Genomic DNA, 57671 nt, shown 5'->3' on the forward strand with positions numbered 1-57671 from the left:
GGAGCGCCTCCCCCCCCACAGGTCGCTCGTTTTTCCCCCGCCAAAACCTCCCCACCCCCCCCCCGCGGCTTTAAGGGGTGCGCGCAGCATGGGTATCACAGCATATTGACCGGCCGTAGCCGGAGGCATAGTTTCTGCGGTAACGGGGTCAGCCGCCCCGTGTCCACGGAAGGAAAAGACCATGCCGAAGTATCTGTTCGAAGCAACGTACGTAGGCCAGGGCATCAAGGGGCTTATGCAGGAAGGCGGCACCAGGCGGCGCGATGCCCTGGCGGAGGCGTTGAAGTCCGTCGGCGGAACGCTGGAAAGCTTCTACTACGCCTTTGGTTACTACGACGTCCTGGGCGTTTTTGAGGCGCCGGACGATGCAAGCGCCGCAGCACTGTCGCTGCTGATCAATTCGTCCGGGAACGTCAACGTCCGCCTGAAGCCGCTCCTCACCGTGGAAGACATCGATGAGGCGGCCAAAATGACGCCTTCCTACCGTGCCCCGGGAAAGTAGGGCGCGTTCCCACATCGGCGAGCCCCCGCCGTCGTACATTACGACGGCGCGTGCCCAGCTTAGAGATTGAGGTGGCGGTGAGCAGGCCATGACAGAGCACAAAGGACAGCAGCGGCGGCTGCAGGTATCGGACGTCAACGTCGTCAACCGCCGGACGCTGAAGAAGGCGCTGGGCGGGACCATCGTGGGCAACACGATGGAGTGGTACGACGTTGGGGTGTTCGGCTATCTCATCACCACCATGGGGCCGGTGTTCCTGCCCGAGGCGGACAGGGCCGTGCAGAACCTGTTCCTGCTGGGGACGTTCGGCGCCACCTTCATCGCCCGGCCGCTGGGCGGCATCTTCTTCGGCTGGCTGGGCGACAAGATCGGCCGCCAGAAGGTGCTGGCCATGACGCTGATGCTCATGGCGATAGCGACGTTCGCCGTCGGCCTGCTTCCCGGGTACGCGGTGCTGGGCATCTGGGCGGCGGTGCTGCTGGTGGTCCTCAAGCTGGTTCAGGGCTTTTCCACCGGCGGTGAATACTCGGGAGCCACCACGTTTGTGTGCGAGCATTCACCTGACCGCCGCCGGGGCTTCTACGTGAGCTTCCTGGACATGGGCAGCTACCTTGGTTTCGCGGCGGGCGGGCTGGTGGTTTCCGTCCTGCAGCTGACGCTGGGCCAGGAGCAGATGGAGGCGTGGGGCTGGCGGATCCCGTTCCTGGTGGCCGGTCCGCTGGGTGCCGTGGCCGTCTACTTCCGGATGAAGATCGAGGAATCGGCAGCCTTCAAAGCCACCATGGAAGCCGAAGCCGTGGCCGCCAAGCATCCCGAAACAGGGGAAGAGCTGCGCCCCGTTGGCCCGATCGGGATTTTGAAGGCGCACTGGCGGCCGATCGTGCTGGCCATGATCCTGGCGGCGGCGGCCAACACCGTGGCCTACGCGCTGACCTCCTACATGCCCACGTATCTGACCAGCAACAAGGGGTACAGCGAGGTGGAGGGGACGCTGCTGACCATCCCGGTCCTGGTGGCCATGGCGCTGTGCATCCCGTTTACCGGGCTTCTCTCGGACCGGATCGGCCGCCGCCGGGTGTTGTGGATCGGGGCCTTCAGCACAGTGGTGTTTGCGGTTCCGGCGTTCCTGGCGATAGCGGTGGGCAGCCTGCCTATGACTTTGCTGGGCCTGGCACTGATCGCCTTCCCGGTGGCGTTCTCGGTGCCGAACCTCGCCTCGGCGCTGCCGGCGCTGTTCCCCACCGAGCACCGCTACTCCGCCATGGGCATCGCCTACAACCTGGCGGTGGCCATCTTCGGCGGAACGGCCCCGTTCATCATCGCGGCCCTGATCGGGCTGACCGGCGACGACATGGCGATTGCGTACTACCTCATGGCTGTGGCCGCGATTGCGGCTGTGGCCATCCGGTTCCTGCCCGAATCGGCCGGGCGGCACCTGCCCGGGTCCATGCCCAGCGTCGATTCGGAGGAAGCCGCGCGGAGGCTGGTGGAGACGCAGGACAACAACCCGCTCCTGGACATGGACTCGCTGCCGTTCGAGAGCAGCTTCGAGATCGCACGGGCGTCCCACAAGCCCGGGCCGGGGAAGCCGACGGTGATGTGAGGCAGGACGTACGACGGCGGCCCGCTGGTTTTGCGTCGCAAGGTTGGTTGGCGTGGCCCCTACTCGAAGTTTTGTGAGTCCTGCCGGGCTGCAAGGAGGGCGAGATCGTAAATCAGCCGCTGAACTTCACGCTCGCGGCCGCTGGTCCTGGCGGGTGCCTGTGAGGCGGTGGGTCCTTTGCCTGGCGGAGCAGGAAGGGGCCGGCGGACCGCTGGTGGTGCCGCGGATCCCGGTTTTAGGCCCGCAGGTGTTTTACCTGGGCGTACAGGCCCCACGGCCCTGGCTCCATTGCGGCCACTGTCCTCCGACACGTCAGTGATTATCAAGAACGTCCCCTTCGTCAAGCTTGTGGAACCACCTTAGAAAGCAGCAACGCCATGTGGAAGGGCTTTTATCCATCGAGAGGATTATTTGCGCCATTCTTGAGGGTTCCTTGGAGGTTCTGCCGTTTGACCTGCGCATACTTCCAACATGCGCGTTCTATGATTCATTCGCAAATTCACTGATACGGGCTGAAATCGGGCTGGGCGTAGGGTGGGAGGTGGACGAAAGGAGCACTTCATGAAGAAAATCCTCATGGTACTGACCAGCGTTTCCGAGATCGGCGATACGGGAGAGAAGACCGGCTACAACGTGGCCGAAGCTGCACATCCCTGGAAGGTGTTCAAGGATTCCGGACATTTCGTCGACTTTGCGTCCATCCAGGGCGGCCAGCCCCCGCGCGACGAGGTGGACACGAAAGACCCCATCCAGGTTGCCTTCACAGAGGATGAGACCACGCGCGCCGGCCTCTACAACACTGCCCGCGTCGACGTCGTTGATCCCCACCAGTACGACGGCGTCTACCTCGTGGGCGGCCACGGCACCATGTGGGACTTCCCGGACAGCGAAGGCCTGCAGAATTTGGTGGCCAGCGTCTACAACGCCGGGGGTCTGGTGGGCGCGGTCTGCCACGGACCGGCCGGCCTGCTGAACGTGGAATTGGAGAACGGGCTTCGCCTCGTCGAGGGCCGAAGGGTGGCCGCCTTCACCAACGACGAGGAGGTTGCCGCAGGGAAGGACAAGGTCATCCCGTTCTTCCTGGCGGACCGGCTCGCGGAACAGGGTGCCATCCACGTCTCCGCCGGTGTCTTCGAGGAAAAGGTTGTTGTTGACGAGCGGCTGGTGACCGGCCAGAACCCGGCGTCGGCTGCCGGTGTGGCCAAGGAGATGGAGAAGCTTTTCGCAGAGGTCATCCATCAGGAAAAGGCCGAGGAACAGCACGACGCCGAGGCCCTGCGCGCCGAGAAGGACGCTATCAAGGCGGCTGCCGTGGAAGCGGAGCAGTAACCCAGCAGGGCACTGAAACTGACGGCCACCCCAATGACGGGCGGCCGTCAGTTGTTGCACATGCGGCGACAAACGGGGCGCAGCTTAGGCTTGGCCTATGTCTACTGATGATGAGAAGGACCCTCCCGTGCCCGCTGACGTTGAGGGCAAGATCCCGAAAAAGGTTCACGACAAGCAAGGTGCAGATGAAGGTGAGGCCCGGGCCGATGAACCTCATGAGTAGCTAATTGATCTGCGGAAGTGCGTGACTTCGACCTTGGGCGATGCTCCGCTAAAAACCGGTAGCTGGGGCACTAGTTAGCTACCCCGCCACCGCAGCCTTCGCGGCCTGCGAAGCCGCCATCCACTCGCTCAGCCACGGGGCGCGGACGGTGGACGTGATCCGGCAGTCGGCAACGAAGGTTCCCTTGGCGCCGGCGTCGATCCAGTCCGTCAGCGCTGAAAGGTCTGAAAGGGAACGGATCACCGCAGAGTCCGCACTCAAAGCCCGCGCAATCCCGCTGAAGTCCACTTCCGGGATCAGCATGGGCTTTTCGATCAGGCCCTGCGAGCCGTACTGGTGGATTTCGGCGCCGTAGGCGGCGTCGTTGTAGATCACCACAATCGCACTGTGGGCCGCGCCGATCAGCGATTCGAGGTCGGCCAGGCCCATCAGGAAACCGCCGTCGCCGGAGGCCAGCACCAGGGTGCGGCCGCCCTCCACGGCACGGGCCGCCCCCACGGCGCTGGCCAGGCCCAGCCCGATCGCCTGGAACGCGGTCCCCACCATCACCAGGTCCTGCGGCCGCGGAATGTCCCAGTACATAGGCGCCCAGCCCACGAAGTGCCCGCCGTCCTGGACCACCGTGCGGCGTTCCGGCAGCACGGTGTCGAGTGCCGTGGCGAGGGAGCGCGGGTCCAGCCGGCCGTCCGGCGTCTCGTCCGAGCCCGGGTGGTGCCCCGGTCCCGCAGCCAAGCGACGAGAGGCTTCCGCACGCCAACCTTGAGCCGAAGCCGCGTCATCAAGCAACGACAGAAGACGTGCCGCGGCGGACTTCGCGTCAGCGCTGACGAACAGGTCCACCCGGGGGTTCGTGGGCTGCAGGGCGGTGTCGATCTGGATGACGGTGCTGTCCGGGCCGAGCAGGTGCCCGAACCGCATGGTGAAGGGGCTCAGGCTCGCCCCGGCCACCAGGATCACGTCGGCCTCGCCCATGAGCCCGGCGGCGGTGTCGGTGCCGAAACCGCCCGCGACGCCCAGGTACCCCTCGCCTTTGAGGAGGTTGAGCGCGAGGGCGGTTCCGGCGGTCAGTGCGCCGAGGCGGTCGGCGAGTTCGCGGAGTTCCGGCCCGGCGCCGGCGAGGTGCGCCCCGCGGCCGGCGAGGATCAACGGCCGCCCGGCCTCGGCGAGCAGGCGGGCTGCCTGCCCAAGGTCCGCGCCGCCGTCGTCCGTTACGCGGGGTGCCAAAGGCGCGGTAACCTCTTCGTCCTCAGCTTCGAGGGCCGCGAGGTCGTAGGGAATGGCAATGACGACGGCGGTGCGCTGGGTAAGCGCGTACTCCACGGCCTGCCGGGTGATGGAGCCGGCGGTTTCCCGGGTGACGGTGAAGGTTGCCGCGCCCAGGCCGGCGGCGATTGCCGCCTGGTCGACGTCCTGCGGACGGGCTCCGCTGGTCGGAGCGTCCCCGGTGACCAGCACGACGGGGATCTGCGCCTGGACCGCCTCGGCGAGGGCGGTGAGGGCATTGGTGTAGCCGGGTCCATAGGTGGTGGTGCCCGCTGCGAGACGTCCGGACGTGCGGTAGTAGGCGTCGGCCGCAGCGATGGCGGCGCCTTCGTGGCGGACCGGGGAGAAACGGAGGCCCAGCTTTTCGGCGGCGTCCAGGAAGTAGACGTTTCCGTTGCCCATAACGCCGAAGACATCGCTGAGGTAGCTGTTGAGAACCTGTGCCACACGGCCGGAGACGGTAAGTGAAGTCATGCAGGAATCGTGTGGCCTGCGTCTCACGTTTGCAATACCGCTCGATACTGCTGGGACTTTTGGCAGTAGAAGAAGCAGCAAGTGACAATCTGCCCAAGTTGTGGCCGGCGTCACCTATTTCTAGTCGGAGGGGCGGCCTTCCTGCTCGGACAGGCGGCTGATGAGCCCGTCGTACCGGGGCGGCATGAGCTCCATAACGGAGATGGCGGTGCTGGTCCGCTGGATCCCGTCGATTTCCAGGATCTGGTTGGTGATGCGGTAGAGGTCGGCGGTGCCGCGGGCCACCACCTTGGCCATGAGGTCCGCGTCGCCGGTGGTGGCGTGCACCTCGATGACTTCCGGGATCGCTGCGAGGCCGCTCTCCACGGAGCCGAACCGCGTCTGGCTGATTTCCAGTGAGAGGAAGGCCATGAGCTCGTAGCCGAGCGCTGCGGGGTCCAGCCGCCGGCTGAACGAGCGGAGTGCGCCGCTGCGCTCCAGCCGTGCCAGCCGGGCATGGACGGTGTTGCGTGCGACGCCGAGTGTCCGGGAAAGTGCCAGGGCGCTGGCTTCGGGGTCCTTGTCGAGGGCCAGGATGATCCGGCCGTCGAGCGAATCGAGGGTGCGAGCATTCGAGATGGTCATATTTTCACCAGAGCTACTAGAAGTTGAGCAGAAGTCCCAAGCACAAAAGCGTATCTTGCTATGTGGGCCGAGTCACAACCATGATCGGTGCCCATGACCCCTGAACAACTCTTGACAAGGCCGGACACCGCGCTGCCCACCCTTCGCGGCGCCGTGGCCGGGCTTCCGTCCTACGTCCCGGGCCGCCGGGGTGCCGGCGCGGACATCGCAGCCCTCGCCAGCAACGAAAGCCATTACGAGCCGCTGCCCGCTGCCGCGGCTGCGGTGGCCGCGGCGGCCGGCACCATGAACCGCTACCCGGACAGCGCCGCCGTCGAACTCCGCGAACGGCTTGCCCGGCACCTGGGCGTCACCGCGGGGGAGATCGCAGTGGGGCCCGGCAGCGTGGGCGTCCTCCAGCAGATCATCACCGGGCTGTGCGACGCCGGGGATGAGGTTGTTTTCGCGTGGCGCTCGTTCGAGGCCTACCCCATCCTGGTGGAGCTTGCGGGCGCCCGGCCGGTCCGCGTCCCGCTAGACCATCTGGAGGGCCACGACCTCGATGCCATGGCGGCGGCGGTCACCGAGCGCACCAAGGTGATCCTGCTCTGCACCCCCAACAATCCCACCGGCGTCCCGATCAGCCACGAACGCATCGAGGCCTTCCTTCGCGCCGTCCGCTCCGACATCCTCGTGGTGATCGACGAGGCCTACGTGGAATACGCCGAGGCGGGCAGCGGCCCCGACTCCCTAGCCCTCTACCGCCAGTACCCGAATGTCTGCATCCTGCGCACGTTTTCGAAGGCCTACGGACTGGCCGGCCTGCGCGTGGGGTACGCCGTGGCCGCGCCGCTTATTGCCGAGGGACTGCGCCGGACCGCGCTGCCCTTTTCCGTGAGCACGCTGGCCCAGAAGGCGGCCGTCGCTTCGCTGGATGCGGGGGAGGAGATGGAGGAGCGAGTCGCCGTCGTCAAGCAGGAGCGTGCACGGATGTCTCGGGAGCTGGCAGCCCGGGGCTGGAAGCTGGAGCCGAGCCAGGGCAATTTCCTGTGGATCCGTGCCGACGACGAGCTCCGGACGAGGCTGATGGAGGCGTTCGACGGCGCAGGCATCCTGGTCCGGGCGTACCAGGGCGACGGCGTGCGGATCACCGTTGCCGACGCCGCTTCCAACGACCGCGTGCTCCGGCTCCTCGAAGCCCACGCGGCCTGAAAATTCTTTGTCCCCCCAACTCCAATCCGTCCTACTAATTAGAGGAATTCCCATGGAACAACAGACAAAGACGTCTGCCCGCGCCCTCGGTGCGGCCCTCAAACCACGCCAGCTCACAATGATGGGCCTCGGAAGCGCCATCGGCGCGGGTCTCTTCATCGGCTCCGGCGCGGGTATTCAGGCGGCTGGTCCGGCCGTGCTGGTCTCCTACCTCGTGGCCGGCACGCTCATCATCTTGGTGATGTGGGCCCTCGGTGAGATGGCGGCCGCCAACCCGGACAGCGGCGCCTTCTCCGTCTACACCGCCAAAGCGTACGGGCCGGTGGCCGGTGCCACGGTGGGCTGGCTGTGGTGGCTGCAGCTGGTGGTGGTCATCGCGGCCGAAGCGCTTGGTGCGGCAGGATTGCTGGCCACGATCTTCCCGGCACTGCCGGTGTGGCTGATGGCCTTCGTGTTCATCGTGGTGCTGACCGCGGTGAACCTGACGAGTGTGAAGAACTTCGGCGAGTTCGAATTCTGGTTCGCCCTGCTCAAGGTGGCGGCAATCGTCGCGTTCCTGGCTGTGGGCGCTGCGCTTCTCTTCGGCTGGCTGCCGGGCGTCCAGTCGCCGGGCCTGTCCAACTTCATGGGAGAGGGCTTTGCCCCGAGCGGTTTCGCCGGGATCGCCACGGCACTCTTTGTGGTGGCTTTCGCGTTTGGCGGCACCGAGATTGTGTCCGTGGCCGCAGCCGAGACGGCGGAGCCGGCCCGGAGCGTGAAGAAGGCAGTCCGCACGGTGCTGTGGCGCATCCTGGTGTTCTACATCGGTGCCATCTTCATCATCGCGGCTGTGGTTCCTGTCGGTTCGGATGGGCTGAAGAGCCCGTTCGCCGCCGTGTTGGAGGCCGCCGGCATGCCCGGTGCGGCCACCGCCATCACGCTGGTGGCCGTCGCAGCACTGCTCTCCGCGCTCAACGCGAACCTTTACGGCGCATCCCGGATGGCGTACTCCCTCGCGGAGCGGGGTGAGGCACCTCGCGTGCTTGCTGCGGTGTCCAAGGCCCGGGTCCCGGTTGTGGCAGTCCTGGCCAGCGTCGCGTTCGGTGTTGTCACCGTGGTGCTGGAGCTGGCATTCCCCGAGATGGTCCTTGGCGTCCTGCTGAACATTGTGGGCTCCACCTGCCTGCTGGTGTGGACGTCCGCGCTCCTGGCCCAGCTCGCGCTGCGGCTGCGTGCCGACCGTGAGGGGACGGAACTTCCCCTGCGGATGCCCGGCTTCCCGTGGCTCACGGGCTTTGGCCTGCTCATCCTCGCGGCGATCTTCACGGTGGGCTTCATCGGCGAGGATTCCCGTCCCCAGCTCCTGAGCACTTTCGGACTCGTGGCGGTTCTGGCGGTGGGGTGCTGGATGAACCACCGGAACCGAAAAGTCGCGGGCGGCGCTGAAGCGCCGGAGGGTGCACAGCAGCCGGTGCTCATCGACTGAACCAGGGGCTCGAACTACTTCTCCCGTTCAGGGGACATGAAGGGCGCGTCTGGCTTGGGCCGGGCGCGCCCTTCGCAAACCGGGCCTACCGGTCAGGTGCCCCAACCTTCACCAGTGCCGGCCACGCTTTGTTCCGCAGTTCGGCGAGACCCCTGCGGGCCTCCAGGGCATCAGCAAGGCTGACGGCCACGAACCGCGTTACTGTTCCGGGGGCCGCCCGGGCAACCAGATCCATGTCGGCGCTAATAACGGTGCCTACCATGGCATAGCCGCCGCCGGAGACGGCATCGCGGTGCAGGATGATGGGCTGGGTGCCCCCGGGTATCTGGATGGACCCTACGGCGTACCCTGCGTCCACAATGTTGGAAGGATCCGAGTCGGCGCCGAATGGCTGTTCCCGCTCCTTCCACTTCACCCCGGGGCATGAATAGCGCAGACCCATCCGGTCGGCCACAGGCGTCACCTGCCATTCCCCATTCAGGAGATTGCCCAGGCCTTCGTCAGTGAGGCGGTGGTCGTACAACCCCAGCACGATCCGGACTTCCTGCTCCTTGGCATAAATGGGGGCGGAATTCCTCCGGAACAGTCTCGGCTTCGGGGAGATTTCCGCCGTTGAGGGGAGCGCCCACCGGGACGACGTCGCCCGCCTCGAGCTTGCGGCCCTTGAACCCGCCGATCCCGCCGAGGCTGTACGTGGAGCGGCTACCGAGCACCTCCGGGACGTCGATGCCGCCCTGGACCGCAATGTAGTAGCGGGTGCCGCCCTGGATGACGCCGAAGGAGAGCTGGTCCCCGGCCATCAGAAACAGGCGGATCCATTGGGGCTGTGACTCCCCGTTCGGGGGAGTGGAAGAAGCCGAACTCATCTTCGGGACGCTGGGCGCTGCGGGCATCGACTTTGTCCACACCACCGAGTACCGGGCCACCGAGCCAGCCTTCGCCGATGCTCAGGAAAGCCTTGCTGCCCTGGCGAAGAAGTACTCGGGCCTGCCCGTGATCGCCAACGGGCAGTTGGACGATCCCGACACTGCCGTGTCCATGCTGGCAGACGGCGCGGCGGGCGTGGTTGCACTTGGCAAGGCTGCCCTGGCCAACCGGAATTGGCCGCACCTGGTCCGGAACAACCTGGAGTTCGAGGAACTCGATCCTTCCGTTTTCGCGCCTTTCGCGGACGTCAAGGACTGGGAGCTGGAGGACCAGGCGTAAACAGGAATCCGGTGCGAGGACGGCGCCACGCACCCAGGCGCCCGTGCCGGCGTCGAACATTGATCCGCGCACCCGTCAGCTGCCCCCTGCGCCGTTCACCGCGGATTCCTCACCGCCCGGCGCATCAAAGATACGTTGGCTTAGTATCTGGACCATAATCGCCGGAGGCCGCGGCGCCATAAGAGGGATTTTCGCCTCTGGAGTGGTATGCGCGGGGGCAGCTGAAGGACACCGACGTTTTCTATAAGCAAGGGAGCATTATGGGCTGGCTGGACCGAGAACGAACTGTTGCCCCACCGGGATTCAACCGCTGGCTCGTGCCGCCCGCGGCGCTCGCCGTCCACCTCTGCATCGGCCAGGCCTACGCCACCAGTGTGTATAAGACGGCGCTGGTCAAGCATTTTGAAGCCAGCCTGACCGAGATCGGCGTGATTTTCTCCATCGCCATTGTGATGCTGGGCCTCTCCGCCGCCATCATGGGCACCTGGGTGGACCGGAACGGTCCGCGCAAGGCCATGTTTACCTCCGCCATGTTCTGGGTGGGCGGCTTCCTGATCGGATCGCTCGGCATCTTCACCCACCAGCTGTGGCTCGTGTACCTGGGCTACGGCGTGGTGGGCGGCATCGGGCTGGGCATCGGCTACATCTCGCCTGTGTCCACACTGATCAAGTGGTTCCCGGACCGGCCCGGCCTGGCCACCGGGATGGCCATTATGGGCTTCGGTGGCGGCGCGCTGATTGCCAGCCCCGTCTCCACGGCGCTGCTCAAAATGTACGACCCCAACTCCGGCGCCAAAGACTGGGTGGCCAGCGGCGATGCCGTGGGCAAACTCTTCCTGACCCTCGCCGCCGTCTACCTTGCGTACATGCTGTTCGGCGCCTTCACCATCAAGGTCCCCGCCGACGGCTGGAAGCCGGCAGGGTTCGACCCCGCCAAGGTAAAGGCCGCCAAGCTGGTCACCACGGAGAACGTCTCGGCCAGGAACGCCGTGAAGACCAAACAGTTCTGGCTGGTGTGGATTGTGCTGTTCTGCAACGTCACCGCGGGCATCGGCATCCTGGAGCAGGCCGCGCCGATGATCCAGGACTTCTTCCGCCAGTCCGACGGCGTCTCCCTGGTGAGCGCCGCCGTCGCCGCAGGCTTCGTGGGGCTTTTGTCCATCGGCAACATGGCGGGGCGCTTCGTGTGGTCCGCCACCTCCGACGTCACCGGCCGCAAGCGCATCTACATGGTGTACCTGGGCGTCGGTGCAGTCCTCTACACGGTGCTGGCGCTGGCGGGTTTCACCACTACGGTCCTGTACGTGGCATTGGCGTTCGTCATCATTTCCTTCTACGGCGGCGGTTTCGCCACCGTGCCGGCGTACCTGCGGGACCTCTTTGGCACCTACCAGGTGGGCGCCATCCACGGCCGGCTGCTCACCGCCTGGTCCGCTGCCGGGGTGGCCGGGCCGCTGATTGTCAACGCCTTCCTCGACGCGCAGGGCAAGCCCGGCCAGTTGGATGCCGCCTCCTACCAGCCGGCGCTGCTGACCATGGTGGCGCTGCTGGTGATCGGTTTCCTGGCCAACCTGATGGTCAAGCCGGTGGACGCACGATTCCACGAACCCCGCCCGGACCGCGGACGGGCCCAAGAACCTGCCATGGAGGCCTGAGATGAGCACAGCACACACCCCCGGCGCGCAGGCGCCCGCCAAAGTGTCCGCCGGCAAACTCGCCATCGCCTGGGCGCTTGTGGGCGTCCCGCTGGCCTACGGGATCTACCAAACCCTGACCCGGGTGGCGGCGCTGTTCGGGTAACTTCACCAGGTGACGGTTCCGGCGGCCCCGTCGACTGTTGAGCCCTGGCCGTCGGGCTGGCGCGTGTGGCATCCGTGACCCCCACCACCGCGGGGATGCCAGACGCGCGGGCCACCACCGCCCCGTGGGAGATGACGCCGCCCATTCCATCACTAGGGCGCTCGCCGTCATGCGGGCGACGGCTTCGCGCCTAGCAATTTCGCCGGTATTGCCACGGCGCTGTTTGTGTTGGCGTTCGCCTTCGAGGGCACCGAGATTGTGTCCGTGGCAGCAGCAGAGACGGCGGAGCCCGCCCGCAGCGTGAAGAAGGCAGTCAGGACAGTGCCTTTTCGCGTCGCGGTGTTCTTTATCGGGGCGGTCTTTGTGATTGCGGCTGTGGTTCCTGTGGGCTCTGAAGGATTGAGGAGCCCGTTCGCCGCGTTCTGGAGGCCGCATGTATGGCGTGGGCTCCACGTGCCTGGTGGTGTGGACGTCCGCGCTCCTGGCCCAGCTGGCGCTGCGCCTTCGTGCCGACCGCGAGGTGACGGAACTTCCCCTGCGGATGCCGGGCTTCCCGTGGCTCACGGGTCTTGGCCTGCTCATCCTCGCGGCGATATTCACGGTGGGCTTCATCGGTGAGGACTCCCGTCCTCAGCTTCTGAGTTTGTTCGGACTCGTGGCGCTCCTTGCGGTGGCGAACTGGGTGAACCACCGCGGCGGGAAGGTTGTGGGCCGCGCTGAATTTCGGACAGTGGAAAGCAGGAGGTGCTCATCGACTGAACCGATGCTGGACCCGTTCGTAAGTCCCGCGCTTACCGGGGTGCGTCAGGCTACCGCCTGGCGCGCCCTTGCATGATGCATCCTGTGAGGCCAAGTTGGCCACCGACTCTCCGGCTGCAGCCGCCCGTCACCATGAGACCCAGCCAATCAGCCCGAAAGAGGATTAGCCGGGGGCTGCCCCAATCTCGGAGTGATTCCGAAGAATAGTGCGCGGGCGTGAAGCTGCCGGCTACAGGAAGTTGTAACCATTGGAGAACATCGAGGTTGCCAAGGACGTCAGTTGCAGCCAGATGATTTGCACTGACCATCGCAGGTGTCAGCGGCTGACCTCCCGGGTAAGCATTTCGATGTCCGGCTAGCTCGACAAATACATCCATGGATGCCAATAGCGCTAGGACCATCAGCGATCCCTTTAGACGCTCCCGCCCGTCCGGGCGGCCCTGCGAAAGACTCTAGTCAAAGGACCTAAAGACGTTATAGATGTGCAACTGTACGTGCCCAACGCGTACGGTGCTCGAATCTCAGATGGACCCGTTCGTCTTGCATGGCCCCAGACCTGTTCGGGCCTGACCTTGCCGACGGCTTGCGTGGGCCGGCTGAAGACACGGACAGCGAGAGTGAGGTCACAAAAAGTGCTGTGCGCCGTCTAAAGGAATAAGCACGGTGTCCCGGGCCTAGGCCCCGCGCAACACCATTACTAGATTGAAAATGGGATAGGAGGCAAAAAGGGCCGCTAAAAGCCAACGGTAGACGCGGATCGACTTCCACCCGCCGCTGGAGATCCCGCCTACTGATTCACGAGGGCAGCCGTAAATCTTCTCGATAGAGCTCAGCCAAGATTGGGAGCGATCTTGGAGAGCTCTGTGGCGGTCAGCGAACACATTCCATAGGACTAATAGCGCCAGTCCAACGAATCCTGCCATCAAGCGCTGCGAGGAGGTCGCGTCCTTATTGGCTTCAAGAGCGGCAGCAGCACCAAAGGCCAACGGAATCACGATAGCGGCTGTGGTCCATATTCTGTTGTTATCGGAAAGGAAAATTTGGCTCTTTACGGTGTATATATTCCGCAGATCCTCTCGACCCAACTTTCCTGCCTTAAGTGCAGCTTCAAGGTGAGCTGAGTAGTCCTTAAGCCCCTTGCCCCCACCAAGTTGTTGCTGGCTCCGCTCGTCTGATGTGGACACTAGTACCTGCCTTCTACTTGCGCTCACTGGCTGAGCACCCATCGCTACTGACAGTATCGTCACGGGATCATGGGCAGGACGTGTATGACACGGGTGCGGACATGAAACTTAAGCGGGAGGTCGCTCCTTGGACGCTGGCTAGGGCTGAAAGAACAATAGAAAGCTTTCACGTGGTGCTTAGGAGTGTGGCTTAGTTGCCCCAATAAGGGGTCTACCTGCACATGGCTGAATGAGCAGTAGTTAGACCTTTTGTACATGTCAGCAACAGTGTTTTCGACCCACACTTCGCCAGACAGCGTGAACGCTACTACTGGGGATCCGTAGTGATAGGCAATGTCACGGTCGGAGGAATCAAGGGTAAAGCTGCTTTGGGACTGCTAAAGGTTTGGTTGACTCCTGACCTGTGACGATTAACCTCGCGGGTGGAAGGATGTTCATCATGCCCAAGGCCGATTCCGAAGTGTTCCGCCGTGACGAGGTCGCGGTTGCCCGCAAGGGCGAAGCACCGCTGACCACGATCGCCAAGGACTTCGCGTTTCGCTGGCTGCACTGCACCGTTGGCTGAAGAGAGCTGACGAGGATAAGGACCCAAAACCAGGGCCGCGAAGGAAGAATCCGCCGAGCTGCGGGAAGCGGAGAAGCGCATCAAGCTTTTGGAACAGGAAGCCGACGTCATGCGCCAGGACGTCGCGTATCTGTCTAGGCACATCAACTCACAATGATGTTCCCGCTGGTCCTTGACCTTGCCGCTGACGGTGTTCCCGTCGCGGTGACCTGCCGGGTACTGAACTTCTCCAAACAGGCCCTCTAAAAGTGGGAATCCAATACCGTCCCGGTTTGGGATTGGGAGAAAGCACACCCCATTAACGCTGCGATCGACGTCCACGCCGATGACCCGGCATTCGGCTACCGGTTCATCGGTCCTGCCATTCCTAGCGCCGATTCGCGAGAGGTCATCCAGATGCCCACCGAGGAATCACCGGCATGCCGCAACTCAGCCGGTAGTTCCATCGTGCGTGGCGGAGCGGTGGAACACCGAAATGGTGGATGTCCACGATGATGGACAGGTGAACAGCGCTATTTGGTTTGTGACTCCTATGCTGGAGCTACCAGCTCAATGGGAGGGTGGCCCACAGCTGAAAAAGATGCACGCGTGGCTAGATCCTGAAATGCCACGCCGCGGCGCCGCCCATTGGGAATGAAGTTGCATGTAAATATAGGTTCATGGCTATCGAAGACAAGGGTGCCGGTCCCGACGATCTAGGCTTGAAGGCGGCCGAGAAAGCATCGTCAGGTCCCAAGCGGCGTAAACGGAACAAGACACTCAAGACAGCTAGTGCCGTCGCCGTCCTAGTCGTCAGTGTGGTGACAATTTTTATGGCATTCACATCACCCCAGTTCAATACGTGGGTCTCCTCCCTATTCCAGTCCAAGGTGGCTGCGACCTTCTCTCACCCCGGTCCTGGCGCCTCGCTTGTCGGCCAAGAACAGCGAGTGACTCTGAATGTCACGGGCTACGAAGAAGCAAAGACGACGTTATGGGTAGTCGTCAAAGCGGAAGATCGGAACTATTACCCTTTACCGAGCCGCCTCGAGCAGCGCAACGGTGAATTCAATTTCCCGGTGATCCTAGGGCGCAAAATCGAAGACAGAGCCAGATTCACAATAATTGTGCTGTCGCTGACTGAGTCGGCAGACAACGCTCTTGTTGACCACCTAGAGAGCGACCCTGAGGGCGATGACGGCCTGAGAGCATTGCCGGACGGGACGAATGAGATTGCGTCCTTGAGCGTTCACAGGGACGGCTAATAGAAAGACTGGATACCCATAGCGAGGAGCACCGACGCCCCACACGCTGATCCCTTGTGCAGCCCGGGAAGCACCGCACTCACTCGAGCGTTAGACGGCGGTGAATCGGACGTTGGAACTTACTTGTGGCGCGGTCAGTAAGGTTGCGGTGTGCCCCTGGCCGCTCTTCCCTTTGGAGCAGAGGCATGGCATACGCTATCGACGGACCTACCCGCGGCACGTCGGGCAAGGTCGCCAGATTTTGATTGGACCCTTCATGGCATGTTTCTACCCTGCCGCAAACGGTGGTTAACCACCGGGTATTGCTGGCAATTTGTTCAAAGTTTCCGGGTAACGGCCCAGATTCCGTCGGCCGCCTCGGTACGGCGTTTCTTTACTGACGAATCCGGCGGGAGGAGTAGCGCCGTCACTGGTACTTCAAGCACGTCGGCGATATCCCAAAGTCGCTCGTAAGTCACGCTCTTCTTCCCCCACTCGGTTCCGCTAATCACGTTCCGGCTCAATCCGGACTCCAGGGCCAAAGCTTCCTAGGAGAGAAACTGCTCTGTTCGCAGATCCCTTATCCGAGCCCCGATCGGTGCCCTGCGTTCCGCCCACCTGAGCGTTTGCTCCTTTGAAGACTGCTCGGGGCGCGGGGGCATGAACCAATGCCAACCAAAATCGTCGTAGTTGTCTGCTCTACTAGTGATACATACAGCGTTCCGCTGTTAGCCCCTGGTCAAGTGCTGATGGCGTTCCAGCTGCTGGTTCTCGTGTTCTTCGTGGCGCTGGCCATCGGCAACGTGGTGTCCGCCAACGGTGCCGGGGGACTGGCCAGCGGGCAGCCGTTCTTCAACGACACCGCCAGCTTCGCCACCATCTCCGCCGGTGCCGCGATCGCCGCGTACTCGTTCCTGGGGTTCGACGCCGTCACCACCCTCACTGAGGAAACCATCAACCCGCGCCGGACCGTGCCGCGCGCCATCATGCTCGTGGCCCTGATCGGCGGCGGCATCTTCGTAGCGGTGTCCTACGTGACACAGCTGGTCCACCCCGGCGGCGTGTTCGAGGACTCGGCCTCCGCGGCGAGCTCTATCGCCCTGCAGATCGGCGGGCAGCTGTTCGGTGCCGTGTTCTTGGCCGGCCTGGTGGTGGCGCAGTTCGCCTCCGGCCTCGCCGCGCAGGCCAGCGCCTCGCGCCTGCTGTACGCGATGGGCCGCGACTCCGTCCTGCCCAAGGCGGTCTTCGGCCGGCTCAGCGAGAAGTTCCACACCCCGGTGGCGAACCTGGTGGTCACCGGCGTCGTGGGCCTGATCGCGATCTTCCTGGACGTGGCCACGTCGACGTCGTTCATCAACTTTGGCGCCTTCACCGCCTTCACGCTGGTGAACGCCTCGGTGGTGTTTCACTATGTGCGCCGGCGCCGGGCCGGGCAGCAGCTGAATCCGGTGTCCTACGTGGTGGTACCGGTGATCGGTGCAGTCATCTGCGCCTACCTGCTCTCCCGGCTGGACAGCAACGCCATTACGCTGGGTGTGTCCTGGCTGGTGCTGGGCGTGGTGGTCCTGGCCCTGATCACCCGCGGCTTCAAGGCCTCGCCGCCGGAGATGACGGCCACGGAGAAGGCGACGGTCGAGGCCGCGGCCTGAGCCTGTCAGTCTGTAGTGCGGCCACCGGGCCGAGGGAAGGAATGTTCGTGAGGATTGCGCTGGGGCAGCTGGAGTCGGGCGCCGACATCCGTGCCAACCTCGCCGCGATCGACCGGTTCGCCGCCGAGGCAGCGCGCGACGGCGCCGCGCTGGTCGCCTTCCCCGAGTACGCCATCTACGAGAAGAAGAAGGTGGATGCCTCGTTTCCGGCAGTGGCCGAGCCGCTGGACGGGCCCGTCTGCCGGGAGCTCGCCGCTATCGCCCGCCGCCACCGCATCGCGCTGGTAGCGGGCGTGGTGGAAACCTCGGACGAGGCGGGCAGGGCGTACAACACTTTGGTGGCGTTCGGGCCCGACGGCGGCAAGTTGGCTTTCTACCGGAAGATTCACCTTTTCGACGCGCAGGGCTTCGGGGAGTCGGCGTTCATCAAGCCGGGCCCGTCCACGGATCCGGTGGTGTTCGAGGACGGGGGAGTGCGGTTCGGGCTGATGACCTGTTACGACCTGCGGTTTCCTGAGCTGGCTAGGTCCCTGGCCGACGCCGGCGCGCAGGTTTTGCTGGTGTGTTCGTCCTGGGTGCCGGGGGAGCATAAGACGGAGCAGTGGCTGGCACTGAACGCAGCCCGTGCGATCGAGAACAGCGCGTACGTCGCGGGCGTGTGCCAGGCGCCGCCGGTGTCCGTGGGGCGGAGTGTGCTGGTGGACCCGATGGGGGTTGTCGAGGCGGATCTCGGGCTGGAGCCCGGGGTGCGGGTGGTCGAGGTCTCGCTGGAGACGGTGGACCGGGTACGGGAATCGTTTCCGATGTTCCGGCAGCGGCGGCTGTAGTCAGGTCTGTACCCTGCAAGACGTGTCCGAGCTTTCGGGGTAGCCAAGACCGCTAACGAGAAAGTCAGTTGCGTGCCCAACGACTATTCGCACCCGACGGTTCGCACCCGAAGAAACAGGATTTGGAGGTGGTGCTCGCATAGTGAATGGCGGCGCTTAGTTAGCAAGCCAGCGCAGAACCCAGCGGAGCCCGAGCGCGTCTCCGAGAGCCGGGTGCATCTGATGAAAGGCCTCGAGCCTTGGTCGCAGGAAATTCAGCCTCCTACAGGCGCAGCAGGAGGCCACTCGTTGAGCATGAATTAGGTAATACATAACAACCAATTTTGCGAAATTGCACGCCTGATGTTAGATTCCGGGTGCACGAATCATTAGTTGGGGACTTGGATTTTGCGTCGACGTCTCCCGTCAGCCTTGAAAGCCTGGTCCATTATGGGGATAAGTCACATTGATATTGCAGTCATGATTCCCGTGACTATTTCAGCTAATCCCGATGAACAATCGGGTTGGCATGTAGGCAGGCTGCCAAGCCGTTATGACTCGCATATCGATACGGCACCTATAGAGTGGAAAGCTTTGGATAAGCGCCTCAGCTACTGGCTCTCTCCGGCAACCGCTAATCGCCGTTGGTACAGGCGGCCCGGTGACAGTTGGTTTGATTCCAGTGCGCCCGAAGATGTCGACCCTAAGTTACGCGAGCTCTTGAACACTCGGTTTGGAGCGGACCTTGACAGCGACCGCGGCGATGAAATTCACCTGGGCAGTGGTCGAGTAGTAGGGCTTGACGGCGTCGACTTAGTTCGCATACATGACGGAGATGCAAACAACGGTCTTGCACTAATCAGGTTTCTGCTTTACTTGCCGGGCCACATGCCCGATGTTGACCTCGAGGAGCTGGACGAGCTCAGGCAAGTTCTGCGGGACTTTGCACTGTATCCAGCCGTAGCGAAAAGTCGAAGTGCAGATTACTCAAGTATCACCGACCTAGATGATATTGATTTCTTACTCACTGAGTTTGACATCAATGATTCATTTGCAGATCGTGAAGATGAGCTGGGGGAACGCGCGGAATTTGTGGAACCCACCAATGACGTGACGTCCGAATCACGCTCTCGTGCGGATGCGGATGAACGAAAATATCCCGCTCGGCCTGTTGGTCTTGCGGACGTGGAGTTTGACAAGATTCCACAAGAGCCCTCGGTCGAAACCACGAGCAATCAAAACGATGATGTCCGTATGGATGTATACAATTTTTACAGTGCACTGCTTGAACCGGTTGCAACTATTGAGCCGCTGGATGGCACGCTGCCGCCGTGCAAACTGATGACCCAAATCATTTTGGGCAATGATTTTGTGGACGAAGAAGAAGAGTCTCGAACTGAGGCTATCGGTGTGGCCAACAGGCTTCAACTGCTCATGTTCAACTTGCAGGACCTAGATGGCCGAGTCACAGATATCGATGATATCGCTAGCGCTGCAGAGGTGAGCTACATACCGTTGCCGAGGGACGCAGCCTCTATCGCAGTCGGTCCAGCCGGTCTGGTAGTTGCACACGACGGCGAAGGTAATTTCATCCGATACCGGGATGTTTTCCTCCTGAACGAGATGCAGGGTTCCCTCATAACTGCGGTCGACAACGCACTCTTTGAAGCGGGAGCAGTTGAAGAACCCAAACGAGTAAAGGAACTCGGAAAACTGCTGGGCCATCACCCGGCTACAAATGCCTTCAAGCAGATGCACTGGAGCGGAGTCGTCTCGGCCGATGGAACGCTGCAAAAGGTATACGACCACGCAGTTCGCACCAGCCGTATCGAACAGAGGCTTGTAAGCACGAGAGCGGAACTATCAGAAGCAAACGCCGCGGTTGCCCGCGGCGCTGAGGACACCATGAACTGGTTGCTCATGGTTATGGCTATCTTGGCTTTTTCAGTTCCTGTCGGCCTTACTGTCGCGCAATTTCAGGAACCCTGGCCGGATGTTTGGATGGTGCCCAGCGGCCTTGCCATCGGTGCCCTGATGGCAGCAGCATTCTGGTTTGCGTTTAGCCGCTTGCTCAAGGGGCGATAAAGAGGCTGCTTAGCGGAATGCCCAATGTAGGGCCCGCGCCGTGTCGTCCTTTCCTAGGGCCAAGGAAGGCATGCGTGGGATTACAAAAAACGCTAAGCACTGAGAGAACCTGTAATTCGTTGGAATGTCAGCGCGGACAGCTATATTGCAGACATGATCAAAGCGAAGAAGTCCCCAGAGACGCAGATGTGCCCGGCGTGCGGCAGCGAATCTTGGCGCATCATGTACGGCATGATGATGCCCGATGCCAGAGAGCAGTACCCAAAAGCGGTCTTTGCCGGCTGCGTCGTCATGGAAGAAGAACGCCTGTATCCAGCGACCGGAATCATTGAAAGAGGCGTGCCAGAGTGGGCGTGCCGGAACCCACAGTGCGGGCACCGCTGGTGGTAGGCCGGCACCACCGGTTCAGACCACGCTGATTTCGCAGACCTGGCCCAGCGCCGGGAAGTGGATTAGCGTCCGCAGAACCGGTTTCCCCGTAGCAGCACTAACCGCTTCCCTGTAAGCCGCCATCTGGCCCAGATACTTTTCACGGATATGCCCCGCCGGATCATTGCCGGGGTACGTCTTGTGGTCCACCAAGACAAAGCCGTCCGGGCCCTCCAACAGCAGGTCGATCCAGCCCTCCATGACCTGGTGGTCGGGACGCCACCCGATGGCCGCTTCGCGGTACCGGAACCAGCCAGGAAATTCCGCGTCGAGGTAGGCCTCGAATCGCGTCCCGGCGTCCAGCAAAAGGCCGGCATCGACCGTTCCGTCTACCTTCCACCGGGTGACTATGCGCTCCGCCAACTCACGTTGTGCGCCAGGATCCAACGCCATAAACTGCGTCCCCAGGAAGGCGTGGACGGCACTGCCCACCAAGCCCCAGTCGTCGGAACCATGCTGTGCGAGCCTTGGCCCCAACTCGGCAGCCACCGTCACCTGAGCAACCAGCCCTGACGAATCCAGAGAAGACGCTGCGAAGCGGGCCGGCAAAGCTGCAACGTGAACCGAGGACGATGGCACAGCGGTGAACCGTGGAACCCGTGCCCCGGTTACGGGAACGGCGTCCACCGGCGCCAGCTCCTCGACATGCGCAGGGAAGCCATCGTTGTCGGCCACCCGGATCGAACCCTCCCCGCCGTCCTCGTCCTGCTTTGCCCATGACACTAGCGAAGAGACACCAAGGTTATTTAGCAATCCCGGAGAGCCATTCTTGGCAGTAAGAACAGTCGTCTCGACGGCCCGGGTCATACCGACGTACATGAGCCGCGACATGTTGCGGCGGTCGCGTTCCTCAGACCGCAACGCCACGTCGCTCGTCTTACCCCTGTTATCGAGCGGTGACCCGCCGTAGGGGAAGGGGCTCGGCCAGAAACGGATCCAGCGGCCAGCCAGCGGTTGGGCCAGATCGAAGCTGCCATCCTGTTCCACCGCTGCCCCGAATGCAGCGAGCCGTAGGTCCTTGTCCAGCCCCTCCATCACCACCACCGGCCACTCCAGTCCCTTGGCCTTGTGATAGGTGAGGACGTTGACCACATCCGGTCCAGCGTTTTCGGCGGCCTGCTGCTCTTCGCTGCCGAAGAAGGCGAGGAAGCCGCGAAGGGTGGCGGGGGAGCGGAGGGCCAAACACCGCTCGTAGTACGTGCGGATGACCCCGCGGACAGCATCAAGATTCCGGAACCGGGTGGCAGGTGACGACCAGGAGCCAATTAGTGCGGGCAAGCCAAGGGCACCGGTCACTGCTTCGAAAACCTCGGTGGGAGTAGCCCCCGCGGCACGAGCGCTAAGAGCCTCGAGCCCTGCGACCAGCGGGTCCGCATTCCAGGATTCCAGCACCGGGGCGGCATCAGGAGCTGAAAGCAGCTGCTGCTGCCACATCGCATGCGCGGAGTGGCCGGGATGGAGAGCGACGATCTCGGCCAGGGCGACAGTGTCATAGGCATCGGCAACAAAGGCCATCCCGGCTCGTGCAAGCTGTACCTCACGGGCATCGGACAGTTTGCGCGGGTTGCGGCTCGCCCGGATGCCCAACGCATCGAGGGCAGCGGACAGCGACTCCACATCCGCGTTGGACCTGGCAAGAACCGCCAGGTCCCCGGGCTTCAACTCCGGCCGACGGTCAAGCAGGGCCGCTACGCCGGCGGAGGTTGCCTTCAGCCGTTCTTCATCGTTGGACTGGGGCCGGGCCCATGCTTCCAAGGAGCCGGGCTCCCACTGGGCATGTGCTTCCGGAAGCGTTAGGTGAACAGTTTCGGCTGGCATGCCGTGGCCCCCGAATATGGGTTCGAAGACCGCGTTACTCAGGTCCACGACAGCTTGGTGGGAGCGCCAGGTTTCGGACAGCTGCTCCCGGCGGCTGACTTTTGCCACCACGGCTTCCATCAGCTCGGGGTCGGTGCCGCGGAACTCATAGATGGCTTGTTTGGGATCGCCCACCCATACTGTTTCCTCCACGAGTTGGCTCAGCTGCAGGAAGAGTTCCAGCTGGAGGGGGCTGGTGTCCTGGAACTCGTCCACCACGAGGAACCGGACGCGCCCGGGAAAGGACTGGCGGAATGCCTCGTTGTCGCGTGCCAGCTTCAGGACGAGGGTCTCCTGGTCCACGAAATCCATGAGGCCATGGAGGCGTTTGAAATCCGAGTAGGCTTCGAGGCATTCTGCAGCGCACGTAAAGACACGCCGGATGTATTGTTCAAGGTCGTGATGGAGCGCGGGGTTGGCAAGCAGTCCGTCCTTGATAACCCCGGTCACCGGGGCGAGGAGCGCCTTGACTGGAGTGGGCGCCGCCGACCCCACAACACCGCGCCAGCTCTCCCAGGTGATGTCCTCGATCTCGCCCATCGTCGAGATCTTGTGCAGGATCTTGGGCACGTGCTCGTTGAACGACGCGGAAGTGGTATCCACCCTCTTGCCGGCAGGGGTTTTGCCGTCGCGCGCCATGGCTTCGAGCTCAGGAACCATCAGGCGGAGGCCCTTCAGCCACTGGGCCCGTTCATCCGATCCTGGGGCATCGAGCAGCTCGCGGAAGCCGGTCCAGGAACGCTCAGCGCAGGCAGCTAACTCCTGCGCCCCAAGGAGGTTGGTCCGAGCAGCATCCACAACGGACCGAACCATCTCCTGCCAGGTTTTGGCATCTCGGGCACCGTTGCCGTCGGTGCCCATGCGGTGCGCTATCGGAAGGATCTCTGCCGCGTGGGCGGCGAGCACCTCGTCCGTAGCAAGGTTGAATATGCTGGCCAGCTGCTCCTCGCCGATGACCTCCAATGCGGGGGACAGGCCTGCATCGATCGCGTGTTCCTGGAGAAGTTGGCCGCAGACGCTGTTCACCGTGCCGATGAGGCTCACTGGAAGCTGCTGCGATGCCAGCCGCAGCGCTGCGGCAGCATCGGCGTCGTCCGTTCTCTCAGCCTGTTCCAGAAGCCTGGCGGCGATCCGTTCACGGAGTTCCCCTGCGGCTTTCTTAGTGAACGTGGTGGCCATGATGGCGCCGGCGGGCACGCCGGCCGCAATTTGGTCAACAATCTTGCCCGTCAGCGTATAGGTCTTCCCGGTCCCGGCGCTCGCTGAGACCATGGTGACGTTGTCCAGCAGATTCATGAATAGTCCCCCTTGAGTCCGCACAGTGTTCCGAAGTGGCAGTACCTGCAGTTCGGTTCCCGGTGCAGCCGTTCATTCTCTGTAGCCAGCGCCGCGGAGGTCTGTTCTCCCTCGGCGAGGGCGTCCTCTGCAGGTTGGGCTGCTGTGATCCGTCCGGCCAAGACTTCCTCGACCGTGAATTCGATTGCCCGGACGGCTCTGCGCCATAGCTCCGGTGTGTCCTGGCTGGCCTTTAGGGCGGTGCCGAATTCCGGGTGGGCGGAGGCGAAGGTGCCCTGTTTAAGCAGGAAGTACGCGGCCGGGTGATCGGGAGGCGCCTCCCCGTCGTTGAGAGCCCACTGGTACAGCGCCAACTGGAGGGCTTCTCCCCGCTGCACATCCTCGCGAAAATACTTCTCGGTGTTGCTCCATTTGAGGTCCACGACGGCCGTCCGGCCTTGAGTATCGACCCCCACCGCGTCGGCGCGGCCCTTCACGGTGACCGTGAGGTCGGCTTCCCCCACGCCGATTGTCAGGTCTCTGCTGAATTCCTTCTCCATCTCCTGCAGCACCACCCCGCCACGTTGCAGTTGCTGGAAGAACGTAAAAACCGTGGTCTCAATGGTTGCCCGGACACCCGCCAGCCGGTGGAGTTGGCCCGGCAAAAGCAGCTCTGAGGCCAGCTGAGGGAGGAGATGGTCGACGACGGCCTTTACCTCGGCCGGGTCCGGGACCGCACGGTGCGCCTGCCGAAGACGGCCCTGAAGCACTTCGACGACCTTGTGCGCGAAGATTCCGAGCATTTGGTTGGCGGTGGGCACACTTGCGGCATCGGGCACTCGAATGTGTGATTTGTGCTTGAGCACCCAGGCGAGCGAACAGCCGAGGAGGGTGGACATCTGCGTGTACGAGAGCCTGTCCGGGGCAAGAGCCAAATTTGGACCCACCTCGTGGATGGGGCGCGGCGCGGCGGGGTGGTGCTCGGGAAAGGGTACGAGCTGAGCGTAGCGTCCTGCCATGGACCAACGGCCGGTATGGTCCGTCAGGTCTTGGGGCTTGACGGTGAATTGGGTGAGGCGGCCTGCCACGGATTCCGAACCCACGTGCGGTTGGGCGGCCACCAACGCCTCGAGAAGCGGGTTTCCTCCGACTCGTTCGCCGTCGCGCTGTTCGATCTGGACGATCACAAGGTCTTTGACTCGGTTGGCACTGGCCAGAGTTTGAGTGACTTCGAGCGCACTCAGGTCTTCAGGCGCAGGAAGGTGGACTCCCACCCGGGCGAGGGTATGGACGTCGTGTGCATCCCAGCGGCGCAGATGCGTAGTGCTGGCACTCTGGAATCCCCACCAAAGCAATTGGTCGACGTCATCGTTCAGCTCGGCGAGGTGGCTCAACCGAAGCCAAGGTGAGGCTTCTGCGGCGACCAGGGCCCCGGAGGACGGAGTGAGCACGGCGGTGACAATCCGGCGCAGGTCCCTGCGGGAAACATTCGGGAGTGGCTTGAGGAGTGCGAGGATGCGTTGAAGCAGCGCCGCGGTGCCCTTGGCGGCGTCGTCGCGGGCAGCGCGGGCGCGCAGCCGGGCAGCAAGCCAGTCGGCCCGCTCCGCCAGCAGGGTCCCGCTGATACCCGCTTCGTCTACCAGCAGATCAACGTTGAAGGTATGATCCAGAAGATCTGCCAAGTCCGGGCCGAGCTGTTCGTCGTCCCGGATGGCGGCAATCGCTTCCGTCCAGGCATCGCCTCCGGTTCCTGGCTCCTGGCTGAGCGCGCTCAACAGGTGACGTGCGGCCCCACGGCGGACCGGCGATCCCGGGAGACTCAGCAGCTCTGCGAGGAGCTGCACATTCACCGGTGCCCAGAGGACTTCGAAAAACAGTGGAATCAGCTGGTCCTGCGGACGCCACACAGAGGCGACACCAGCGCCGACGGCTGGCAGACCGTAGCCGGCGAGATAACTGTCCAGGACAGCGCTGCCTTCGGAACACACCACGGCAACGCCGGTGTTCACGCCCGACGCGAGCCACCTTGCGCTGTTTTCAGCGGCTTCCCATTCCGTTTCGGCAGTCAGGATGGTCAGCCGGGGAGGAGTGTCCGCCGGAACGGCCTCGCTGATCCTGACTCCGCGGATGCGGAGTTTTCCAATAATGTCCTGCCAGATCTTGGGGAACGTGGATTCCGGATGCTGCAGGATCAGCTCCTCGATGCCCAGCGGCAGCGGCGAGTCGAGTGCGGCCACAAGTTCCACGATGTCGTCGGACAACGACGGGTCCAGTTCTTCCGGCGCGTTTTCGGCGGCGGCAAGCGTGCGGAGCAGTGCCGATGGCGCTGGCGATCCAGGGATAGAGTCCGGGAGGTCGCCGCGCCACCCGTTGCCCACAGCATCGTCTCGCGCGGCGAGAAGCTCCTGAGCTGTAGACCATGGGTCCACGTTGAATGACTCGTGGAACCATGCTTCGGGTGAATTGATGGCTCTCAGCCGCTCGAGGTACTGGCTGACTCGTTCAGCGTGGCCGGTGTCAGGGCGGGTGATGCCCAGCCGGGTCTGCAGCAGGACGGTGAAATTTTTTCGGCCCACCCGGACGTGGTTGAGGTCAGGCTGTAGGTACGCCCACGGTGCGCGGTCCAGGTGCCACCCGAATTCGATCTTCATTCTTCCCCCATGCATTGACCGGTGGTCGTTTCTATCACGGCAGGACAGGAGCCAGACAACTGTGTCTCATACCCGTCAAAGATGAAGATCCGCAAAACTTCTGATATTTGCGGTTCCTTCAGCTTCGCCATCATTTTTGACTCGATCTGGCGGATGCGCTCGCGCGTGACGCCGTAGGCCTTGCTGATAACATCCAGTGTCTTTTCCTCGCCGTCGTCCAGTCCGAAACGCATCGCAATGACTCCGGCTTCCCGTTCCGTCAGCGTGTCCAGAAGCGCGTGTACTTGGCCCTTCAGCTGTTCCTTCGCGATCTGGTCAAGAACATCCACGTGCCAGGGATCGAGGATCTGGTCCGCCAGCGGCTCTAATCCGCCCTTTCCGTCCCGGACTAGGACGTCCAGCGAATGGACGGGCTTGTCCAGCGCCAGAAGATACTCCACTTTTACAGTCGACTGATCCGTGAGCTTGCCGAGTTCCTCCAGGCTGTATTCGAGGCCCTTCCGGGCAGCTTCACGCTGAAGGGCCTGCACCTTGTGGATCTGGTCCACCATGTGGACCGGGAGCCGGATGACCCGCGCCTGGTCGGCCAAGGCCCGGGTGACAGCCTGCCGGATCCACCACGTGGCACACGTCGAGAATTTGTAACCCAGGGTGTAGTCGAACTTGCACACGGCCCGGTGCAACCCGATATTTCCCTCCTGGATCAGGTCCAGGAAATCCAAGCCGTGGTTGAGGTAGCGTTTGGCGATGGATATGACCAGACGGAGGTTTGCCTCCAGCAGGCCATCGGCGGCGTGCTCACCCAGCAGAGCTATAGCGCGCAACTCCCGGGATTCCTTTCGCCCGCGGGGAGTGGCATCTGCCAAAAGGTGGGCGGCGTAAAGGCCCGCCTCGATGTCCTTAGCGAGCGCCACTTCCTGCTCGGCTGTCAGCAGATCCGCGCGGCCTGCCCGCTGGAGGTAGTCCGATACACCGTCGTCGCTGAAGCCCTCCAGCCCCTGGAGTTCCTCAACCCAGCCGGAGTCCTCGAGATCAAACGACGTCGGCGCGCTCTTGTCGTCTTCCTCCACGGGTGGCTCCACCACCGGCTCCAGCTCACTGCCGACCTCGGGTCCAGCGCCGTCCCCGGGCGTACCCGCCGCCGGCTCACCAGGCTCGGGCCCTGAGGCCTCTTCAGGTTCGGCCTGGCGGAGGAACGCCTGCAACCCGTCCTGGTCCGTCTTGATGTCGAAGAATCCCACGTTGCGGGCGAAGGGCAGGACTTTGCCTAGGAACTCCTCACCCTGGACGTCCGGGTCCTCCACCGTGCCCTTGGAGTAGAGGACAACCAGGCGTCCGGGCCGCCCGTCGGCCTTCTTGCGGATAACGCGGCCGAGCCGCTGCACCATCTGCCGCTGGCTGCGGTTGGCTGCAACGATGATCCCGAGGTCGGCCTCGGGTACGTCGATGCCTTCATCGAGGAGCCGCGGCGCCGTCAGTACCTGTGATGCGCCGGTGCGGAAATCCTCCAGGCCCTGCCGGCGGTCATCCTTGGCCATGCCGCTGAACACGACCGACGCCGCCGATCCGAGGGACGTATACAGCTCCTGTGCCCGCCGGGCCGAGTCCTGGGTCTGCGTGAAGACCAAGGTCCCACGGGACCCATCAACCCTTCCCTTCAGAGCTGCCAGCGCCAAGTACTTTGTCTTCGCCTCCGCCAGCAGGGTGAGCCGCGAGGACATTGCCCGCATGTACCTGCGCGCAATGGTTGCTTCCCGGCTGGGCGAATCCGAAGCGGCCAGCGCGGCCACGGCAGTGATGAACTGGGGGAAGGGCCGCCGCGGAATGCCGGCGTACGTCTCCAGGTTCCGTGCCGCCTCGACCATCACGGCGGAAAACTCGTCGTAGTCATTCTGTTCCGAAGGCAGCAGGTCAACGCCGACCAAAGCGATGTCGAACGGGGCGATGACCTGGTCCTTCAGCGCACGGTCGTACCAGAGGTTGTAGATGACGCCGCCGAAGTAGGGGGTCAGGAGGTTCTCGTGCTCACCGTCCGCCCTTTCGAACGTGGCTGTCAGCCCAAGCCGCCAGGCGTACCCTTCCTGGAAGGCGCCGGTAAACATGGGCGCGGCATAACGGTGGCACTCATCAGCGATGATCAGTCCGGCCTTGTGCGAGCGGAGCGTCTCCCGGTTGGACGCCGAATGAACGATGGCCACGAGGATGTCCACGTCATCGAGGGAATCGGACCGGCCGTCGCCAAGGGCACCCCGCCGCGCGGAGGGCAGGTCGCGCCGGAGGGACACCAGCCATTGGCGCTGCAGTTCGGCCGTTGGCACCAGGATCAGGACTTTGATGCCCTGCCGGACTGCTTCGAAAGCGGCGGCGATCCCAACACGGGTCTTGCCGGAACCGGTCACGGCCTCCACCACGCCGCAGCGCGCATTCGAGTGCCAGGCCTTCAGTGCCTCCTGCTGCCACGAATAGAGGAAGGCGTAGTCGTAGGAGGCAGGCACCGCCGCGGGCGGAGCCTGGACGGGCACCCGCGGAAGCGTCGCGACCGGGTGGGACCCGGCGTCGGCTAGTTCTGGCATTTCATCCCCCATTGGACGGTTCTGATCTGGTGCCTGAAGAGTATTGCGGGGCACCGACAATTTAGGTGAGCAGCGCCACTAACCGTCTTCCAGCACGGGCTTCCACGCCTGGCTGCGGGACAGCGCGAGCTTCAGTTCCCGCCCGCCGGCCCCCTCCAGGAGCCCGGAATCACCCACCACCACCAGCAGGCTGCGTGCCCGGGACAGCCCGACGTAGAGCTGTTCCCGGGCCCGGCCCATGTCCTTGAATCCGTTCACGCAAAGAACAACAACGGACCGTTCCAAGCCTTTGAAGCCCAGCACATGCCCGTAGAACTCACCGTCGTTGGCGTGGAAGTCCCGCCAGTACTCCTCCGTGGCGCCCCGTTCGAAATAGTCCAGGTGGACGGGGTGGCGGTCCTTGGTGGTGAGGAGGGCGATCTGGTTGTTCGCCCAGCCTTCCTCGATCAGCGCCTCCAGGCAGTCCCCGGCAACGTCGAGTGCCTTCTCCGTGGGGCAGTCCACGAACCGGACGGGCAGGCCCGTGCTGCCGCGGGGTGTGAAGTGGTCGCCGGCGAAGGGTTTGAAGGTCTCGGCGATCTTGCGGGTGTTGCGGAGGTTGTCGTCAATGTGGATGGGCACGAAGGTGGCCATCGGCCCGCTGGTGAGGTCCGCCGTCGCGCCTCCCCACCGCTGGTAGACGTCCTGCCGGTCGTCCATGAACGCGTATACCTCCCCCGCGTCCGGGTCGCTGGTGCACGCGAGAAGCGCGTCCCACCACAGGGGCGCGAAGTCCTGCGCTTCGTCGACGACGACGGCGTCCAGCCGCTCGTGCGGCACCATTCCGGCTGCCAGCTCCTTCAGGAGGCGGGGCATTTCGACGTCGAAGTAGTCCTGCCCGGAACCGTCCGGAACGCCGAGCCCGCGCACGTATTCATGGAACTCGCCCGTGAACACAGGCTTGGCCTGGCGCCGCCATGTTTCGACGCGGTCCTGAAGGTATTGCCCCAGGCCCTTGTTGTAGCAGAAAAGACCTACCCGTTTGCCCTGTTTGCTAAGCATGCGGGCCTTTTCGACGGCGAGCCACGTCTTTCCGCTGCCCGCGCCGCCCGTGAAGCGGATCCGGGGGAGTGAACGGGTTGACTGGAGCAGTACGGACTGGCGCTCGGTGAGGTGGTCCTGCGCTGCCTCATCCTCCTTGGAAGTGGTGGAAGGCACGACGGCGGTGTCCAGGTTTCCGCCCAGCTTGCGGACGATGCGTTCCAGGAAGGCCGGGGCAAGAGGGGAGGCTCCGCCGCCTTCGTTTTCGATGGCCTGGCGGACGAGCTCGGCGGGTGACTTGCTCTCCACCTGGTCGAGGATGAGCGGCCGGGGGCAGCCGGCCATGGTCCAGTCGCCCGGCACGTCGGTATAGGGAAGGCTGACCATGTAGACGCAGCGGCTGCTCAGGCGCGCACCGAGCTGGTTCTCCAGCCAGTTCTTGAGGGCGTGGAGTGAGCTTTGGGACTGCGCGACCGGGCTCTTGATCGGGCGCTTGGCGTTCCGGTCGGACTGGTACCACTGCCCGTCCGTAATGCTGACCTGGCCGCCCTTGACCTCGATCGCGGCCACGCCAACGTTGGGCCAGAGGACCAGCAGGTCAATCTCGTATTCGTTCCGGCCGTCGCGGACGTGGACCGAGTGGGCCAGGACGCATTCGTCCGGGAGGCTGTTCCGCAGGGCGGTCCAGACTGCCTTTTCTGCGTGGTGTCCTTCACCGAACTCCGGTTCTTCCGGAATGCACCTCATTGCCGCCCCCAAATTGATGAACCGGCTCCCCGGCTTTGCGCTGATCCAACGTTAGCCGGGCGTGACCCGTTCAACGTGGCGACACGAACAGGGCAATCTTCCCCGATATCAGGAGCGTGATCGGGCCGTCTCTTTGAAGGCCGCAAGACCAAACTGGGCGCGGATATCAGCCAGGTCGCGGGTATTCCGTTCTATCTGCGCCATCTGGTCTTTTTCGATGAACCAGGAAAGGATGCGACTTGCGATCACGAGGCCTACCAGCAGTAGGAATGCCCAGCCGGCCGCGATGATGAAGTCCGGCATGGTCAGGAATGCATTTTTCAATGCAATGGCGTCGTTCAGGCTTCCGGTCAGGCTGCCGAGGATGTCATTCAGAGTATCGGTGATTGGCTGAAAGATCGGTCCGGCAGAGAGCTGGGGACTCTCAAGTGTTGGATCTTTCCCGACAGACCAGCGCGGATCAGTGAGGTGGGCAAGGATATAGAACACCACTGCCAGATTGGCCGCAGCGTATGCCATCGTTGCCGCAAGCAAAGCATTGACGGCCCTCGCTGTTATTTTCTTTAGAGAAGACACCGGGCGCCCGACGGCAAAGAATCCGCCGATAATAATGGCAGCGAGCCACACGAGAGTTTTGAATGTATCGACGCTGATATCGCTCAGCATTTCCATGGCACGTTCCATCTTCCTAATGCAGTGTAAGAACTGTGGCCGTTTGGCCGCAGAGTTTGGCCGCCCGTGAAGGGCAGATTCAATATGACTAAGTCGGGCGGACCGGAATGTCAGGGAGGCGTCCCACGGTTCAGCTCAAGTCTGGGGCTTCTACGGGGACACGGCCAAACCGCGTGAAGTTGAGGACCTTGGCTTTGCATTCCGCCGTGGGCCAGGACGACTTCGTCCTGGAAGCTGTTCAGGCAGCCAAGCCCATATTTCGCTGTTCGACAACGCCTGCGGCCATTCGCAAAGTCTCGTGTGCCGGAAGTTCGGCTTCCTTGTGCCTGCGGGACATTACCGCGAGCCGGTCAGCGAGAACGTTCAGTTCATAATCGGCGTGCCCTTTGACCCACTGGAATTCAACGTCGGCAAATGCGACCAGAACCTGGATCCGTTGGATCTCGTCGCGGCACGCTGCAGTTGATTGTCCGGGCTGGAAGCCGTTGTCGTTGAGCATCCTCACGGCTGTGAGGTTGTCGGAGGAAACGGTGACGGCGCAGCGTCCGTCTAAAACGCCGGTGTACGCGTTCTTGGCAGATCCGAGAGCCAGCCGGATCGCCCGAAGTTCGCTTTCCAGGATGCTTCCGCCGCCCACGGCCTTCAGGCCGGGGCGAAGCGGCAGGCCTTTTCCGAAATCCAATACCCAGCCGTGCCCTGCCCAAGGAGTGCGGTGTCCGATAGAGGCGTCTGTGGCAATCTCCAGCCGGCAAAACAGTTCATCAAGCCTCTCGGCCACGGCTTTTTCTGTCACCATGACGCCTGCAGCGGGCGGGTAGGAAAGATCAACAGGAAGCCCAAGTCCCAGCAAGCGTTCGCGCGCAGTATCCACAGCGGAAAACACGGGCTCGTTCCCGCCCGCTGCCAGTTCCGTAACGGCGCGAGCGGCCTCCGCGTAGGCTTTGCCCCAATGCGGCCCTGCTGTAGCCTCGGTGATCCAGCCCGACCGCACTCCCAGAACGGCAGATTCGACCGTTCGTGCCACTGCCCACAGGATAAGGCCCCGTCGGGACACGATCAGCGCTGTAACTCCGGAACGCTTTGCGACAGCTTCAGCGGCCGAAAGGACTCGGCGTGACGGCGGAGTAGGGAATGGCATGGGGGCCTCCTGGCAGCAGATCAACGGTTGCTGGAAAGGCTATAGGTGGCCACTGACATTATTGGGGGCGGTGTTCCCGGCTGGGCCGATGTTCAGCTCGCGCGTCGCAGGTCCTGGACCATTCCGCCGGGTTCAAAGTCGAGGATGACGCCGCCACCTGGCCCCGGACCGCCAGGAAAATCACCGCTGTGCCAGCGGACCTTCTGCGGATCATGGCAGAACCTGCCGCGCGCCAGGCCCTCCAGTAGCTGGTGCCCGGCTTCAAGGGGCGGAACGCCCTGTTTGTGCCAGTTCGGGACTTCCTCGTCGGGGGCGCACCAGCGGTTTCTCAGGAGGTAGTCGGTCTCGATTGGCCACTCGTCTGCGGGTAGAAACTCTTCCGAGACGATCTCGCACCAGACGCCATCCGCGCTCGGGTTTGCCTGGGCGTATGGTCGGCGGGGCCCGTCGGACTCGTCACCGTAATCGATGCTCAGGAATGAGTTCCATGGCATATTGGCCAGCACGTCACTGACCCGCTCGCCCGCACGGGCCCAGTCGTATTCCTCATCGCTCTGGGTCCGGCACATCGCCACGAGCCCGGCGAACTCCTCCACGCCGACCTCCGGAGGCATTACCGCGCCGATCACCGACTCCCAGGCTCCGAAGAATCGCCTGATTTCGATCACCGAGGGATGATCGCGTCCCGCTGCTGCTTCAGCCGTCACCCAACTGTCATAGCTCGCCACATCCTTCGGGGACCCGAAGTCGTGATAGGCCTTCCTGAAAGAGCGGGCCGCCTCGTCATAATCCGCAGAAGCGAACCGCGCGCGGGTGGAAGGGATCGACAGTCCCGCGCGTTCGAGTGCACTCGACCAGAATCCGGCTCCCAGCCGACGACGTAGGACAGGCGCCGGAACTAGCCATTCGGGTCCGTGGTTGTCCGGCTCCTGTGAGGCTGCGACGATACGCGCGTAGTCCTCGTACGAAATTCCGGCAGTGTCTCCCGTCCTTATCGCCTCGGCGGTGGTTTCCGCAATGGCGATAATTTCGGCTACTTGACCTTGGAGGAGCTGCCCAACATGAAGTTCCCGAAATGCAGTCACACCGGGCATCGGGATCTTTCCAAGCGCGAATGGGTAGTCGGGCTTTATGCCCCGATGGCAGCCCGTGATGTACAGCAGACTCAAGGTATCGGTCGGCAGAGGGGGCTCCGCCTCTTGCCCACGCGAGATCCTGAGAAACAGCTCCGGGCTTTTCAGAAGATCCGCGGCTATGTCTACGTCGACTGTTGACCCGAATGCGACCAGTACTTTGGGTATGTCCGAGCCAGGGACGCCCGCTTCCACAAGTTGCCAGATGCGCTCATCGTCCCGGCGGAGAATTTGAACAGTCTCGGAACAGCGGGTCCGCAGCGATTTGGAACGCTGTTCCTCGCCGCGGTCGGCGATCCGCGTGCTAAGAGCGTTCAGAGCGTCCCAGCTGTGGGTGTTTGCGTCTTCGGTAATCGCATGCAACGGGTCTCCTGCGAGAAATGAGTTGCAGATGGCGCTCAGTTCGGCATCGGTTGAAGCGCTTGTATATGGTGTCATGCTGTGATCCCCCGCGTTAGGACTGCCAATTGTGGTGTTGTTTCGCTAGCTGACGGGCAGTTAGGACGCATTTCGCAGTGTTTGTATCGCTCCGGCGAGGGTGTCCTCCACGGTTACACCACGGTCCGGCCCGGTTCCTGCAAACTCCGGCCGCGTGCTCCATCTGAGCTGCCAGGGATCCTGACACAACCGTCCGAACCTCAGGCCGTTGAGAATCTGATGCCCTGCATCGTGAATCGGGACAGACTCCTTGCACCAGTCTGGAACCACTGCATCCGGCGCGAGCCAGCCCTGTAATTCCATGTAGTCGGCATCGACTGGCCATACATGGGAGGGCAAAGTCTCTTCGGATACTATTTCGCACCAAACACCACCAGGCCCGCGTGTGGCCTGAGCATACGGTCCAAGGGCCCCGGCCGCTTGGTCGCCGTATTGAATCTGAAGCGACTTGTTCTGGCCCATTCTTCCAAGGAGCTCACAAATGTACTCGCCGGCACGGACCCACGCCGCTTCATGAGCGGCGTCCGCGCACTCAAACAGGGCGCCGTCAGGAAATTCAGCAGGAGGATCGGGGATTCGCTGGTGTTCGTTCAGACCTGGGACAGTCTCGAGTGCCTCCAGCCAGCCGCCATGATGTGACACTATCTCCACAGCCGAAGGTCGGTCACAGCCGCGAAATGCCTGAACTATGACCCAACGGTCATAGATTTCGAGAGTCAACGGAAAATGAAATCTTGAGCATTCGTCGGCGTAATCGCGAAGCGCCCGGTGGAAGCCGCGGTCCCCAAAACGGTCAGTGGCGGTACGTAGCGTCAATCCCACCCTGCCCAGCGCTTGTTCCCACCATCCATCACCGAGGCGCCGAACCAGCGATCGCGCGGGGACCGGCCAGACGTCATCGTTATCAGACAGATAGCCACTGAGACTCTGAAAGAGGAGCTCAGCAGTAGCGGTGTATTCCGTGACGGACAAGGTTGTGATAACCCGGGCGCGGATGGCCAGCTTTGTGGTCTCAACGACCGCCAGGATCTCGGCGAAGCGTCTTGGCGGACATTCTTCCGTAGTCAATAGCCGCAGTTGGGCGGCTTCATCCGAAGGGACGTGACCCAGCGCCAGCTGATAATCGGGCTCGATCCCGTGATGTTTTCCAATGACGTACAGCATGCTCAGCTTGTCGGTCAGGCGTGGTCTCTCAGGTGCGGGCATGTCTGTGCAGATGCGTGGATCGGCAGGCCCTGAATACTGAAGCAACTCGACCATTATTTCCGAATCGATTGCAGCCCCTGTTGCTAGGGCGGAGAGAACCGTCGGAATATCCGCCAAAGCCATTCCGGACTGGGCCAATCGCCAGATAAGGTGCGCTTGTTCATCGAGATTTGACCTCGTCGCAGCAGTCCTCGCACGGATACTGCGCATCCTGGCGAGCTCGTCGTCATCACCGATGAATTCACTGGTCAGCCGGGAGCAGATGTTTTCTGCCACCACAGCATGCTTGGCTGCAATCACCCGCAGTGGATCACCTTTGCGGTAGTCCGCAACCAAGACTTTCACGTCCGTCATGTTGGCAGTTGCTTTATTGATGCCGACCATGGGCGGCTTCTCTCCCATTGCGTCCCCCAAGTCCGGCACCTACTCCTGCGCCGAACGGACCGCATCCGCCCACGTGCCGTAGATGTTGCGCACCGACGCCCCGGACGGCCGTTCGTGACCGGCAGCGATCTCCTGCTTGACCCAGGCGTCGTACCCGGAAAAGGTGGCCTTCGTTGCCGCCGCCGACGCGTGGACGCAAAAGTCCCGCACAGCGTCGTCATAGTCTTCGCGGGTGAACTTCAGCAGGCCCTTGGGCCGGCCTTGTGTGGTGGTGCCGATTCCCATTGCTTCGAGTGCTTCATTCCAGCCTCCGAAGCGCTTCATCACTGTCTGCCTGGTGGGCGGCCAAGGGAACGCTCCCTGCCGGGACACAAGGCCCAGGGCCACCACGAGCTCTTCACGGAGCTCCTGGTAGCGTGCGCCGGTGATACTCGCCAGCGGGTTTTCCGCGACAAGCTTCTGGGCAGCACCAATCACGCCGAGAATGGTGGCCACGTCGTCGGCCGACGCTTCGGCGGATTCCAGGGCTGCCCGCAGCTCGCTCATGAGGGACAGGTCTAGGTTGACCGCTGCCCACTCACGGCCAGGGGCAAGGTTGCGGTCCGAGCCGAGCAGGAACCAGATGCCGGCAGCCAGTGCCTCCTTGGAGAAGATGTCATCGATCTGCGCTTTGGAGAAGAGAATCGCCGATCCCCTCAATGCGTCCTCGGCCAGATCGACGTCGATCGCCGGGTACAGTGCCTGGAGCTTCAGCACGGCATCGGACCGGGTCACGCCACGCTTGGCCATCTGGCGGGCGAGGTTCCCGTACTCCGCCAGGAAGGCGTCATGCGCCGCCTTTGTGGCCGCTTCCCGTGCTGCAATCCGGTTCTTGCGGGATTCCTCGGCGTTGGTTCCGCCCACCTTGGCGATGATCTGCCGGACCCGCTCGCGGGTGATGCCGAAGCTCTTGCCGGTGGCATCCAACGTCTCACCGTCGGCGTAGCGCTCAACCATTACAGCGTCACGCTGCTCCCGGCTGAGTTCAGGAGTAGTTGTCATGGTCATATTCCTATCAGCAGGCCCGGACATTATTCGGCAGCACCGGTCGTGGCCTTGCCGGAGACGGACCCAGTGCCAGCCTGGGCATCTTTCAGCACCCGCAGAAACAGGGGGTTCGGACGGGCTCCAGGCAGGAGGCGCCGCACGTCCTCGAGCGCCTCCAGCGGAGAAATGCCGGCTACACGAGCCCCATACAGAGCAGCAACGGTCGGCGTCCGTGACTCCGCCCGGACACAGTGCAGCAGCACCGTCTTGCCCTCCGCGCGGTAGCGTGCGACGGCGGCCGCCGCCTCCTGAAGGACAAAGGCGGCATGTGCGTTGTCGCCCTCAACAGCGGAGTCGACCACCCAGAACGTGGCATGATCCTCCGGCGCCACGCCCGGCACGTCAATTGTGCCCAGCCGGCAGAGCGACACCACCGCATCGATGCCCAGCTCGGCCACCCGCTGAAGCGAGCCGACACCGCCCAGCCACACGCCGTCCTCGTGCGGGTGCCGGACCAGCGCGTCGGTGCGTCCCCACATGCTGTAGTCGTGCCGTTCAGCCCGCGGCCAGGACAGAGACCGCTGGCCCTCGGCGCGGCCCAGCTCCATGCCCAAAACCATCAGGTCGCGGGCCCGCAGGCCCGGCCAGCCGTGAAGGCGCTGCCGCCACTCGAAGGGCACTGCCGTGTAGCCGTACGCAGCTGCCAGCAGGCCGCCAGCGATGGCGGCCACCGTGTCGGTGTCGCGCCCGCCGCGCACCGCTTCCTCCAAAGCGGCCCGAAGGTGGGCGGGACCGGCAGCTGACAGACCGGCGAAATGGATGGCGCTCCACGCCCCTTGGAACGCCTCAACCACCCAGCCGTTGCGGGTGAAGTCGCGGGGCCGCGACCGCTCCGCGACGTCGATCCGCCCCAGCCACAGCGAAGCCCGTTCGGCGGGCAGCAGCGGCAACCCGGCCCGGACATCCAGCACACCGGTGAGAACCGCATGCCGGATGGCAACGCACCACAGTCCGCACGCGTCCTGAGCATCAGGATCGGCGTGGGTCAGGGCGCTCACCACCCCGGCGGCAACCATCAGCTCGGCAGGATCCCGGTCCAGGTATGCCAACGCGAGCGGAGCCGTGCGCATCAGCGACCCGTTGCCGGCGCTGCGGCCGGTGCGGGCGTGGAAGTCAGCGGCTGCGGCAGTGAAGTCCGCGGCCTCAACCTCGCGGCCTGCAGCGGAAGCCAGCCGGCGTGCAGCAGCGATGACCGAACTTGTCTGGGCCCCCACGTCCTTCGCCTCGGCGGCCCAGGCAGTCCATGCCCGGACCACTGCGGTAAGTGCCGCGGGGGAGGAGGGGCCGCCGTCGGACGCGGACTCCAGCAGCGCCTCGGCGATGGGGATGGCCATGGAGGTGTCGTCGGTCCACTCGGCCGGCGCGAACCCGAACGGGCCGCCCTTCATGGTGACGTCGGCGCCGTCCGGCAGCGGGGCGCCGAATTCGTAACCGGCGCCGAGGGCGTCGCCGGCGGCCAGGGCGACGAGGACGCCGGCTGCGCGGTCATTTTGCAGCGGGTTCAGTTTCATGCCATCTCCATCAGGGGGTGTTGGGTGTTCCAGCCGGTCAGGTGGGCCAGCTGCGGGCGCCGCTGGGGGAGTGCGACGGCGATGCCGGCGGCGGTGACCGCTCCGGCGGCGCGGGTGACGTTGCGGCTCCGGAGGGAGCCGTGGGTCCGTACCTCCACGGCTCCGGCGCCGCCGTCGAACGTTCCGAAGTCCATCGCCTGGACGTAGGCGGCGAAGTCGCGGGCGCGCTGGCCGGGCATCGGCCCGGAGGCCAGCGCTTCGGGTGGCAGGAGCTCAAGGTCCAGCAGCGCCGACTCGACCAGCTGCCGGTAATGGCGGCGGAAGAGCGTGTGGGTGCCGAAGACCTCCAAGAGCAACGGCTGCCGGCCCAGGCCGATCACCACGCCGCGCTGGCCCTCCAGCGGGGCGGGCGCGTCCGCGGCGCTGAACCGGTTCCGTTCCTCCTTGTCGTCCCTGAACCAGTCCATGTGCTGAAGGAGGGAGCTGGTGGCGGAGGCGCCCCGGGCGGCGTCGAAGCGGCGGACCCGCTCCCAAATGCGGTCCTGCCGGTTCCCTCCGCGCTGCCCGTTCACGCCGTTGGCCAGCTCCGACCAGACGTTCAGCGGAGCGCGCCGTGCCTGCCGCCGGTGGCTGCTCTCTCCGGCCTCCCAGCGGCCGGCCTCGACGCAGAAGGTATCGATGTCACGGGTTTCGCCCGGGCCGAGGACGACGTCGCGGGCCCAGGTCCGGTGCTGCTGGCCGCCTTCGAGCAGCTCGCCTTCCAGCAGCAGTGCCGGGTGCGGGCCGTTGTTGGTGACGGTGAGGCGGGATACCTGGGCGCCGCTGGCGAGTTCGGTGACAAACACGTCTGCGTGGGTGCCGGTGCTGACGCCGAGGCTTCCGGAGCCGGAGGTCCAGACGGGGAAGATGCTGAGCGGGCCGAGGCTGCTGCCGGCGCCGACGTGAAGCTGCGGAACTTTCATGATGACCTCCGGTTGATTTATCGCATTTCTGCGCTAATTGATTTCAGTATGCACGGGTTGCTTCTTTAGCGCAAGACTGCGATAAATGGAGATGTGAAGGATTCTCAGAACAGACAAGGCCCGTCGCTGCTCGACTACCCGCGGCCGTCGGTGGCGGTGGATACGGCCGTGCTGACCGTCGCGGACGGGAGTGTGTCTGTGCTGCTGGTGCGACGCGCGGAGGACCATCAGCACGGAAAGTGGGCCCTGCCGGGCACGTTCCTGCGTGAACGCGAGACCCTGGCGGATGCGGTGCTTCGGTGCCTGCGGGAGAAGGCCGGGATCTCGGGGCGGGTGCCGCGCCAGCTGCAGGTGTTTGACGAGCCCGGGCGCGACGACCGTGGCTGGGTGTTGTCGGTGGCGCACGTGGACGTGGTGCCGCTGGCGGCGCTGCAGGAAGCGCTAAAGTCCGACGGCGTCAGGCTGGCTTCGGTGACAGCGGAACCGGAGGTGGTCGCCGGGCTGCCATACGGGCATGCCGACATCGTGGCCAAGGCGGTGGAATGGCTGCGGGCTGCCTATGCGGAGGCGCCGGATCCCGGGGCGCTGCTGGATGAGCCGTTTACGCTGAAGGACCTGCGTGAGCTGCATGAGGTTGTAGCGGGTGCTCGGCTAATGCGCGACACGTTCCGGCGGTTCATGGAGCCGAAGCTGACAGGGACGGGGCAGATGTCCGACGGGACGCGGGGGAGGCCGTCGCGGTTGTGGGTGCGGAGCTAACCACCTACATCTTCGGGGTGTGTCTAACTGCTTGGAGCTGCCCGTCCCAGCCGAGATCCTTCAGCATCTGGTGAATGACCGATGTTGCGCCGCCGGCAGGACCGCGAGAAGAAACGGCGGCGACTTCAAGGAGGGCCTCCCTGAGGGCCGACTCTTCGTCCGTGAGGCCGTCACCGTAATGGGGAGCCAATAGGAAGGCATGGCTGTAAGAGGCGTGAGCAATCAAGGCGTCCAGGAAGATCTCGAGCCGTCTCGCTTGGGCAGCGGTACCGGATTTAGAGGAACCGGTGTCCTCCATATCGATGAGGTTCAGATGCTTGCCCCAAAGTTTTTCCTGCATTGCGTCGCGCTTCAGCATGAGGGCTGACCCGAATCGCCCGACTGCTTCCTGCGAAGGCAAAGCCCGGCGGACGTCATGGATTATCTCGTGAAAATGATCATCGGCGAGTCCAAAGCCAACAAACAACAAATGGTGTGTGATGAGATGTGCCTTCACGAGCGCTGAGAGTGCCTCCCTCGTAGCGCTGTAACCTAAGTAGTCGTCCCGCGTAAGGACGATGGTTTCAGGTTGATCAACTGACCCATGGAGTTTCAGCAGCCATTTGTGAGTCGCGGCTGTACTGTCGTCAGGTTTCTCCCCGGGTATTACCGTGCGTGGGCTTCCCGCGTCTTTGGACGCCTTCTCGAAGAGTGTGTCGTAGTTGAGGGTGATGGCACCGCTGGAAGGCAGACAGGCGAGCAAACTGGGCGCAAGTCCATATTGCTGCATGTTGACGGCTTCGCTCACCGTTCGACCAAATCTTATGTCGCCGGCACCGGGAAACTTCTCCTCAAAGTAGGTTCGAAGGACAGCAGCTTGATCCAAGTTGCTGAGCTCCTTGAGCGCTTTCCGTTCCGGCTCTGAGAGATTCGCGGCTTTTGCTAAGCGGCCTAAGAGCTCGCGCCAAGTGGGAGCGCCGGCGCTAATACTGATTCCAGCGCCCATGAATGGGACCAATCTGCCGGACCGGGCGACTTCACCCAGCTCTTTGGCCTTAGCCAGCAGGGATGGCGTCAAAGCGGCCCAGGCAGTATCCCCTTCCCTGCGCTGTTGTTGGGCGAGAGCGAAGGCTGCCAGATCTTGAAACACAAAGACGATATCGACGCCCGCCTGATCGGCGTGCCGGTAAGCCTCCTTCAGAAGGACTCTTAGAAGGGCGCCGCGATATACGTTTCCACCGCCGTGGCCGGTACCGAAAAAGGGCGTGGCCAGCACCGGACGGCTCAGCTGGTTTGCGGATGCCCTCCGACGGTCGGTAACAGCAGTGGTGGCTATCTTCAGGAATGCACGAAACCGCGGCAGCAACTCATCCGCATCCGAAATGCCTGTCATTGGTACTGCGGTTAGGACCGGTAATGGTGACTCCCGGTCCCACTTATCCAGAGCAACTGCGAAGGCTGATTCTTCCCTAATGGAAGAGAGATCCTGCATATGCACAGCCTCTTCAAGCCCGGGCAACGCCGTTTTCCATCGATCGCCCGGTGTGGCCCGCCGGTCTATGGGTAGCAGGAACGCATCTGACCTGAGATTGAGCAGGTCGCCCATCGTGACAAAGACATGCCCTTTCGTCATCCGCCCGCCTCTAGCTCGGCTCCGAATTGGCGAATTCAGAGCTGTTTACAGACTCAGCGGACGCGGCATCCGTCGGTCTCGGCCAGGCTTCCAGAGCTACCCCGATCAGGTGGCGCGTTCGTGCGGCAATTCGTGCTTCATCCCACTGGTCAGGCCAAGACGCTTCATCGAATTCGTCAGCGGTCTCGGGCCGAGACAGTACCGACCCGGTGGTCAGGCGTAGAAGACTGTGCTTCTGAATCGCGGGCTTTTTATACTCCCAGTTTTTGTTGCTGAGAGAGGGGTTCAGCTTCGTGGTTACAAGCGTGAGATTGCCCAACTGGTGGACCGCTGAAGTTCTCCGCAAGAGGTCATCCTCGGTGTGGCTATCCGGCAGTGCCCAGTGCTTGCCCCACTCCTGAGGCATAAGGTGTTCGATGTTGAGTTTGGCATCTGTGCTGGAAAGCTGCTTTCCTGGCTCTGTCTTTCCTGACTGCAGATGATTTTCCAACCCCACCAGCAAGCTTCTAAGCCGCGCCCTGTATACGGATTTGTAGAGGCCCGTGTCGGCCAGTGCAACTGCGAACTCTTCGTCGGAGGGCCACCGCCTTGAGTCGGCTGTTTGTGCAGCTAGGGCGGCTACCACAGTGTCCCCGATATACTCCGGCTCTGCTGTGCTCGCAATGTCCATGAGCTGAACAAACAGTTTGTTGTAGTCCCCGTTGGGCATGCGTGCTACACCTCGCCGCATGAGGAAGGAATCAATGGCTCGTGCTACAAGCTCCTTCTGGTTTGACGGCACGGCATCGTCCGCGAAGACTCTCAGCAGCAGTGGCCAAGGAGTCATGGTGCCGGTCGCCTGCATGCGGTTTAGAAGAGCTCCCACGTTTGACGAAGAAGGCATCCGCTCCAGTTCGTCGTACTTGTCCGCGTAGCGCCGGATGTCCACGATCAATTCAGCAGCGCTAGGAGGTGGCGGTGCTACGGTAACCGGACCGGAGTTCAGCCACTTTCGCACGTCAACAAACAGGTGCTCCGCGCTAACCTCTCCACTCGTCTGAATGGTGAGCCAATAGCTCAGCAAAAGATCGATGCGGGACCGCTTCATGCGGCCTGTTGTTACTTGACGGCGCCATTGCTGACCGTCCAAAGGCAGCCAGTTATCGAGGAGAAGCGAATCTGCTCGCTTATGGTCGCCCTGCTGTTCGACTTTTTGAAATAGCAGGTTCTTTACGAGATCAGCGGCATCCAGTTTCACTCCGCGATGATTTAGGGCTTCAAAGATCACTTGAGGATCATCGTACGATTCCAAATAAATTTGTACGAGCTGCATACGGTCGCGGAGGGTTTCAAACAGGTAGCCCAGTCGCAGCTCAGGGTCATTAGAGCTGTTGCACCAACTGAAGATCGAGTCCTCGAACCAGTCTGCGGCTTTCACTAGTTTGTGTCCCTCAAGTCCAGCGGGAACAGCCGAGCCTTCGGTTCTAAGAGCCCAGCCGAAGGCGCCATTGTCCTGCGGAAGGGGCCAGAGTTTATGGAGGTCCTCCAGATGCTCGGGATGGATTGCTTCACGCTTGTTTTCCAGCAGCGTGCTGAACCGGCCGGCGGACGTCACTGCGCCGATCCTCAGGGCTACACGCCGCGAAGCGGCCAGCAAGACCTGGAGTGTCGTCAGACGTTGTTGGCCGTCGATGACGCTGGAGGAAGACAGCCTTCGTGGGAGATGACGGCGGGATTGGATGACAACGGCGCCAAGAAAGTATGTTCTGGGATCATGGCGGCCATGTTCATCTAAGACTTCGGCCTCAACTTCTTCAGCAGCAGTGCGGACATCAGTCCACAAAGGTCCCCAGTTTGCATCCTGGGACCAGACATAGGGGCGCTGAAACAGCGGCACGACCAAGTGGTGGTCAGCTGCGAAGACATGTCCCAGAGTAACGTCGCCGGCTTTCATCATTCCCCAATTAAGATCGGACCAATAGCTCGCTAGGCTAACAGCACGATAGCTGCGCCGCAGCCCGCCGTCAGATTCTGAGACTCTCGATACTTTCCTCAATAAGACCGAACTCGTTGGACTCCGCGTAATCAAAAAAGTCGACTATCTGCTTGGAAACGGTTATTAGCGATCCCTCGTCAAAGCCTGGAACGTTGTCCCCGGGCCCGACATGAACCCACATGGCATCGTGCCGATAGTAAAAGGTTTCGTCGTTCACCAGTATTAGAACGAGGAGTATGCTTCCACTGGTACTCATAGTGACGAAGTATTCTTCATGATCTTCAGGTTGCGGGGAGCGTGGCCACCGTTCCAGTCTGGCTTCGATTACGGAGCCTGGGTCCAGGTCGTAGTAAAATTCGTCGTCGTGCTTAAAATAGCCCGCCTTCAGAATGTCCCGGTTGACTAGATGATCTATAGACAACATATAACTCGAGCCAAAAGCATTGCGATGTATCGACTTCATATCTCCCCAAGTTACGAACCTCGATAACACGATTTTCCCTTTCATCTCGCCTTGACGCGGACAAGCTTCAATTGACCCAGCGCGGACTACGTTTCTGTTGCTATCCATGTGGTGAAATCCGATAACGAGACCCACTCACCTGCTTCCGAACCGGACTCGCTGTTCGAGTCCCAGAACTCGATGGCGAAAGGTTCCAAGTACTTATCGACTTGGCACAGGTACCTGCCTCCCCAGGGGCGCAGATCGCCTTCGTCTGTAGGCATATGGTTTTCAAAGTCGAGAACAGGCCGGTATCCGCGCTCCCATGCGCCGGCACGACGGGACTCGCCGTGCCCCGTATCCATCGAGCCGCGAACTAGGCCTTGTATGGCAAAGTCAGCTATGTCTCCGGGGTCATCCTGCGTGACAAAATGAACCGATTTGCTGGGATATTCTCGTCGTTTGGGCCGCGGAGACTTGGCTTTCTCGGCCACGTCCCACACGAGGACCACTTCCCTTAGGTCGTCGATGGCAAGCGGAAGCAGAATCTGCTCATGATCAGGCCTTCTTTCGACAGGCAACCAAGATTCTCTGTAACGGAGCCAGGTATTGGGGCCCGATCGGACTGAAATCCCGGCGATTTCGTCACTGTCGCCGCTACTCAAGAGCGTAGCCTCTGCAGAGCAGGTCAGCAGAGGTCGCACAGACCCCCAGCGGAGCAGGTTCTTGTCAGCCAATTCAAACAGCATCGAATCAAAGGTTGGGATCACACGAAATGGAGCACCCAGTGCAATAGCGGCTGCGATTTGGAGATCGCAGACCTCTTCCTGAGCGGAGCGCGAAAAGCGGACGGTGTTGGACTCTCGAATCAACTTTTCGGCTTGATCGATTAGGACAGCTCGCTGAATACGCTCACGCAACGTGAGGTTACCTTGCAGTTTCCATTGGTGATCTGAACTGCGGCTCCATAAGAGGCCTTTAGTAGCTAGCTCAATCTGAAGGTCAGATTGCCCAGGAAGGCGGCGAACAAACAGCTGCTGTTCGTCAATGCCAAAGATCTCGTATGCGACATCTAATCTCCTACCGGGATGGTCATACCATTCAACGGCTTGATCTACCAGATAACCAACTTCTACGCCTACGGTACGCTCGTCCATCTGAGAGACATCAAAAAGAGAACAGTCCTCGCTGGAAGCGCTTAGGAAGAACCAGGCGTCTTCATCGTGGCATTGAGAAGTGTCCAGCCATTCGCCGTCCGTCCGGTACTGACACTCATCGGAACCCCCAACAAGGTACCGGACCAGAAAGAGCTCCCAGCCTCCCTCAGGGTGCGGACCGTTGATGAACTGCAGTTGCCACTTCTGATCCTCCGCTGGAACTGAGTGTGTTCCGGGTACAAGATCGTGATCGTCCTGAGGCACCCAAACTCGCTTTCGTCGAACAACTTCAGAAAAGTGTCCCACCGAGTAATGACATGGCGCTAACGGTCGGATGTATCCTCGCAAAAGCCCAGCCAAGACCGCGATCCTAGTATGTTTAGGGGACCACCAGCTAATCACTAGGCATCGCCTTTGAGTGCTGGTGCATTGGGGATCCACGAAGTACAGGAGTAGGTCTTGACAGTTACAGGCATGAACCGGGAGCTCAACGTCGCGCCCGGTTCGGTGGTGCACATCCGTGACGAGGAGTGGCTGGTCACCAGCGCCGAGAAGTCCGTCGACGGGACACTCGTCAGAGTGCAAGGGCTCAGCGAACTCGTCCGAGACACCACCGCCGCGTTCTACTCCGCCCTGGACACGATTGAAGTCGTGGACCCGCGGAACTCCAAAGTCGTCGCCGACAGCAGCCCCAACTACCGCCGCGCCCGCCTCTGGCTGGAATCCACCCTCCGCAAGACGCCGGCCCCCCTGAATGACCCCAAGCTTGGTGTCTCCACCCGCATGCTCGCCGACAGCCTTAACTACCAACGGATCGCGGTAGCCAAGGCGCTGGACAGTCGCAACGTCCGCCCCCGCATCCTGATCGCGGACGCCGTCGGCCTGGGCAAGACGCTCGAAATCGGGATGATCCTCAGCGAGTTGGTCAAGCGCGGCCGCGGAGAACGTATCCTCATCGTCACGCCCAAGCATGTCTTGGAGCAGATGCAGCACGAACTCTGGTGCCGCTTCGCGCTTCCCTTCGTCCGTCTTGACTCCGCCGGCATCCAAAGGGTCCGCCAGATCCTCCCCGGCACCCGGAACCCGTTCACCTATTTCAAGCGCGCCATCATCTCCATCGACACACTGAAAAGCGCCCGGTATCGTGCCCACTTGGAGAAACTCCGCTGGGACGCAGTGGTCATTGACGAGTCGCACAACCTCACCAACTCGGGTACTCAGAACAATGAGCTCGCACGCGTCCTGGCCCCCAACACAGAGGCTCTCATTCTCGCCTCCGCCACCCCGCACAACGGCAAGAACGATTCGTTCGCGGAGCTGCTCCGGCTCCTCGACCCCACCGTCGTGCGGCCGGACGGTACCTTCGAGCAGGAGGACATCGAGCATCTGATCATCCGCAGGCACAGGCACAGCCCGGAGGTCGCGAGTGAAGTCGGTGCGGACTGGGCAGAGCGCCTGCAACCGGACAACAAGCTGATCCCGGCATCACCTGAAGAGAACGACGTCGCCGACGAGCTGGCGGACGTCTGGCTGTATCCGCAGGCAGGCAGCTCACCATACTCAGGCCAGAACGGTGGCCTGTTCCCGTGGATCTTGGCCAAAGCCTTCCTTTCGAGCCCCGCGGCTCTTCTGGCGACGGTCAAGGAACGACTGAAGACGCTCGACGGCGGTGCGCTGACCGGAGTGACAAAGGAAGCCGAGGCGCTCAAGCGGCTGAAGGAACTCACCGAAGCCTCGCTTGAAGGCAAATCCGCCAAATACGAAGCCCTCGTAAACTACCTGCAGGACATTGGCGTCGGGAGGAAATCACCAATGCGGGCTGTGATCTTCGCGGAGCGGGTTCCGACCCTCAAGTGGCTGGAAGAGAAGCTCCCTGCGGACCTAGGCCTCAAACCAGCGAACGTAGCTATTCTCCACGGCGGCCTCAGTGATGTCGATCAACTGGAGATTATTGACGGCTTTAAACGGGAGTCCTCCGACATCCGCGTCCTGGTCACTGGCGACGTCGCTTCCGAGGGCGTCAACTTGCATGCTCAGTGCCACCATCTGATCCACTTTGACATTCCGTGGAGCCTGATCCGCGTAGAACAGCGCAACGGTCGCATCGACCGCTACGGGCAGAGATTCCCCCCTCAGATCACGACGCTCCTTCTCGAACCAGACAACATCCAGTTCCGTGGCGACCTCAAGGTGCTAACCCGAGTTATGGAACGTGAGCACGAGGCCCACGCCGTGCTTCAAGACGTTGCCTCCCTGATGGGCGCCCACAGCGTCGCTCGAGAAGAAGACGCCATCCGCGACGTGCTTATGAAAAAGAAGTCGGTCGACGAGGTCCTGCGGAACCCTGAGGAAGTCACCGGCGGTGACGACTTCGACGCCTTCTTCGAAAACCTCGCATCCGATGAACCCGCCAAGAATGACGTCCCGACCGAAACCCACATCGGTCTCTACGCCACGGACCTCGAATACTTGGATGAGGCCCTCCGGGAAGCATTCGTGACACCGGAAGCCAGCTTGAGCAACAACGGCGTCGCCTGGACCATACACAAAGAGCATTCCATTGCCGAGCTGGAGCCCCCGAGGGACCTTCAGCAACGGCTCGCGTACCTCCCGCAGTCCTATCTCGCCGACCGGGCGGTGACCAAGAAGATGAAGCTGGCCACCACGGCAATCTCCGGCAAGCTGGAACTCGAACGCGCCCGTGCTGCGCAGCCTACTGCGGGGGAGAAGACCACCACCTGGCCGGAAGCCCACTTCCTTGGTCCGCTTCACCCGGTGCTCGAATGGGCCAGCGACAGGGCACTTGCCTCCCTGTCCCGGAGCGAGGTCCTCGCGGTCCGGGGAAATGTCGAGAATGCCACCGTCCTCCTGATGGGCACGCTCATGAACCAGCGCGGCCAAGTCGTCTCCAAAGCGTTCTTCACCGCGGACTTCCCGAACCCTGACAATCCGTCATTTTGTCTGGTCGACACCCTCGAGGATCTGGGCGGCTACCTGAAAGCCGCGGGGCTCACGGCCAACGCGATCAATCCCGGAGCTATCGCCAACGTCGATCAGCTTCAGCAGATCGTCCCGGTCGCCGTCGAGAACACGTCAGAAACCCTCGAGGCCACATTCGCAGCAGCACAGCAGGCGGCGGAACAGCGTCTTGCTGGCTGGAAGGACCGTGCAGACCACTGGCAGGAATCCTCGCTGGAACAGCACCTCCCCGGGATGAGCAAGTCCGCTCTCAAGAAACAGCGCGAACGCATCCAAGAGGAGCAGCGTATTGCCGCGTCCCTCGCGCCGTCCCAGCGCCTCGTCCGCCCGCTTCTGGTCATCGTGCCCGAAATTACCGCAGTTGAAGGGGCCCACTAACCATGCCTTCATATGATTCCATCGTCGTTGGCGAAGACTGGATCAGCGAGCACTACTTCACCACAGACTCCACGAAGGAGTCCTTCCAATCTGAAGTGCTCAAACTCCGCAAGCAATGGGACGAGCAGGCCAAGGAAGGCCATGAGTCAGTGCTTAAACGCTTTCTTGGCGAACGCGGCACGTTCCAGGTTGAAATTGCGGAGCTTCTCGAAGAGCCAAGCAAGACATCGGCTGTCTATCACAAGGTGCGTGAGGCGCTTGGGTTTAAGGGCACGACGGCGGATCTCACCGCCGAGCGGGCCGGCACCACCCTGCAGGTGCCGAACGTGTGGAAATCCCACAACGGAGACGTGCTTTTCCTCGAGAGTCGTCCCGTCGAGTCCGTCGAGGACCTTCTGGATTCGGCCAAGGCTAAGATGTTGGCCCCCGCCTTCATCGATGACAAAGAAGCGGCGCTATCTGCGCCGAGACTCGTCTCCGAGCTCTACCGCGCCGACGAACCACCGCAATTTATCGTGGTTTTCGGGGGGCGGTGGCTCCTGCTGACGGAGCGGGAACGCTGGGCGGAGGGACGCTATCTCGCCGCGGATCTTCTGCTGGCCTGCGAACGCAATGACACCAAACGCGGCGGCGAGCTCGACCGCGTCCTCGCCATCTTCGGCCGTGAATCGTTGCTTCCGGACGCCAGCGAATCCATATGGTGGAAACAGATCCTTGAAAACTCTGTGAAACACACCATCGGCGTTTCCAAGGACCTCCGAGAGGGTATTCGCCTCTCGATCGAAATCATCGCAAACGACGTGCTCCGCCGCCGCCAGGCTCAAGATCTTGCGCTGGGCGAGGTCGACGGCCAGATCCTTGCCCGACAGTCGCTGCGCTACCTCTACCGGATCCTGTTCCTGCTATACGCCGAGGCATCACCGGAGATGGGTGTCCTTCCTGTCGGCTCAGGCGAATATTCCGAGGGCTACGGGTTGGATCGCCTCCGCCAACTCACTCTCACCCCGATCAACTCACCTCAAGGCCGGTCGGGAACCCACTTCTATCAATCCCTCAAGACACTGTTCGACTTGGTGGATCAAGGCCACCATCCGCGAGTCTCGGTGGGTGGGCCTGTCCCGGTGCCAGGCGCCGAAGGCCTTCACTTTGACAGCCTCAAAGCAGACCTCTTCGACCCCGAGGCCATAGTAGAAATTGACCAGGTGGGGTTAAGCAACATCGCGCTGCAAAAAGTACTTCAGCATTTGCTCCTGAGCAAAGAAGTCAAAGGCAAGGACCGAGGCTTCATTTCCTATGCCGAACTCGGTGTCAACCAGCTGGGAGCCGTGTACGAAGGACTGATGTCGTACACCGGAACCATTGCGGGGACTGACCTTTACGAAGTGGCGAAGGATGGTGACTCATCCAAGGGCTCGTGGGTAGTGCCAGTCGAGCGATCAGAGTCCGTAGAGCGCAAGCATTTCGTGATGACCACCAACGAGCTCACGGGAGAACCCGAGCCCGTCCTCCACGAGCAAGGAACGTTTGTCTTCCGCCTCGCCGGGCGTGAACGTCAGCAATCCGCGTCCTACTACACGCCGGAAGTGCTCACCCGATTCGTCGTGTCTCAAGCCCTTGAAGAGCTCTTGGACCAAGACGGCAAGAAGACGACCGCGGACGAGATTCTCAAGCTCACGGTTTGCGAACCAGCTCTCGGCTCCGGCGCGTTCGCCATCGAGGCTGTTCGGCAGCTGGCCGACGAGTACTTGAAGCGAAAGCAGAAGGAGCTGGACGACCAAATTCCGGCTGAGGACTACGCCGTTGAATTGCAAAAGGTGAAGGCTCAGATTGCCCTGCACCAGGTGTACGGTGTGGATCTGAATTCCACGGCCGTAGAGCTGGCGGAAGTCTCGCTCTGGTTGGACACGATGGTCGCGGGGCTCCAAGCGCCGTGGTTCGGATTGCACTTGCGGCGTGGCAACTCCCTGATCGGGGCCCGCCGGGCAACATACTCTCGAGGGTCCGTGAACGATAAGTCGTGGCTCACGAGCAGCCCAGCGGAGGCGCCGCTCTCTGGCCTCGCCGATGTGATAGCTGAGGGGACTGATGATCCCAACGTTGTCGGGCGAATCCACCATTTTCTGCTGCCCGCAGCCGGCTGGGGTGCAGCGTGTGAAGCCAAGGAGGTGAAAGACCTCGCTGGTGAAGCGCAGAAGGAACTTAAAGCTTGGCGGAACCGGGTCAAAGGGAAACCGTCCAAGACCCAAGTGGACCGATTGGTGAACTTGGGACGCCGGGTGGAGACTCTTTGGCAGTTCTCCTTGCGTCGACTCCAAGTGGCCGAATCGGAGGCTCGGCGGCCAGTCGACTACTTCGGTAAGCGGGCAGCGGCCCAGGCTGATGACAAGCCGGTGTCGCGCGCAGAAATTGAGGAGAAGCTGGGCGACCCAAATGGGGCTACTCAACGGCTGCGCCGAGTAATGGACGCCTGGAATTCCCTCTGGTTCTGGCCAATCTCGGAGGCGGCTTCCCGTGGAATCAAGCCGCCAACTCTCGACGAGTGGATCGCCGGGCTTGAGTCGATTCTGGGGCTCCAGGCGAAGGACTCGAAAATGGTGGGTCAGCAGTCTCTACTTGCCGGAGCATCATGGAATGAACTCAACAAGGCTGAGGAAATTGAACTGAGCTTTGCCGGGGCGCTGGAAATTTCAGAGGTCATCGAGACGATTCCTTGGCTGCAAATTTGCCAGGAAATCGCGGCTGATCAGGGATTCTTTCACTGGGAGCTGGACTTTGCTTCTGTGCTAGCCCGCGGAGGGTTCGATCTGCAGGTAGGGAACCCGCCGTGGGTACGTCCCGACTGGGACGAAGACTCGATGATGGCGGAACACGATCCATGGTGGCAGCTTGTGTCGAAACCGACCCAAGCGGAGAGAAACTCACGCCGTGCCCTGGCTCACGCGGATCCAGCGCAGATTGAGTTCTTGTGTAATCAGGCGGGAAGTATTGTCGCAACGCGGGAGTTCCTCACAGACGTCGCAGCGTATCCAATCGTCAATGGATTGCGGCCGGATTTGTATCGGTCATTTATGGAGCGAACTTGGAGGTCGGTGTCGCAGCTCGGCATCGTCGGGCTCCTTCACCCGGAATCGCACTTTACGGAAAAGAAGGCTGGAAGCCTCCGAGCAGAAACCTATCGACGACTTCGTAGGCATTGGCAGTTTGTAAATGAATTGTGTCTGTTTGAAATAGATCATCATGTGTCATATGGGGTCCACATATACGGAAGCCGACACGATATGCCTGCTTTTAAAATGGCAGCTTCTCTTTACCATCCCGAGACGGTGGCGCGATCCGTCAATCACGACGGCTCAGGTGCCGTCCCGGGACTTAAAGATCTTGACGGCAACTGGGACCAGCGCCCTCATAAGGAACGCGTCATACACGTGGACGAATCTATTCTCAAAGTCTGGGCGGACATCCTAGAGGAGCCAGGGACACCACCGTTCGAGGCTCGCATGGTGTATCCGGTGAATGTTGACAGCTCCAGGGTACTTGAAAAGCTTTCCAAAGCTCCACGCGTTCGGGAACTTGGGTTGGAATACTCCGCTGGTTGGAACGAGACCACAGACCGAAAGAAGGGATTTTTCGAAATCGGTTCTGCCGTACCGGGGAGTTGGAATGACGTAATTATCCAGGGACCGCATTTCACTGTTGCGACCCCGTTCGCCAAGGAGCCGAATCCGACAATGAAAAATAACTTGGATTGGTCTGAACTGGACTTGGAGACGTTGAGCGAGAATTTCGTCCCGAGAACCAGTTACCAGCCAGCAGGTGACCGGCGCGCTTATGATAACGCCTACAGCCATTGGGGCAAGACCCCCGAACGATTCTCGGCGAGGAATTTCTACAGACTCGTTTGGCGAGAGATGGCTTCTCTCACGGGAAACAGAACTCTTCACTCAAGCATCTTTCCTCCCGGCCCCGCCACCATAATGACAGCCTTCAGCTATGGGGGTCCTCAAACACCCGAGTTGGATCTCATCCGATTGGCTGCCGCCTGGTCCTCAATACCCGTCGATTTCCTGGTCAAATTGGCTGGAGTCGGTCACTTGAAGACAAATTTCACTGATCAATTGCCGTTCCCCGCACCGCATCCACTCGACCATGAACTGGTCGTCCGTCTAATGCGGTTGACGGCTCTCACGGATGCCTATGCGCCTTTGTGGAGCCGCTTGCATACGCCCGATTGGAACGCCACATCGTGGGTGGGTGGTCGCGCCCGGCACAACCGTCCTGAATTGGGCGACACAGTCCCGGCCTGGAACCCTTCGCAGCCGCTGCGGATCGCCGAGGACAGACGACAGTCGCAGTTGGAAATTGACGCATTGGTTTCCGTCATGTTTGGACTGTCTGCGGAGGAACTCGGTTCCATGTACCGGACCCAATTTGGCGTGTTGCAGGGTTATGAGCGGACGGATTTGTACGATGCCAATGGGCGCAAAATTCCAGGAGAAATCGCTCGACTTTACAGGCAGCGGGACGGTGACCTAGGCATTGAAGAATGCACTGCGACCAATGCGGCGGGAAATACGTACACCTACGAATTTCCCTTTGTGAGCTTCGACCGTGAGAGCGACATGCGGCAGGCGCACGCGCTTTTCACGAAGCTGATGGAAGAGAAAGACTGATGTCGGAGCTTCTGCCCACATTCCAGGCTAATGATCTTCGTCAGGGACTCTCGGATTACCTAACGACCACCTTTGCCCTCACAGACAATGAGGCGCGCGGGGCCATCCAGACATTCCTTTCGGACTCGGACAGCGGGCTGTTCAAGGGACCGTATGTTCGATTGCGGCTTCCCTTCAAGTCTGCGGCAGATGGATGGCGGGAAGCCCTTGACTGGCATCTGACTAAGTTCGAACCCTACGGGCACCAGGCCGCAGCGTTCAAGCGGCTGTCTTCGAAGAGCGTCTCGGCAGGCGAGGTTTCGACAGGTTCGTCCGCAGTCGCTACGGGCTGCCGGCGCCCCCTGCCGACCATGGTCACAACAGGCACCGGCTCCGGTAAGACCGAGTCCTTCCTGATCCCGATCATCGACCATGTACTCCGGGCGAAGAGGAACGGCGTGAAGGGCATGAAAGCCCTGATCCTTTACCCGATGAACGCGCTGGCCAACGACCAAGCGAAGCGCCTGGCAGAGATGCTCTCCGCTCACCCTGAACTCAGCGGGATCACTGCCGGCATCTACACCGGCCAGAATGACGAGCCTCGCACCAAAGTCTCGGCTGCTGGTCTGATCAACCAGCGCGACATCTTCCGCAGTGAAGCGCCCGACATCCTGCTGACCAACTACAAGATGCTGGACATGCTCCTGCTCCGCCACCAGGATGCAAGCATCTGGGAGCAGTCGGGAACATCGCTGCAGTACGTGGTCCTCGATGAATTCCACACCTACGACGGTGCCCAAGGCACCGACGTGGCAATGCTCCTCCGCCGGCTGGGTTTGACTCTCAAAAGCCACTGGCCAGCGGATCTCACTGATTCGCCTTTCGGCCTCACCGAGGCCGACAGGAAGCGCCCACTGGGCCGTGCTACGCCGGTGGCTACCTCGGCGACGCTTGGCGGCAAGGGCGATCCTGAAGCAATGCTGCGGTTCGCCGAGACAGTTTTTGGGGAATCCTTCCCGCAAGATGGCGTGATCACCGAAGCGCGGCTCAGCTCGGATGAATGGACCGCATTGGGTTCTGCCACCAATGCTCCCAAGTCAATCATCGAAATTGCGGACCAGCTGCACGAACTGAACGACAAAGTTGAGGCCCTGGGGGCAGCAGCAGACGGCGGGTCGAACGCCGCCGTCATGCGTGTCATTGCGGACGCACTTTTCGGCAGCCAGCCCGACGACCTCCTCGACGCCGTACGGACGCAACCTCTCACAGTGGCCGTCCTGCAGCACGCTACTGATGCCGTCTCGCTGCGGGAGCTTGCGGAGAAGGTCTTCGGAGGCTTCAGCGCCAGCGGAGGTCCGCGCGAGCAGGCCGCCCGCCTGGAGGAACAGATCGAGTTCCTAAGCCACTTCATCTCTTTCCTGAGTCAGATCCGCGCAGCCCATGGCCGCTCGGCGCTGTCCGTGGAGGTCCACATGTGGATCCGCGAGCTCTCCCGGATCGATAAGGCAGTCGACGCCACCAGCAGCTTCCGTTGGTCCGACGACGGCGTCCAGCAGGACGGCGAGCTGTACCAGCCAGCCGTGTACTGCCGGCACTGCGGACGCTCCGGCTGGGGCGTCATGCTTGGGCCCACAGGCAATGACCTGGACCTGGATGACACAAAGATCCGTGTCGGCAAGTTGACCGGCAGCGGCCGGTTCCGCGCCCTGCTGTACGCACCGGGCGAGGCCGACAAGGTCCTCTTCAAGGGCACCGATGAGGCCAAGGTCGAAGGCTTGCGATGGTTTGACTCGAAGAATCGCCAGATCCTGTCCGATGCCCCTAATGGAGAGGACATCGACCTGCTGGAGGGCCGCATCCTTCCAGTGCTGATGCTCATCGGGCTTGAGGCAGACGACGACTCCAAACGGGACACGTGCCCGGCGTGCCAAACCGTGGACGGTATACGTTTCTTGGGAAGCGCTATTGCGACGATGCTGTCCGTCACGATCTCGAATCTGTTTGGATCACGGGGCCTCAATTCCAATGAAAAGAAGGCCCTAGTCTTCACAGACAGTGTCCAAGACGCGGCGCACCGGGCCGGTTTTGTCCAAGCGCGGTCGCACACCTTGTCTCTGCGCTCGGCACTTCGCAACGCGTTGGACGGGGAAACCACCCTGGACGACTTGGTCAATGCAGCAATATCCAATGCAGAGACACCTGTGGCGAAATACCAGTTGATCGCGCCGGACTACGTTGACCGTGAGCAGTTCCGCGCTTTCTGGAAGCCCGGCGCCAGTGCCACGGAGCGGCGCAAGGCCACGAGCAACGCCAAATCCCGACTCCTTTTCGATGCATCGCTGGAGTTCGGCCTGCAGTCCCGCGTCGGTAGGACGCTCGAACTCACCGGCAGCGTCGTGGCCGAGACGGACGCTGGTTCGCAGGCGCGCATCGTCGCCCTGGCTCAAAAGGCTATTAATTCCGTTCAGCAGCAGACCGCGCTTGACGGACACACGCCGTCGGCCGAGGATCTAACCTTCTGGGTCCGTGGCGTACTCGAGCGCATGCGCATTCGCGGCGGCGTCCACCACAAGTGGTTGGACCCGTACCTGAAGAAAGACGGCCACAGGTGGCAGGTCTGGGGCGGCCGCCGCAAGTCTGAAGGCATGCCCGCCTTCCCGCCGGGCCGCGCGGCCCCTGCATTCCCCCGGATTGGTCCGCCAGTCAAGAACTCGGACAACTTGGATCCGGTCACATCCACTGCCTCCTGGTATGCCCGTTGGGCCTCCCGATGCCTCTCCACAGCCGCTGCGGACGGGGCGTTCCTGGCCAAGGCTCTCTTCAAAGAACTGCTGGATGCTGGCGTACTGGGGTCCACGAAATCGGAGAGCGGGGCAGAGATTTTCTGGATTCCCCCGGAACGCCTCGTCCTGAAAGCACCCTCGAGCGAAGACCTTGCTGCCAAGCGGCATTTCCTCAGCTGCGATACCTGCAAGGTCCAGACCCCTGGCACGGAAACAGTCATGGGCCAGCTGAACGGTGCGCCATGCATGTTCATCCGCTGCCCGGGTACTCTCCAGCGTGCATCCGGCGAGGACAATTACTACCGCTCGCTCTACCGCTCAAGCGACATGAAACGCGTGGTGGCCCGCGAGCACACCTCACTGCTCGACGACAAGACCCGACTGGACTACGAATCCAAATTCAAGTCGGCCACCAATGACCCCCAGGCCCCCAACGTTCTGGTGGCGACCCCCACCCTGGAAATGGGCATCGACATCGGAGACCTTTCCTGCGTGATGTTGGCCTCCCTGCCGTCGTCCGTGGCGTCCTACCTGCAGCGTGTCGGCCGCGCGGGACGCCTCACCGGCAACTCGCTGGTGCTGGCCTATGTCAGGGGCAGGGGCGAACACTTGCCCAAGCTTCACGACCCGCTGTCCGTCATCAACGGCGAGGTGCGCCCGCCTGCCACGTTCCTGGACGCCGAAGAAATTCTGCAGCGCCAGTACACCGCGCACATCGTCGACCGATTCGCCCGCGACGCCGGCCGCCCGCACCCGCAAAAGGCGACGGCGGCACTCGGCAGCGCGGACAAAGGCACCTTCCTCGGTGATCTCATTTTCGAAGCTTCCGATAATGCCGAGGAGTACCTGGCGGAGTTCCTCTCTCAGTACGGGGATCTTCTGGCAGACTCCACCGTTGCTTCCTTAAGGGCTTGGGCGACCCCGCAGACCGATGGGGAGTCCAGCCCCATGGCCCGCCATCTGGTCCGCGCCGCGCGCCTCTGGGAACAGGACGTGGCCGAGCTCGAGGCCCGACGCAAGGAGATCGACAGTCAGCTGCCCGAGCTTGAGGAACGCGCCAAATCCAATGCTGCAACGGCGGACGATTTGCAGGCCCCGAAGACTGCCTATGCCACGCTCAAGCTGATCTCTTTTCAACTGCACGAGCTGCGCGGCGACTATTGGATTTCGGTCCTGGAAGAGTACGGCGTGCTGCCCAACTACACCTTGCTGGATGACTCCGTCAGTCTGGACGTTGGTCTGACTTGGCGAGATGTGGACACCAATGAGTTCCTGACGGACAGCATCAGCTACCAGCGGGGGGCATCGATAGCACTGACCGAGTTGGCTCCCGGGGCGACGTTCTACGCCCAGGGTCTTCAGGTCAAGATCGACGCAGTGGACCTGGGCCCGCAACAGAGCCATATCCAGAAATGGCAGATGTGTCCGTCCTGCGGCTGGGCGAACACCGAGGTGGACGCCAAGGGGCCGGTCACCGCCTGTGCCCGTTGCGGAACCGGCGCCATCGCGGACGTCAGCCAGACGTTCGACGTCGTCGTGATGAAAAAGGTCTCCGCCGAGGTCAGAAGGGACGAGGCCGGCATCGGGGATCGCAGCGACAACCGCGTCAAGGAAAGTTTCAACGTGGTCGTGGCCGCGGACATTGACCCGGAACACGTAACGAGCCAGTGGTTCCTGGACGGCATCGATTTCGGGGCGAAGTACCTTCACCGCATGGAGCTTCGCTGGCTGAATCTCGGCCGGACGGCCTCCAATGCGGCCACCCGGGTTCTTGCTGGCGAAGACGTGAAGGCGCCGCTGTTCCGGGTGTGCTCTTACTGCGGTAAGCAGGACCAGTCCGCCAAGGCGAACAGCTTCGATGAGCACAGGTTCTGGTGTAAGTACCGTAAAGCGTCTGAGGAGAA

General features: G+C 62.2%; 39 protein-coding genes and 3 pseudogenes (1 of these 42 running past the window's edge). 20 read left to right on the forward strand and 22 right to left on the reverse strand.

The annotated features are described in order from the left end of the window. The first annotated feature begins 181 nt into the window (after positions 1-181). From AC50X7_RS16495 to AC50X7_RS16510, 4 genes are all read left to right on the forward strand, one after another. Complete coding sequence (locus AC50X7_RS16495; RefSeq protein ID WP_494980003.1) at positions 182-502, forward strand: GYD domain-containing protein; 321 nt, start codon at positions 182-184, stop codon at positions 500-502. 88 nt (positions 503-590) lie between these two features. Then, complete coding sequence (locus tag AC50X7_RS16500) at positions 591-2105, forward strand: MFS transporter (protein WP_494980004.1); 1515 nt, start codon at positions 591-593, stop codon at positions 2103-2105. 561 nt (positions 2106-2666) lie between these two features. Beyond that, positions 2667-3434: a type 1 glutamine amidotransferase domain-containing protein gene (locus AC50X7_RS16505; protein WP_494980005.1), complete on the forward strand. Its 768-nt coding sequence runs from the start codon at positions 2667-2669 to the stop codon at positions 3432-3434. A 97-nt stretch (positions 3435-3531) separates the two neighbouring features. After that, positions 3532-3657 (forward strand): hypothetical protein, encoded by a 126-nt coding sequence (locus tag AC50X7_RS16510; protein ID WP_494980006.1) that lies wholly within the window; start codon positions 3532-3534, stop codon positions 3655-3657. Between the two features lie 78 nt (positions 3658-3735). Here AC50X7_RS16510 and AC50X7_RS16515 read toward each other — a convergent pair whose 3' ends face one another. Beyond that, on the reverse strand, positions 3736-5394 hold the full coding sequence (locus tag AC50X7_RS16515) for a thiamine pyrophosphate-binding protein (RefSeq protein WP_494980007.1): 1659 nt from the start codon (positions 5392-5394) through the stop codon (positions 3736-3738). A gap of 120 nt (positions 5395-5514) precedes the next feature. Continuing rightward, positions 5515-6018, reverse strand: coding sequence for an Lrp/AsnC family transcriptional regulator (locus tag AC50X7_RS16520; protein ID WP_494980008.1), 504 nt, complete (start codon positions 6016-6018; stop codon positions 5515-5517). A gap of 93 nt (positions 6019-6111) precedes the next feature. Here AC50X7_RS16520 and hisC point away from each other — a divergent pair, with 93 nt between their 5' ends. Both hisC and AC50X7_RS16530 read left to right on the forward strand, forming a co-directional pair. Next, positions 6112-7209: a histidinol-phosphate transaminase gene (gene hisC / locus AC50X7_RS16525; protein WP_494980009.1), complete on the forward strand. Its 1098-nt coding sequence runs from the start codon at positions 6112-6114 to the stop codon at positions 7207-7209. A gap of 52 nt (positions 7210-7261) precedes the next feature. Next, positions 7262-8674 (forward strand): amino acid permease, encoded by a 1413-nt coding sequence (locus tag AC50X7_RS16530; RefSeq protein ID WP_494980010.1) that lies wholly within the window; start codon positions 7262-7264, stop codon positions 8672-8674. A gap of 85 nt (positions 8675-8759) precedes the next feature. Here AC50X7_RS16530 and AC50X7_RS16535 read toward each other — a convergent pair whose 3' ends face one another. Both AC50X7_RS16535 and AC50X7_RS16540 read right to left on the reverse strand, forming a co-directional pair. Continuing rightward, positions 8760-9206, reverse strand: a complete 447-nt coding sequence (locus AC50X7_RS16535; protein ID WP_494980011.1) for a 5-oxoprolinase subunit C family protein — start codon at positions 9204-9206, stop codon at positions 8760-8762. Beyond that, complete coding sequence (locus tag AC50X7_RS16540) at positions 9175-9567, reverse strand: hypothetical protein (RefSeq protein WP_494980012.1); 393 nt, start codon at positions 9565-9567, stop codon at positions 9175-9177. Before AC50X7_RS16540 ends, AC50X7_RS16535 begins: the two co-directional genes overlap by 32 nt. Between AC50X7_RS16540 and AC50X7_RS16545 the strand changes: the two genes are divergently transcribed. The 3 genes from AC50X7_RS16545 to AC50X7_RS16555 all read left to right on the forward strand — a co-directional run bounded on the left by AC50X7_RS16545 (position 9521) and on the right by AC50X7_RS16555 (position 11680). After that, positions 9521-9880, forward strand: a complete 360-nt coding sequence (locus tag AC50X7_RS16545; protein ID WP_494980013.1) for an oxidoreductase — start codon at positions 9521-9523, stop codon at positions 9878-9880. The genes AC50X7_RS16540 and AC50X7_RS16545 overlap by 47 nt on opposite strands. Positions 9881-10140: 260 nt before the next feature. After that, complete coding sequence (locus AC50X7_RS16550; protein WP_494980014.1) at positions 10141-11535, forward strand: OFA family MFS transporter; 1395 nt, start codon at positions 10141-10143, stop codon at positions 11533-11535. 1 nt (position 11536) lies between these two features. Further along, entirely contained in the window at positions 11537-11680 is a 144-nt protein-coding gene (locus tag AC50X7_RS16555; RefSeq protein WP_494980015.1) for an MFS transporter small subunit, read from the forward strand. A 2-nt stretch (positions 11681-11682) separates the two neighbouring features. On the opposite strand, the pseudogene AC50X7_RS16560 reads toward AC50X7_RS16555, so the two are convergent. Beyond that, positions 11683-11851, reverse strand: a pseudogene (locus AC50X7_RS16560) (PEP-utilizing enzyme); the annotation flags it as partial. Between AC50X7_RS16560 and AC50X7_RS16565 the strand changes: the two are divergent. Continuing rightward, positions 11837-12439: pseudogene (locus tag AC50X7_RS16565) on the forward strand (amino acid transporter); the annotation flags it as partial. The pseudogenes AC50X7_RS16560 and AC50X7_RS16565 sit on opposite strands and share 15 nt — an antisense overlap. 674 nt (positions 12440-13113) lie before the next feature. Here AC50X7_RS16565 and AC50X7_RS16570 read toward each other — a convergent pair. After that, on the reverse strand, positions 13114-13623 hold the full coding sequence (locus tag AC50X7_RS16570; RefSeq protein ID WP_494980016.1) for a hypothetical protein: 510 nt from the start codon (positions 13621-13623) through the stop codon (positions 13114-13116). 439 nt (positions 13624-14062) lie between these two features. On the opposite strand from AC50X7_RS16570, the pseudogene AC50X7_RS16575 reads away from it, so the two are divergent. Further along, positions 14063-14560 (forward strand): annotated as a pseudogene (locus tag AC50X7_RS16575) (transposase); the annotation flags it as partial. A gap of 287 nt (positions 14561-14847) precedes the next feature. Then, positions 14848-15432 carry a hypothetical protein gene (locus tag AC50X7_RS16580; RefSeq protein ID WP_494980017.1) on the forward strand — a complete coding sequence of 195 codons (585 nt, stop codon included), beginning with the start codon at positions 14848-14850 and terminating at the stop codon, positions 15430-15432. A gap of 317 nt (positions 15433-15749) precedes the next feature. Here AC50X7_RS16580 and AC50X7_RS16585 read toward each other — a convergent pair whose 3' ends face one another. Beyond that, entirely contained in the window at positions 15750-15953 is a 204-nt protein-coding gene (locus tag AC50X7_RS16585) for a helix-turn-helix domain-containing protein (protein WP_494980018.1), read from the reverse strand. 207 nt (positions 15954-16160) lie between these two features. Here AC50X7_RS16585 and AC50X7_RS16590 point away from each other — a divergent pair, with 207 nt between their 5' ends. The 4 genes from AC50X7_RS16590 (at position 16161) to AC50X7_RS16605 (ending at position 20341) form a co-directional block, all read left to right on the forward strand. Beyond that, positions 16161-17060, forward strand: coding sequence for an APC family permease (locus AC50X7_RS16590; protein WP_494980019.1), 900 nt, complete (start codon positions 16161-16163; stop codon positions 17058-17060). Between the two features lie 41 nt (positions 17061-17101). Beyond that, complete coding sequence (locus AC50X7_RS16595) at positions 17102-17887, forward strand: carbon-nitrogen hydrolase family protein (protein WP_494980020.1); 786 nt, start codon at positions 17102-17104, stop codon at positions 17885-17887. A gap of 459 nt (positions 17888-18346) precedes the next feature. Beyond that, positions 18347-19951: a hypothetical protein gene (locus AC50X7_RS16600; RefSeq protein ID WP_494980021.1), complete on the forward strand. Its 1605-nt coding sequence runs from the start codon at positions 18347-18349 to the stop codon at positions 19949-19951. Positions 19952-20104: 153 nt separating this feature from the next. Then, positions 20105-20341, forward strand: a complete 237-nt coding sequence (locus tag AC50X7_RS16605) for a hypothetical protein (protein WP_494980022.1) — start codon at positions 20105-20107, stop codon at positions 20339-20341. 15 nt (positions 20342-20356) lie between these two features. Here the strand turns inward: AC50X7_RS16605 and AC50X7_RS16610 are convergent, their stop codons facing one another. The 11 genes from AC50X7_RS16610 to AC50X7_RS16660 all read right to left on the reverse strand — a co-directional run bounded on the left by AC50X7_RS16610 (position 20357) and on the right by AC50X7_RS16660 (position 39033). Beyond that, positions 20357-23533: a UvrD-helicase domain-containing protein gene (locus AC50X7_RS16610; RefSeq protein ID WP_494980023.1), complete on the reverse strand. Its 3177-nt coding sequence runs from the start codon at positions 23531-23533 to the stop codon at positions 20357-20359. After that, positions 23530-26163: a PD-(D/E)XK nuclease family protein gene (locus AC50X7_RS16615; protein ID WP_494980024.1), complete on the reverse strand. Its 2634-nt coding sequence runs from the start codon at positions 26161-26163 to the stop codon at positions 23530-23532. The genes AC50X7_RS16610 and AC50X7_RS16615 overlap by 4 nt, the downstream gene beginning before the upstream one ends. Beyond that, the gene (locus AC50X7_RS16620; protein WP_494980025.1) at positions 26160-28736 is read right to left on the reverse strand and encodes a sigma-70 family RNA polymerase sigma factor; all 2577 of its coding nucleotides are present in this window, start codon (positions 28734-28736) and stop codon (positions 26160-26162) included. Before AC50X7_RS16620 ends, AC50X7_RS16615 begins: the two co-directional genes overlap by 4 nt. A 78-nt stretch (positions 28737-28814) precedes the next feature. After that, entirely contained in the window at positions 28815-30503 is a 1689-nt protein-coding gene (locus AC50X7_RS16625; protein WP_494980026.1) for an NERD domain-containing protein, read from the reverse strand. Between the two features lie 108 nt (positions 30504-30611). Then, positions 30612-31175 carry a hypothetical protein gene (locus AC50X7_RS16630; protein ID WP_494980027.1) on the reverse strand — a complete coding sequence of 188 codons (564 nt, stop codon included), beginning with the start codon at positions 31173-31175 and terminating at the stop codon, positions 30612-30614. A 238-nt stretch (positions 31176-31413) separates the two neighbouring features. Further along, positions 31414-32199: a ribonuclease HI gene (locus AC50X7_RS16635; protein WP_494980028.1), complete on the reverse strand. Its 786-nt coding sequence runs from the start codon at positions 32197-32199 to the stop codon at positions 31414-31416. 206 nt (positions 32200-32405) lie between these two features. After that, a complete protein-coding gene (locus AC50X7_RS16640; protein ID WP_494980029.1) occupies positions 32406-33884 on the reverse strand; it encodes a TY-Chap domain-containing protein in 1479 nt (492 codons plus the stop codon). Between the two features lie 60 nt (positions 33885-33944). Then, positions 33945-35474, reverse strand: a complete 1530-nt coding sequence (locus AC50X7_RS16645; protein ID WP_494980030.1) for a hypothetical protein — start codon at positions 35472-35474, stop codon at positions 33945-33947. 39 nt (positions 35475-35513) lie between these two features. After that, the gene (locus tag AC50X7_RS16650) at positions 35514-36515 is read right to left on the reverse strand and encodes a sigma factor-like helix-turn-helix DNA-binding protein (protein WP_494980031.1); all 1002 of its coding nucleotides are present in this window, start codon (positions 36513-36515) and stop codon (positions 35514-35516) included. Positions 36516-36544: 29 nt separating this feature from the next. Further along, the gene (locus tag AC50X7_RS16655; protein ID WP_494980032.1) at positions 36545-38071 is read right to left on the reverse strand and encodes an ADP-ribosylglycohydrolase family protein; all 1527 of its coding nucleotides are present in this window, start codon (positions 38069-38071) and stop codon (positions 36545-36547) included. Beyond that, positions 38068-39033 (reverse strand): ARPP-1 family domain-containing protein, encoded by a 966-nt coding sequence (locus AC50X7_RS16660; protein ID WP_494980033.1) that lies wholly within the window; start codon positions 39031-39033, stop codon positions 38068-38070. Before AC50X7_RS16660 ends, AC50X7_RS16655 begins: the two co-directional genes overlap by 4 nt. Before the next feature lie 93 nt (positions 39034-39126). Here AC50X7_RS16660 and AC50X7_RS16665 point away from each other — a divergent pair, with 93 nt between their 5' ends. Further along, entirely contained in the window at positions 39127-39792 is a 666-nt protein-coding gene (locus AC50X7_RS16665; protein WP_494980034.1) for an NUDIX hydrolase, read from the forward strand. Between the two features lie 4 nt (positions 39793-39796). On the opposite strand, the gene AC50X7_RS16670 is transcribed toward AC50X7_RS16665, so the two are convergent. The 4 genes from AC50X7_RS16670 to AC50X7_RS16685 all read right to left on the reverse strand — a co-directional run bounded on the left by AC50X7_RS16670 (position 39797) and on the right by AC50X7_RS16685 (position 45242). After that, positions 39797-41404: an SIR2 family NAD-dependent protein deacylase gene (locus AC50X7_RS16670; protein ID WP_494980035.1), complete on the reverse strand. Its 1608-nt coding sequence runs from the start codon at positions 41402-41404 to the stop codon at positions 39797-39799. A gap of 10 nt (positions 41405-41414) precedes the next feature. Next, positions 41415-43340, reverse strand: a complete 1926-nt coding sequence (locus AC50X7_RS16675; RefSeq protein ID WP_494980036.1) for a DUF262 domain-containing protein — start codon at positions 43338-43340, stop codon at positions 41415-41417. 67 nt (positions 43341-43407) lie between these two features. Then, positions 43408-43887: a hypothetical protein gene (locus AC50X7_RS16680; protein WP_494980037.1), complete on the reverse strand. Its 480-nt coding sequence runs from the start codon at positions 43885-43887 to the stop codon at positions 43408-43410. A 41-nt stretch (positions 43888-43928) separates the two neighbouring features. Next, a complete protein-coding gene (locus AC50X7_RS16685; RefSeq protein ID WP_494980038.1) occupies positions 43929-45242 on the reverse strand; it encodes a hypothetical protein in 1314 nt (437 codons plus the stop codon). 195 nt (positions 45243-45437) lie between these two features. On the opposite strand from AC50X7_RS16685, the gene AC50X7_RS16690 reads away from it, so the two are divergent. The 3 genes in view from AC50X7_RS16690 to AC50X7_RS16700 are tightly spaced (at most 2 nt apart) and all read left to right on the forward strand, a layout consistent with a single transcriptional unit that may run on beyond the window. Further along, on the forward strand, positions 45438-48335 hold the full coding sequence (locus tag AC50X7_RS16690) for a helicase-related protein (RefSeq protein WP_494980039.1): 2898 nt from the start codon (positions 45438-45440) through the stop codon (positions 48333-48335). Positions 48336-48337: 2 nt separating this feature from the next. Next, the gene (locus tag AC50X7_RS16695) at positions 48338-53005 is read left to right on the forward strand and encodes an Eco57I restriction-modification methylase domain-containing protein (protein ID WP_494980040.1); all 4668 of its coding nucleotides are present in this window, start codon (positions 48338-48340) and stop codon (positions 53003-53005) included. Next, a protein-coding gene (locus AC50X7_RS16700) for a DEAD/DEAH box helicase (RefSeq protein ID WP_494980041.1) crosses the window boundary here: on the forward strand, positions 53005-57671 show its 5' portion. The gene runs 1711 nt beyond the window's last position; 4667 of the gene's 6378 nt are visible here — the first part of the coding sequence; the start codon lies at positions 53005-53007; the stop codon falls past the right edge of the window. Before AC50X7_RS16695 ends, AC50X7_RS16700 begins: the two co-directional genes overlap by 1 nt.

This window comes from Pseudarthrobacter sp. Hb11 (assembly GCF_059383655.1).

Coding starts and splice junctions, on each gene's coding strand:
- AC50X7_RS16495 (WP_494980003.1), top strand. CDS start 182: ATGCCGAAGTATCTGTTCGAAGCAACGTACGTAGGCCAGGGCATCAAG.
- AC50X7_RS16500 (WP_494980004.1), top strand. CDS start 591: ATGACAGAGCACAAAGGACAGCAGCGGCGGCTGCAGGTATCGGACGTC.
- AC50X7_RS16505 (WP_494980005.1), top strand. CDS start 2,667: ATGAAGAAAATCCTCATGGTACTGACCAGCGTTTCCGAGATCGGCGAT.
- AC50X7_RS16510 (WP_494980006.1), top strand. CDS start 3,532: ATGTCTACTGATGATGAGAAGGACCCTCCCGTGCCCGCTGACGTTGAG.
- AC50X7_RS16515 (WP_494980007.1), bottom strand. CDS start 5,394: ATGACTTCACTTACCGTCTCCGGCCGTGTGGCACAGGTTCTCAACAGC.
- AC50X7_RS16520 (WP_494980008.1), bottom strand. CDS start 6,018: ATGACCATCTCGAATGCTCGCACCCTCGATTCGCTCGACGGCCGGATC.
- hisC (WP_494980009.1), top strand. CDS start 6,112: ATGACCCCTGAACAACTCTTGACAAGGCCGGACACCGCGCTGCCCACC.
- AC50X7_RS16530 (WP_494980010.1), top strand. CDS start 7,262: ATGGAACAACAGACAAAGACGTCTGCCCGCGCCCTCGGTGCGGCCCTC.
- AC50X7_RS16540 (WP_494980012.1), bottom strand. CDS start 9,567: ATGCCCGCAGCGCCCAGCGTCCCGAAGATGAGTTCGGCTTCTTCCACT.
- AC50X7_RS16550 (WP_494980014.1), top strand. CDS start 10,141: ATGGGCTGGCTGGACCGAGAACGAACTGTTGCCCCACCGGGATTCAAC.
- AC50X7_RS16555 (WP_494980015.1), top strand. CDS start 11,537: ATGAGCACAGCACACACCCCCGGCGCGCAGGCGCCCGCCAAAGTGTCC.
- AC50X7_RS16580 (WP_494980017.1), top strand. CDS start 14,848: ATGGCTATCGAAGACAAGGGTGCCGGTCCCGACGATCTAGGCTTGAAG.
- AC50X7_RS16590 (WP_494980019.1), top strand. CDS start 16,161: ATGGCGTTCCAGCTGCTGGTTCTCGTGTTCTTCGTGGCGCTGGCCATC.
- AC50X7_RS16595 (WP_494980020.1), top strand. CDS start 17,102: ATGTTCGTGAGGATTGCGCTGGGGCAGCTGGAGTCGGGCGCCGACATC.
- AC50X7_RS16600 (WP_494980021.1), top strand. CDS start 18,347: ATGATTCCCGTGACTATTTCAGCTAATCCCGATGAACAATCGGGTTGG.
- AC50X7_RS16605 (WP_494980022.1), top strand. CDS start 20,105: ATGATCAAAGCGAAGAAGTCCCCAGAGACGCAGATGTGCCCGGCGTGC.
- AC50X7_RS16610 (WP_494980023.1), bottom strand. CDS start 23,533: ATGAATCTGCTGGACAACGTCACCATGGTCTCAGCGAGCGCCGGGACC.
- AC50X7_RS16615 (WP_494980024.1), bottom strand. CDS start 26,163: ATGAAGATCGAATTCGGGTGGCACCTGGACCGCGCACCGTGGGCGTAC.
- AC50X7_RS16620 (WP_494980025.1), bottom strand. CDS start 28,736: ATGCCAGAACTAGCCGACGCCGGGTCCCACCCGGTCGCGACGCTTCCG.
- AC50X7_RS16625 (WP_494980026.1), bottom strand. CDS start 30,503: ATGAGGTGCATTCCGGAAGAACCGGAGTTCGGTGAAGGACACCACGCA.
- AC50X7_RS16630 (WP_494980027.1), bottom strand. CDS start 31,175: ATGGAAATGCTGAGCGATATCAGCGTCGATACATTCAAAACTCTCGTG.
- AC50X7_RS16640 (WP_494980029.1), bottom strand. CDS start 33,884: ATGACACCATATACAAGCGCTTCAACCGATGCCGAACTGAGCGCCATC.
- AC50X7_RS16645 (WP_494980030.1), bottom strand. CDS start 35,474: ATGGTCGGCATCAATAAAGCAACTGCCAACATGACGGACGTGAAAGTC.
- AC50X7_RS16650 (WP_494980031.1), bottom strand. CDS start 36,515: ATGACAACTACTCCTGAACTCAGCCGGGAGCAGCGTGACGCTGTAATG.
- AC50X7_RS16655 (WP_494980032.1), bottom strand. CDS start 38,071: ATGAAACTGAACCCGCTGCAAAATGACCGCGCAGCCGGCGTCCTCGTC.
- AC50X7_RS16660 (WP_494980033.1), bottom strand. CDS start 39,033: ATGAAAGTTCCGCAGCTTCACGTCGGCGCCGGCAGCAGCCTCGGCCCG.
- AC50X7_RS16670 (WP_494980035.1), bottom strand. CDS start 41,404: ATGACGAAAGGGCATGTCTTTGTCACGATGGGCGACCTGCTCAATCTC.
- AC50X7_RS16675 (WP_494980036.1), bottom strand. CDS start 43,340: ATGATGAAAGCCGGCGACGTTACTCTGGGACATGTCTTCGCAGCTGAC.
- AC50X7_RS16680 (WP_494980037.1), bottom strand. CDS start 43,887: ATGAAAGGGAAAATCGTGTTATCGAGGTTCGTAACTTGGGGAGATATG.
- AC50X7_RS16695 (WP_494980040.1), top strand. CDS start 48,338: ATGCCTTCATATGATTCCATCGTCGTTGGCGAAGACTGGATCAGCGAG.